The following is a 46422-nucleotide window of genomic DNA, read 5'->3' on the forward strand; positions in this document are numbered from 1 at the left end:
CGGAGGGCGACGTTCCCGCCGTGACCGTCGCGGGCATAGGTTGCCCACCGGCCAAGGATGCGTTCGGCGCCGTCGGCCTTGCCGACGTACTGCTTGCCGTTGCTGGAGTCCGTGATGAGGTAAATTCCTTGGACCTCTGACAGGGCAGCGCGCCAGATGGCGTACCGCGGGTCATCCACCATGTCGCACACTTGGTGGTAGGTGAGCAGCACGCCGTCGAACCCGGGGAACTCGACCTTGTCCCGATCGGCGATCTCCAGCACAGGCATGCGCCCGGCGCTGGCTGAGGCAGCGCTCCGATGCCAGCTGCGGGGAGTGTCCCATTCGATAACGAGCCGGTCGTTAAGGGGTGCTAGAAATCCTGTCGGGCGCAGGTCAAAGAAGCGGTTCGAGTCTGTGCGTTCTTCGCGTACCTCGCCATGGTTCTCGAAGGTGCCCCACAGTCGGGACCGGTGTTGGCCGTCGGCAACGAAGATCACCCAGTATCGGGGAGGATCTGCGGGGAAGCGCCGGGGCGAGACGTCCTGTTCCCTGGTGTAGGCGAAGACTCGTTCGGCGGTCAGGTCCTCTGGCCCACGCAGCGCAGCGGGATCCCCGGGTTTGAAGGTGTGCCGGATGAGGTGTATATCCTCCAGCCGGGCACCCGGTTCATGGTCCGCTCCCATGCCGGTGAGCACATGAGTGAGAGTGAGGGCCGCCCGGGGAGCCGGCTTGGCGGAGGCGGCCGATTCAACAGGCTTGTGGAGAGCAACAAATTCCAGATCAGACACGGGGACACCCTATGCCACCGGCAAGGATGCGCGCTGTGACGACTTGGCCAGACGGGTCTATATCGCCGTGGATGTCGCACGGTCTGTAAAGGGTGACCGGCGGGCTAAGCCATGACACGGTTATGCTGCAGCCAGACACCACCAGTGCACCGCTGCCATGAGCTCCAGGGGTGGGGAGGGTGTCTAGCCTGTGAGGGCTCGCGACCGTCGATAAAATGTTGCCCGGGACATTCCGAGATCGCGGGCAACCTGGGCAGAGGTTTCGCTGCCGTTGACAGGACGGACAGCGCTTCGGATCTGAGCGCGATGGCCGCCTCACGTTCGGGAACAACACGCCCAGGGCCGGGCCGTTACACCACCCTAGTGGGCACTACCCCCTGGCGGTTCCTCAGGACCAGGGTTTCCGTTCCCTGTGTGGCCCCCGGGCCACGAACGCGCACCGAACCGCCACGCTACGCATGCCTCTTCGGGGGCAAGGCAGTAATGGTGTACCTCCGAGCGATGGGGCAAACCCGTCTCTAGTAGTGTTTTGACGCGCACCTCCTTGAGAGCCAAGGAAGCGACTTGGCAAAGCATCTTCAGGAGGCATTTTATGTATCATCACCCGCCGGATCGTCTGGACCGTAAATACTTCAAGCCCTTATGGGACCTGATGCGGGAGCGTGCCGCAATCATGGCCAAAGATGGCGGTAGTTGGGAAGCCCAGCAAAGCGACATCGCGGAATGGGCGTGGAAGACGATTGACGGGATGTATCCCCAACCGACTTCCATGCCTCCTGCGCCGAAAGAACCTGGGTTTTTCGGCTCCACTAAGAAATACCGGCAGGACATGCGGCGGTACTACGAAACCTACGACCCCCAGTATTTCGCGCGCCGAGACGTTGGCCTGTGGTTAATGACCTGCTCAGAAGGGTGCCTTAGGGATGCTTATCACGAGCTGAGGCAACCCGCCGCAACCGTGCCGGTAGCCTCCGCTACCGTTGACCGGGGCGATCTATTGTGGGATTCGCAAGGAGGCAGGCCGGAACCAATGGCCACGTGCTCTCCCCGGCAGGCTGAGTACCTTGCAAAGGCTTGGATGGAGTACCTGGGCGCCACCGGATGCAAAGTTTCCCAGGCGACGCGGGATGGCGGGGTTGACGTGGACAGTAAGCATTTCGTGGGAGAAGTGAAACACCATGCCGTTCCGGTCTCCCCCGGAATCGTCCGCCAAATCGTCGGGGTTGCCTCCATGGAAGGCAAGATCCCTGTGGTGTTCTCCCGGAGCGGGTATTCAGCGGCGGCGCTGGAGGTCGGCCGGAGGGGCGATGCTGCGCTCTTCACCTACAGCTTCGAGCAGGGGACGCTCCGCGCCGCTTCCCCACAGGGGGAGAAGGCGCTGAAGCTGGGACTCCTGAGCCTGACCGTATAGGACTCTTGACGGCACACCTTGCCATGCAGGGCGGGTACCAACTCTCGGGAAAGTAGCGCCAAGCATCAAAAGGACTGGCGTTTGGAGCTGGGGCTTGAGGACCAATGTTCGGGAAAATCACGCTAGGCCGGTGGGGCCAGGTTGTTGAGGTTCTGGTCGGCACCGCTGTTACCCCGGGTCACGGCAAAACTCAACGCGTCCGTATTAAAGGGCATTAGTGGTTACCAGGTCAGCAGCGGGGGAGCGGGGTGGCAGGTGCCGGTACAGGGTGGTGCGTTTCAGCCCGGTCTTGGCGGTGATCTCCTTCATGGAGAAGCCTTTATCTCGCAGCAGGGCGGCGTGTTCGAGCTTGTCGGCATCGATCACGGAAGGCCGTCCCGTACGGCGCCCGTTGGCAGATGCCACTGCCCGCGCATGCGAGGCCCGTTCGGCCGAGTAGGTCCGCTCCATCTCTCCGAAGAGTGCCAGCATGACAACCGCCAACTGCGCCATGGGATTGTCCGGGTTGGAAGTGTCGATGGGTAGGGGATCAGCCAGGGTGCGGACACCGACTCCGCGTTCCTTCAGTTCGTGGACCAGATTCAACGTGTCCCGCACTGTCCGTCCCAGCCGGTCCAGCGTGTGGACTACAAGCACGTCACCGGCTCTGGAGTGTCGCAATGCGTCCTGAAGACCCGCGCGATCTGTGGTGGCCCCGGACTTCTTATCCGAGAAGATCGTCTCGATGCCGGCGGCCGCCAAGGCATCCAACTGCCGGGCGAGGTCCTGCTTCACCGTTGATACACGCGCATAACCAATTTCCATGCCTGAACCGTACCGAAAGTTATCCCTGCGACAGGCGATTGTGGCGGGGGTTTTGGCACAACATACGGGACAGTCAGATTACGCGGCGTTTAGGCGATTCGGATTCGCGGGGGAGTGTCCCACCGAGGGTGTCCCGGTTCCTAGGTTCTCTCGGGGTCGAGAGGACTCCGGCAAGGAACAGAGCTCGTTTGTGCAGGTCAGGCGTCGTCGGACGCCCTACTGACGTGGGCCACATGTGTGGTCCTAGTGTTTTCACCTGTTGGAGTGGGGCCGGTTGAGTCGGGCCATCAGCTCGCACCGGGGCAGACTCATCGGCCAGTCCTAGACCACGACATCTTGAGCCGCCAAGCGAACTCTGATCTGGATCCTGACGATTCATCATTGGAAGAGCCTCTGTAGGGTGGTCGTATGGGGAGATTTTCATTGATCAGTGTTTTCGCTTTGGTAGTTGCGGCGTTGGTTTCAGGATGCGGCGAAGCTCGAGGCGCTCCCGACAGGGAGGAAACTTTCGCTGTCCAAGGAGCAGAATGTACTGCTCAATGGTGGCTTGAACCAATGGTTGACGATGTCCCCAGGGCAGCGTCTGACGCAGCCAGCCGGGCGCTCACCTCGGCCGAGGTTGAAGCGTCTGAGCTAGAGGAGTGGAAGAGGACCATCACGGAATCTCAGTCCGGCGACCGAGAGATCACCGAGAGCCGGCTCGAAGGGTTCGCGCACGTTGAGGCAGTTAGGGCTGAAGTCAGATCGGGTCTGGCTGAAGCGGGGTTCCCAGACGCGCCCACCCGCCTCATCGAGGTCTATTCGGATGTGAAGTGCAGCTGATTTGATCGGGCGTTACTCTGGCGCCCGCAGGTGTGGGCCTAGTGGTTGCTCTCGTCGGGGTGCGGCCGGTTAAGTCGGGTCATGAGCTCTCGGTTTGCGGCCCGTGCCGCGTCGAGCTCGTCGTCGCGTTCTGAGAGTTGTCGACGTTGTTCTGCGGTGTGTTGTTCCAGTTCGGTGACGCGGTGATGCAGACGGTCGACATCGTCGGGGGCCCCGAGGCCGGACTCCCGCCACACCTCTTCACCGAGATGCTCGGACAGACGCTGGCGGACTTGGGCGTTTTCGCGGGACAGACGGGCGATGCGCTCATGGGCGTTGGCCAGGTCTGTAATGAGGGATGGCCTGCTGACGCTCGGTCCTCCGGTCTTTGCGGTGGTTGGTTCGGCGGCCTTGAGAAGCACCGCGGCGTGGAGGTCGCTGTGGCGATAGAGAAAGCTGCGGTCCACCCCGGCGCGGCGGGCGATCGAGGAGATGCTGATTTCGGCGCCCAGATGGACAGCTTGCTCGAGCGCGGCGAGGACACGTTGCCGGCATCGTGTGCTGTGGGCCTGCCGGGCCGCGGCGATGCCGCTGGTGTTGCTGTTCACAGTTTCTCCATTCCCGCGCTGGGACCGGGCTCGCCCCTGATCGCGGGCATGCCCAGATTGGTCACTTGGCGGGTGCGCCGGACGGCTGAAATTGCGGCGACGATGTCGGCTTGCTCGGCGGGGGCGAGCTGTTCAAGGTGTTCCCCGACCCGGTGCACGAGTTCTTTCACCCGGCGGATTTCCTCCTCCGAGGGTAGAGCTTCTGTTCTGGCCCAGTTTTCAAGATCGGTGGTGGCCAGCACGCGTTCGCGGTCACTGAGCAGGTCATGCAGGTATGCCTTCAACTCCGGCAGATGCGAGGGATCGGTGTGGAAGTGATCGCAGCCGACGCAGCGAAACCGGAATGGACAGGCACCACCCCCTGCCTGGACGTTAGAGGGTTCGTGACAGTTGCCGTACGGCACCGATACCTGGCCGAGCGTGTGGCGCGCGTGCTCGTCGTCGAGTAGAGCCTGGGCGTCCCGCCAGAGGTGGTTTCCGTGCCGGTCGAACCGGTGGTCGGCCAGCCGGTCGACCGCGGCACGGCGGCGTTTCTCGCCGACCTGGTAATAGGCCTGAGTCGAGCTCAATAGCTCGTGGCCCATCAGCTCGGCGAGTACATCGAGCGCGACGCCGGCGTCTGCATGCCGTTGCGCGTAGGTGTGCCGATAGGAGTAGGGCGTGATCGTGGTCAGATCGTAGCTGCTGCCGTCGGACCGCCGGAGAGGAGAGGGCAGCGAAGCGAGCCAGCCGCGGTGGGCCCGGCCGATACGATGCCGAGCCAGCGGACGCCGGCCGTCCGGGTCTTCGTCAGAGGGCAGCAGAACCAGCGACGCCGGGTTGCTGCCGGGGAACCGCTCCCGGATTTCCTGCTGTTGGGCGGTGATCAGGTCGGCGGTCGTGTGGGTGATCGGAAGCCGCCGGCCCGGCCTGTTGTTCTTGAGGTCGTCGTAGACCAGGACATAGTTCCCGTCGTGGTCGCGGTCCATGCAGTCCCAGGGCAGGTTCAGGATCTCCCCGGGCCGGCGGCCTGTGTCGATGAGCAACTCGATCGCAACGGCCAACTCTTTCGGCACGCGGGTGCGCAGCAGCGGCAGGGCATCGCAGAGCTGGGCGAGGATCTCGGACGGCAGCGACCGGTTGGGAGTTTGCCGGTCTGGGCGCCGGGGAACGTCCTCGCGGCGGAACGCGAAGTCGTCAGGCAGCCCGCTGAGCGGGTCACCAGCCCGTGTCAGGCCGAGCAGCCGCATCTGACGCAGCGCATGATGAGCCTTTCGACAGCTCAGGGATCGGGACAACGCGGTGATCTTCCCGCAATCCTCCAGGTAGGCGAGACGTTGCAGAAACAACTCAATGTCGGGGCGCCCGAGGTCACGGATGATCAGGCCGCGGTCGCTTCTATGGGCGCACAAGCTTTCTGAGAGCCCCGCCATTGCCGCCACGTGGGCCCTCAGCACCGTGGTGGCGCCCTCGCCCCGACGACGTATCAGGTCGTGGATCGCCCACCGTTTCGCACCCTCGCGTAACCAGGGTTGGCTGATCGCCGTGAAGTCCAACCGCCCGCTGTGGCCAAACAGGGACATCGCCCAGATGTCTTTGGCCCGTTCTGCTTCCAGCTGGTGCTCGTGCGTCGACGTGACCAGAGCACGGGCTGTCATCGCGGTCACCTCGTCACGTTCCCGGTGACGTGGCGGCCAGGGCTACCCGCTCCACCGCTGCGCGCAACCGCTCCGGTGCCGGGTGGAGATACACCTGGCTCGAGCTGATCGAGGCATGGCCGAGGAGCTCCTGGACCTCGTCGATGCTCCCGCCGGCGTCCAGGACGTTACTGGCAAATCCATGACGCAGCGCATGCGGGTGCACGGCCGGATCCAGACCCGCACGGCGGGAGGCCGCGGCCAGCAATTCGTTTACCGCAGCCGGAGTCATCGGCGCGCCCATGGGTGCCCGGAACAGGTTCACGAACACGAAATCGCTCTCACCCGCCGCGGGATTCATGACTCTCTCGGTGAAGTACTGGTCGTGGGCATGCACGACCAGTGAATCCACGGGGACGATGCGGGAGTGCCGCGCTTTTGCCCACGCGCCGTTGGTATTCTGCCTCCGCACCACATGCAGGTGAGATCCAGGGAAGCCACAGCCCAAGGACGATGAGTCGACCAGGAAATGGACGTCCTCACGCCGCAGCCCCACCAGCTCGCCGCGACGCAACCCCGCCCGCGCGAGCAGCATCACCAGCAGCCGGTCACGGGCCGAGAGGCATGCCCTCAGCAGTGCGAGGACGTCTTCATCGCTGGCCCGGTCCGGCCGTTGCCTGATAGCCGGAACCCGGTGCCGGGCCTTCATCCGCAGCCTCCAGGCGCCGTCCTCACCGCGCGCCTCAGCCGGCAGATCCTGGCTATTGGCAAGCTCGTAAAGATGACCAAGCACTCCTCTCGGAGCCTCGCCGTGATCCACCGCAAAGGTCAGGAAGCCCCGCACCCCTGCGAGCACGCAGTTAATCCGCCGCGGTCCTCGGACCGCAGCCTCGACCGGACCGCCGGGCGTTGTCCCCGGCTGTGACGGGGAGTGGCGGAGCCACAATACGAACGCCGGCATCTTCCCCGCAGCCGCACGCCAATCCTGCCCGGTGGCCGCGCACCACGACAGATACAGTGCGACCGCGCCCGCGTAGGTCTTAGTCGTCGACTCGGCAGCGTCACGCCCGAACCGTAAGTACCGCAGGTATGCATCCGCCACAGACATGACCAGCAGGTCCTCGCCGATCACTGTCCAGTAGCGCATTCCAGAAGGCATCTGGACTGGAAAAGTTCGCATAGTCATCTCCTATGCCAATCATGGCCGCCATGACGAAGAACACCTGACCGACACACGGAGAGAACCCGTCGTCCACCAAGCAAGCGACCCAGCCTGTGCCACAGTCCACGACAGGCGATCGGACCCCCATAGAACCTAGGAAGTGGGACGCCTGCCCTACCTCCCGCAACAGGGATTGCATGTGGTCTGACGCCTAGACCGCGCGGAAAAGCTTGCGCACGGTGCTGACGACAGTGGCCTAATTTGGCGTCGCTCCCGGTAGATTGAATCGACACTAAGTGGCTGCCGTCGCGTAGCTGGGGACTACTGACGAGTTCGCTGAAGCTGGATCAATGCAAGGGGTACGAGGCGTGGCGCTTAAAAAATCGGATCTTTATAGCTCACTTTGGAAGAGCTGTGATGAACTGCGCGGTGGCATGGACGCCAGCCAGTACAAGGATTACATCCTGACAATGCTGTTCGTGAAGTACGTGTCGGACAAGGCCCGGACCGACGCCAGCGCGCTGATCACCGTACCTGCTGGCGGCTCCTTTGACGACATGATCGCGTCCAAGGGCGACAAGGAAATCGGCGATCGAATCAACAAGATCATCGCCAAGCTCGCAGAAGCCAACGATCTACAGAACGTTATCGACCTAGCCGACTTCAACGACGAGGAGAAGCTCGGCAAAGGCAAGGAGATGCAGGACCGACTTTCGAAGTTGGTCACCATCTTCCAGGACCTCGACTTCCGGGGCTCCCGCGCCGAAGGTGACGACTTGCTGGGAGACGCTTATGAATACCTGATGCGACACTTCGCGACTGAATCCGGCAAATCTAAGGGTCAGTTCTACACGCCGGCCGAGGTCTCGCGCATTCTCGCCAAGCTACTCGGCATCAATGCTGAGACCCTGTTCTCGGAGACAGCCTACGACCCCACCTGCGGCTCCGGATCCCTCTTGCTCAAAGTCGGCGATGAAGCACCCAACGGCCTGACCCTATATGGCCAGGAAAAGGACAACGCCACCTGGGCGCTATCCAAGATGAACATGATCCTGCATGGTAACGAGATCGCGGATATCCGCAAGGGCGACACGATCACCAGCCCCCAATTTACAAAGGGCGACCAGCTCGAACCGTTCGACTTCGTGGTGGCCAATCCACCCTTTTCTGTGAAATCTTGGAGCAACGGTCTCGAGAACGAGTTCGGTCGTTTTGAATACGGCATGCCACCGGAGAAGAATGGCGACTACGCCTTCCTGCTGCACATTCTCAAATCAATGAAGAGTACAGGCAAGGCGGCCGTAATCCTGCCCCACGGTGTCCTGTTCCGCGGAAACGCCGAAGCTGGCATCCGCAAGCGCTTACTCAAGCAAGGCTTCATCAAGGGCATTGTCGGATTGCCCGCCAACCTGTTCTATGGCACGGGCATCCCTGCCTGCATCATCGTTTTGGACAAGGAAAATGCGGCAGCCCGCACGGGCGTGTTCATGATCGATGCCTCCAAAGGGTTCCTCAAGGATGGCAACAAGAACCGACTGCGTTCGCAAGACCTACACAAGATCGTTGACGTCTTCACTAAGCAGACCGAGCTCGAACGCTATTCGCGGGTGGTTCCGCTGTCTGAAATCGCGGATGACAAGAACGACTACAACCTCAACATCCCGCGCTACATTGACTCCTCGGCGCCGGAAGATATTCAGGATCTCCACGCCCACATCCACGGCGGGATTCCGGAGCGCGACCTTGACGCCTTGGCTGGCTATTGGGATGCCTTCCCCACCCTCCGCTTGACACTGTTCAAGCCAAACCGACCCGGATACAGCGACCTAGCAATTGACGTCACTGAAGTGCAACAGGCCATCCTCGATTCCGAAGAATTCAGGCAGTTCGCTAGGGAAGTCAGCGCGGAAGTCGACAACTGGTTCGCCGCCCACCGCGCCGATTTGGGAGCAATCACCGAAGATACCAAACCAAACGCACTCATTGCCGAGCTGGGTGACGACTTGCTGGCCCGCTTCAAGCACACGCCGTTACTGGACGAGTACAGCGTGTACGAACAGCTCTTGTCCTATTGGCACGATGTTATGCATGACGACGTCTTCCTCATCATGAACGACGGCTGGACCGGCGCTGCGACACCGCGCAAAACTATCGACGACAAAGAGCGAAAGCTGTTGGAGACACCGGATCTATCCATTGGCTTCGGCCGCAACGCTGCAAAGTACAAGATGGACCTGATTTCACCTGCTCTTGTTGTTTCAGATTACTTCGCCGATAAGCAATCCAAACTGGACCATCTGTCCGCAGCTGCTGAAGAAGCCAGCCGCATCGTTGAGGAATATACAGTGGAACACGCCGTCGAAGAGGGACTCCTTGCCGAAGCGATGGACGATGACAAAATCACTAAAGCCTTAGCATCCGCGCGCCTCAAGGTAGCCAAACGCGAAGGCTCCGACCCTGACGAAGTGAAGGCACTTGGGCACCTAGTCAAGCTCTATGATGCAGAAGCGGCGGCGAGGAAGGCGTCCAAAGATGCGCAAGCCGAGCTCGATCTCGCCACGCTCAAGAAGTACGGGGACCTGGACGAAGACGATATCAAGCGACTAGTCCTGGATGATAAATGGCATGAAACCGTCAATCGGCGTGTTGCCGGCGAAGTTCATGCACTTGCCCGCGAACTCGTTGGGCGTATTCAGCAACTGGGTGAGCGCTATGCCAATACTGTTGGCAACCTCAACACCGAACTCGAGAAGTTCGAAGCCAAAGTTGCTGAACACCTGTTGGCTATGGGCATTCGGTAATGACTCACCGCATAGTACGACTCGCAGACGTCACCACTAGAATTGGCAGCGGCATCACACCTCGAGGTGGTTCGACGGTATACAAAACTTCCGGCAGGCCGTTCGTCCGTAGCCAGAATGTCGGATGGGGAGAGCTCCGCCTTACGGATCTCGCCTACATCGACGAGGCAACGCACACGACATTTCCCGCCACCGAGATTCGCCGTGGTGACATTCTGCTAAATATTACAGGGGCGTCAATAGGCCGATCTGCGATTGCTAGCGACGAACTGGACGGCGGCAACGTAAACCAGCATGTGTGCGAGATTCGCCTGAAACGCGGCGTCATGGACCCACAGTTTGTAAATGCAGTCCTCAGCTCGCGCATCGGTCAAGATCAAATTGATGCATACCAAGCTGGGGGTAATCGACAGGGCTTGAACTTCCAGCAAGTCGGGTCCATTAGGGTTCCTGCAATCGATATTCACCAACAAGAAGCGATTGGCACCGCGGCCAGGGATGCCGACGGCCTCATCACCACCCTCGAACGCCTAATCGCCAAAAAGCAGGCGATTAGGCAGGGGATGATGCAGCAGCTCCTCACCGGCCAGACCCGACTTCCGGGGTTCTCCGAGTCATGGCGCCGAGTCCGGTTGCGCGAAGTCGGCATGACGTATGGCGGACTCACCGGAAAGAGCAAGGAGGACTTTGGGCGCGGAACGGCCAGCTATGTGACCTTCATGGAAGTCATGAGCGGTCCAAGGCTACGAGGAACCCGTCTCGAATCTGTCGTTGTTGGGGCCTACGAGCGCCAAAATCGCGTTGCCCGAGGCGACGTTCTGTTTAACGGATCATCGGAGACTCCTGAAGAACTAGCTCTGGCAGCAGTGGTCGACTTTGCCCCACTAGCTGCAACGTATCTAAACAGCTTTTGTTTTGGTTTTCGTGTGAAGCGTCTTGATCTCCTTGACCCAACTTATCTGGCTCTCTACTTCCGATCGGCTAGTGGCCGCGCAATCGTTTCATCGCTCGCGCAAGGTGCGACCCGGTACAACATTGCCAAGACTAAGTTCCTCGAACTTGACCCTGAATTGCCTCCTATTGATGAGCAGAAGGCCATAGCCGCGCTACTTGGAGACACTGAGGATGAAATCGAAGCCTTGCGTGGACGGCTCGCCAAATTTCGCGCGATCAAGCTGGGGATGTTGCAGGAGCTCCTGACTGGTCGCACTCGGCTAAGTCCTGTTGAGTTCACAGCATGAGTGCGGGCAAGTCCGTTCGGCTTTTCCTTGCTGACGGGACTCCAGGAGGTTTGCTGACTGCCGAGATCATGAACTGGACCGGGCACGTTGTGGCGGCTCCTCGATCCGACCTCGGAGGGCTATTGAAGCGTCCCGAAGCTGGCCGCACCGGAATCTACATCCTGCTCGGTGACGATCCGGACAGTATGGGTGGCTCACTTGCCTATATCGGCGAAGGCGATGACGTCAGCAAACGTTTGTATCAGCACTCCCGGTCGGAGGATCAAGGCGGCAAGGACTTTTGGGAGCGGGCCATCGTGCTCACGAGCAAGGACGCCAACCTGACCAAGGCGCACGCCCGCTATTTGGAATCTCGCCTGATCTCATTGGCACAGAATGCGAAGCGGGCTCGCCTTGTGAACGGCACAGCTCCTACACCCCTGCCTCTGCCCGAGTCGGACATCTCGGACATGGAGTACTTCATAGCCCAGGCCAAGATCGCACTGCCGGTGCTCGGAGTAAATCTGTTCCGGAATACGATGACCGTCTCAGACACACCTAATGATCCGGTTGAGGGCAACCCGTCAAGCCAGCCTTCCGTTTCGCCACTCTTTGAAATGCGACTAAAGAAGGACGGAATCGTGGCCACCGCCCATGAAGTGGACGGCGAGTTCACCGTACTCGAGGGCTCGCTCGCTAGGCCGTCGTGGATCGGCGTCGAGGACGGCTACCGCCGGCTGCGGGACAAACTGGAGCGGGACGGCACCTTGGTCCCGGCCGCTGATGGAAGACTGGCCGTGTTCACCCGCAGCCAGGTCTTTGCATCGCCAACAGCGGCCTCAGCGGTTGTGTCCGGACGCAATTCAAACGGCCGCGTGGAATGGAAGCTTCAATCGACCGGCTTGACTTACGGCAGTTGGCAGAATCAGGCAATCGAAAAAGATCTTGGGGGACATGAATCGTGAGCGTAGTCGGGCAGGTTGAACGCAAGACACAAAACCGTGTGGTGGAGCTGTTCCAGGAAGAGCTCGGCTATGAGTACGGCGGCAACTGGGAATACCGAGAAGGCAACTCCCATGTTGAAACTGCCCTACTCGAACAGAACCTCCGGGCTCGCGGCTATGACGACAACCTGATTAACAAGGCGATAGACCAGCTCAAGAAAGATGCGTCGCTCGGTGGCGGCCGCAAGCTCTACGAAGCCAACCGCGATGTCTATAACCTGCTGCGCTACGGCGTAAAAGTCAGGCCTGGCATTGGCGAAAACACTGAGACTGTCTGGCTGATTGACTGGCAGAACCCGAAGGAAAATCACTTCCTGGTGGTCGAGGAAGTCTCAATCAAGGGCGAACACAACAAGCGCCCCGACCTCGTTCTCTACGTCAATGGCCTAGCGCTGGCTGTCGTTGAACTTAAGCGCTCAAAAGTCGGTGTCTCCGAGGGTATCCGTCAGAACATAGGCAATCAGCGCCAGGACTTCATACGCTCATTCTTCACAACGGTTCAGTTGGTCTTTGCCGGCAACGACATCGAGGGTCTGCGATACGGAGTCATCGAAACGCCCGAAAAGTACTGGCTGTCATGGAAAGAGCCGTCAGAAGTCGAGAATCCACTGGATCGCGCACTAATCCAGATGTGTACCAAGGAACGCTTCCTTGAGCTGATCCATGACTTCATCGTCTTCGACTCTGGCACCAAGAAGACCTGCCGACACAACCAGTACTTCGGCGTCAAAGCGGCCCAGGAACGCATCGCCAAGCGCGAGGGGGGCATCATCTGGCACACCCAGGGATCGGGCAAGTCCCTGACCATGGTGTGGCTCGCCAAGTGGATCCGCGAACATCAGACCAAAGGCGCGGAGCAGGCCCGCGTCCTGATTATCACCGACCGCACCGAGCTGGACGAACAAATCACGACGGTCTTCCACGGCATCAACGAGGACATCTACCGCACCAGCTCCGGTGCTGATCTGCTTGGCGCACTGAACAAGCACGAACCGTGGCTGATGGGCTCCCTGGTGCACAAATTTCGCGCTGGAGACGACGACCAGACCCGCGACCAGACCAGCGGAGACTTCATCGCCGAATTGAACGCCAAAATCCCCACGGACTTCTTCGCCAAGGGAAACCTGTTCGTCTTCGTGGACGAAGCACACCGTACTCAGTCCGGCAAAATGCACAAGGCAATGAAACAGCTTCTGCCGGGCGCGATGTTCATCGGTTTTACCGGCACGCCGCTGCTGAAGAAGGACAAGGCGACCAGTATGGAAACCTTTGGCACCTTCATCCACACCTACAAGTTCGATGAAGCTGTCGCAGATGGAGTGGTGCTCGATCTGCGCTACGAAGCCCGCAGCATCGACCAGGAGCTGGTCTCCCATGCCAAGATCGATCAGTGGTTTGATACCAAGACGAAGAACATGACCGACCTGTCCAAAGCCGAGCTTAAAAAGCGCTGGGGCACGATGCAAAAGGTCGTCAGCTCGGAACCACGATCCAAGCAGATCGTCATGGACATCATGTTCGACATGAGCACGAAGCCTCGCCTGATGGATGGCACAGGCAACGCCATGCTGGTCGGCTCCAGCATCTACCAGGCCTGCAAGTTCTACGAGATGTTCAACCAAACCGACCTCAAGGGCAAGGTCGCCATCGTTACCAGCTACCAGCCGCAGCCCGGGGACATCTCCAAAGAAGATACCGGCCACGGCGCCACCGAGAAATTGCGTCAGTATGGCATCTACCGGCAGATGCTGGCCGACTACTTCAACGAACCGGCCGACCAGGCCGTGACAAAGGTCGAACAGTTCGAGAAGGAAGTCAAGGAACGGTTCATCAAGGAGCCGGGCCAGATGCGCCTGCTGATCGTGGTGGACAAGCTCCTGACCGGCTTCGATGCACCTTCTGCTACGTATCTCTACATCGACAAAAAGATGCGCGACCACGGACTCTTCCAAGCCATCTGCCGCGTCAACCGCCTCGACGGTGACGATAAGGACTACGGCTACATTGTGGACTATCAGGACCTCTTCAACTCGCTTGAGGACGCGATCACCGACTACACCCAGGGTGCTTTCGAGGACTACGACGACGACGACGTCCAGGGCATTATGAAAGACCGCCACGAACAAGGTCGGCAGGATCTTGACGAGGCCATGGAACGCGTCCGCGCCCTCTGCGAGGCCGTGCTGCCACCCAAGCAGCCACATCAGTATCAGCACTATTTCGTCGCTACAGAAGCTGGCAACGCTTCCCAGATCAAGGCAAACGAAGCCAAGCGTGTCGAGCTATATAAGTCTGTCGCTGCCCTGACGCGCGCTTACGCGGCTATCGCCACCGACATGGACAAGGCCGGCTATGACGACGCCCAGGCCGCATCTATCGCGACCGAGGTCAGGCACTACGTCGACGTGGTTGCTGAGGTCAAGGTTGGTGCGGGCGAGAACGAGGATTTCAAACAGTACGAAGCCGACATGCGATTCCTCCTCGATACCTACATCCGAGCTGACGCCTCCCAAGTCGTCGCTGACTTTCAGGACGTCGGGCTCGTACAACTAATCGTCAAGGAGGGTGCGGCAGCCCTCGACAAGCTCCCTCCAGGCCTCAAGAAGGATCCCGAGGCTATGGCCGAGGTGATCGTTAACAACATCCGGCAGGTCATCGTCGACGAGCAAGCGATGAACCCCAAGTACTACGACACTATGTCTTCCCTGCTCGACGCCATTATCGAGAAGCGTCGTCAAGGGGCCATCGAGTACCAGGAATACCTCCACCAGTTGATCGCCCATGCCAAAGCTGTTGGAGCCGAAGGGACGGGCAACACCTACCCGGCCTGGGCGGTAGATGGCGCGCAAAGGGCGCTCGTTGATTTTGCCCTCCCGGACTCAAACCTGGCAGTTCGGGTTGATGCCGCCATTCGCGGCGGCAAGCCCCACGACTGGGTCGGCAACGGCATGAAGGAGAAGCTCGTAAAGCGTGCGATCCATCGCGTCCTGCCCGACACCTTTGACCGCTTCGACGAACTGTTTGACCTCGTAAAGGCACGACATGAGTACCGCTAACGCCTACCTACGAGTCGCCGGCATCGACGTGGATGTGGTCTACAAGCACATCAAGAACATGCATATCGCCGTGTACCCGCCTTTGGGCCGAGTGCGCGTGGCCGCACCCGAACGGCTCGACGATGATGCCATCCGACTGGCCATCGTCCAACGCCTACCGTGGATCAAGCGGCAACGAGAGCAGCTACGCAGCGCCGTTCGGCAGTCCGAGCGGGAGATGATAACCGGCGAATCTCACTACGTCTGGGGTCAGCGTTATCGGCTCCAATCCATCCTTGCGCCCGGGCGGATTCGCTTCGAGACCTCCGGCAGCAAGCTTGTGATGCATGCGCCGGAAGACAGCCCAGCGGAAACTAGGCGAGATGCACTGGATAAGTGGTACCGGCGGGCATTGAAATCGGAACTCCCGGATCTTCTGGAGAAATGGGAACCAGTCATCGGGCGTAAAGCTGCCAAGTGGTCGGTTCGCCGCATGAAGACAAAGTGGGGATCATGCAACCGAGAGTCTGCTCATGTCTGGTTCAATGCGGAGCTGGCCAAGAAGCATCCCAACTGTCTGGAATACATCGTCGTCCACGAGATGACCCATCTACTTGAACGCAACCACAACGAACGCTTCACCGAGCTTATGGACGGCTTCCTACCCGACTGGAGAGCACGCAGGGATGAGCTTAACGCGGCACCATTAGCCGACGAAAACTGGGGAAGCAAACCCGCGTAGTCGACAGCACCAATCCTGCGATGCCGCGGATCCTGTCGGCCGATGAAGTGGTCGGTCGGCGGCTCGGTGCAACGCAAGCCGGCGCGGTCAAGAGCCAGTGCTACCTCCAGTGGAAGGATTCCAGCGCGCGAAGCAGGGGAGCGGTGCCGTCTTTCAGGTGGTCGACGGGGCGGGCTCCGGCCAGGTCCCGGGATGGGGTGATCATCCAGAGGGTGAAGTAGTTGTGCGGGATTTGCAGTTCCATCGCACGGTCAAAGAGTTCAATTACGGCTGGGTGGAGTTGTCCGCCGGGGAGGAACTGGAATCCCGGGCAGTAGGTGCCGTCGTCGATGAAGACGCGGACGAGTTGGCGCATGACCGGTTCGGGGTCTTCCATGAGCTCGGAGAGCCGGCGCCGCACCTGCTGCAGGGAGGGCAGCGTGAACTCCGTCCGGATCTCTGCCCAGGTCTGATCGGTGATGGGTTGGGGGTTCACTCGTCCTCGGTTGTTTCGGCGGCGCTGATGCTTTCCAGGAACCACTCGGTGGCAAGTGGGCTCCGTCGGAGTGTGGCGGTCCGGAGGGCCGAGTGGGTGCCGGGGCGGATGACCTGTACCTGCCAGTATTCGATGCTGACCAGGTCGCCGCTGCCGACGGCCGCGGTGCGGTGGGTGTCCCACCAGGCGTCCCGTCCGTACCAGTGCTGGGAGTCGGTGTCGGGATCGACGATCCAGATCTGGCCGTCGTGGCGGATGGCGAGGGGTTTGCCTGATGGGTCGGTCCGGACCTGCAGGTCGTGGGTTTGTGGGGCGGTGGCGGTGGTGGTGCTCATGGGGTGGTGTTCTTTCGTGGTGCTGTCGTGCGGGTGGTTTAGGCGGCTTTGACGAGGGGGAGTTCGTCCCAGTGGGTGGTGTAGCGGGGGGAGAGCATGTCCCGTTTCATGGTCCAGTCCGGGCCGCCGCGGATGCCGCCGTGGCCGAGGCCGATGGATCCGCGGCCGTACTTTTTGGTCACGTCTTCGAGGAGGGTTCCGATGTGGCGTTCCTCGTGCGGGTTCTCGAACAGGGACAGGGGTGCCTGGTTGCCGGTAGGGCGGAGGTCGGTGACCATGATCCCGGCCCTGGCGTACCGGATGCCCTCCACGATGCGGGGCAGCAGGGCGTGGGCGGCCCTGGTGAGCAGGACCGGGTCCGCGGTGGGCATCGGCAGGGCCACGCTGACGGTGGGGTAGGAGGTGTCGTTGGGGTTGAAGTGTGAGGTGCCGGCGAAGGCGGTGAGGACTTTGGCCTGGAGGCCGTGTTTGGCCAGCCGGGCCGAGGCTTGCTGGCCGTAGACGGACATGACTTGCCGGATCCCGGCGGCGGTGGTGATGGGGGTGGCGAAGGAGCGGGAGAAGATGAGCTGGTCCCGGCCGATGCGTTCTTCCTCCATGGGGATGCAGGGGGTGCCCTGGAGTTCCAGGACGGTGCGCATCATGACGACGGAGAACCGGTCCCGGATCATCACCGGATCCGCCCGGGACAAATCAAGGATCGAATGAATCCCCAGGACGTTGAGGCGTTTGGTCAGCCGCGTGGCCACACCCCAGATCTCGATGACCGACAGGCGCCGCATCAGCCCTTCCCTGTCGGCGGCGGGCACGGAGTCCCAGTGGCAGACGCCGGCGAAAGCCGGGTTGTTCTTGGCCCATTTGTTCGCCAGCTTCGAAATCGTCTTCGTCGGTCCGATCCCGACGCAGACCGGCACGCCGACGTTCCGCCGCACGGTGGCCTTCATGTCCCGGCCCAGGGCCAGGAGTTCGTCCGGGGTGCCTTTGACGCCGAGGAACGCCTCGTCGATGCTGTAGACCTCGAGCCAGGCCGAGTAGCGGCCCAGCAGCTCCATGACCCGGGCGCTGATGTCGCCGTAGAGCTCGTAGTTGCTCGAGAGGGCAACGAGTCCCCATTCCTTGGCACGCGGGGCGAGTTTGAACCACGGTTCACCCATGGCGATGCCCAGGGCTTTGGCCTCGGGGGAGCGGGTGACGGCGCAGCCGTCATTGTTCGAGAGGACGATGACGGGCCGGCCCTCCAGGGCGGGGTTGAACGCCCGCTCGGCCGAGGCGTAGAAGCAGTTCACATCCACGTGCGCGATCTGCGGCATCCGCCGCATCACCGCCGGCTTCGACACGGCCCGGGCCTTAAAGGTGGTGCAGGCATCGGGTGGCAATGCCCCACACCACCAGATCGGATAGGGACGGTACCCGGATGTCCGGGTACGCGGGGTTCTCTGCCTGCAGCACGACCCCGGTGCCGGTGATCCGGAGCCGTTTGATGGTCAGTTCCCCGTCCAGGACCGCGACGACCACGGACCCGTCCACCGGTTCGAGGGCGCGGTTGACGATCAGTTCATCGCCGTCGCTGATCCCGGCGCCGGTCATGGAGTCCCCGGACACCCGCACCACATAGGTGGACGTGACGTCCTTGATCAGGTGCTCATTCAAGTCGATCCGCCCGTCGAAGTAGTCCTGCGCGGGCGAGGGATACCCGGCCGCGACAGCGACCGGAGAGATCAGCACCGACAACAACGACGCACCCGCATCTATCACGCGGGGACCAACAAGAACGCCCACAACACACCTTTTATTCGAATATATCTTCGAATAAAGCATACCGCCCGGCACCGACAGAAGGCACCGACCGCTGGGACCGGCCTCCGGCCGGGGGCCGGGTTGCACGCCAGTGGGGACTGCTCTGAGCTGTGCGGAGGGCTCCACCTGCCCCCAATGGGCACAACCCGGCCCGACGGTCCGCTGCACGCCAGTGGGGACAGCTCTGAGCTGTGCGGAGGGCTCCACCTGCCCCCAATGGGCACAACCCGGCCCGACGGTCCGCTGCACGGAGGGGACGTCGGGCGGCGGGCCTTGGGTGGGGGTGTGAGGAAGCCCCCACGCGAGTCAAGGACTCAAGCGTGGAGGCTCCCGGTTCTCCAAGCTGGGGGGACTGGAGAACCACAAAAAATTCTACTGGCCACCCTGGCCGTCATGCTGCCGGGAAACGGGAGCTTCCGGTCACATCCGGGGACGGCGGCCCCGGGTCCTGCCAACCTGCCACCCGGGAGCCGCGGCGTCCAGAAGCGCGGCCTTTTCAGGGTCGAGGTCGCCGCGGCGGTGTTTGTACCGCTGCGTGTGGATCCACACCCCAAGGGTGTGCTCCTGCTCTGAGGCGTAGTCGTGGTGGCGGGGCCAGTCATTGCCCCCGGCCCGGAAGTCCACGAGCTCGGCGAGGCGGTCATGCCATCTGACCTCGTCTGCTACTGCCCTGGGGTTTTCTTCCCACCCGGGGACGCGGGCGAGGCCAGCCCGGTATGCCGGGTCGAGGGTGCCGTGGGCTGCTTCGCGCCGGCGTTCCGAGAGCCACCGAGCCATCGACCGTTCGTTTTTGTCCCCGGACCGTTCGCGGGGGAATCCGCCCCCGACCGCGATCCAGGCGATGATCTCGTTCATGTGGGCAAGGTCCGCGGGGGAGAGGCCGGCCATGGTCGCGGCCGCGGCGTGGTGTGCGGCCTCGAGTCCCGGGTCCTGGCGACGGGCGATGACCAAGTGATACCCGACGGTGGCCGGCTCGGCGCGCACGAGGTCAGCGATGCGTTGCCGGCTCAGCCCGAGCCGGTACATCAATACCCATTCCGCGTCCGGAGCCCGCCGTAACCGCCTGTCCATGATGGAGCCCATCCTGCCACGACCACCCCGCCAGACCAGGCAGGCGACGTGGCGGCCACCGCCTCGGCCCAGCCGGGCGCCCGCCGGCCCCCGGGAGCTCCCGGCGGGGAGCGGCGAGGGCCGATGTGGCCAGAGAAATCGGGGGCGGTATTGCCAGAAAGTAGTAGGAGTAGTAGTTTTACTCCTACTCCTACTACTACTACTCCTACTACTACTCGTGAGGTTGTCGCCGTGGCATTGAGTGTGAAAGACCGTGTGTTTGCTGCTGCGGAGCAGATCAGTGCCGAGCGCCGGCCGACCGTCTCGACGGTGCGGGCGGCGGCGGGTGTGAGCAACGCCGACGCCACCCGGTACCTGAAGGAATGGGTGGAGGAGAAGCAGGCCGCGGGTGGCCAGGTCGCCGCGGCGCCGGCATCTGTGCTGGAGCAGGCCGCGCGGCTGGCCGGGGCCTGCTGGGCCGAAGCGTCCACCGTGGCCAATGAGCGCCACGCCGCCACGGAAGCGGTCTGGGCGCAGGAGAAGAAAGACCTGGGCCTGGAGATCTCCGAACTCGTCGCTGACCTGGACAAGGTCACGGGCGAGAAAGACGCCGCCGTCGCCGAACTCACCGCCCGGGTCACCGCCCTGGAAACCCAGGCCGCGGAGATGACAGCGCAGCTGGAGCAGGCGCGCGCCGCCGAACAGCAGGCCAGCACCGCAGCCGCCGACGCGGCCGCCAGGGTGGCCGCGGCCGAGGCCCGGGCAGAGACACTGCAAAACGCCCACGACGCGCTCCTGCAGCGCATCGTGCCGGAAACCCCCGACAAGAACGACCGGGACCAAAAGAACCAGTAGTCGAACCCCCGGACGCTGGTCCCGGGTGGGAGGGGCACGAGCTGACCTCTTGAGTCGGGGACAACAGGCCCCTCAGGGAACCGCTGACTCTCGTGACCTTCGTGCTGTCCCTGACCGCTGGCGAGCCTCGACTGGCGTCTTGTGGGGCCGTATCCGGGGCCCGGTTCTGGCAGGACTCTTAGACCGCAGGCGCCGGCGTCGCCCGCCCCGCCGCTACCTTGGCGGCTGGGCTTCCGCGGCCGGGAACTCCCGCAGCGTTGCCGCTACTGCTCTGACTGCTGCCGGGTCTTCTGTCCAGGGCTGGCCCGTGCGGGTGCAGGCATGGAAGTTTGTCAGTTCCGATGCCTCCTGGGCCGCCGCCAGCTCGGCCCACGCCTCATCGAGGTCCATGAGCTGTTCGGTAGTCGGCGGCTCCCTCATCTCCAGGGCGCCCGCCTCGGGCGATGACTTAAGGGTGCCGGCGGCTCTCGGGCGTTTCCTGAAAAAACTCCATAACCCCATGTGCTGCCCCTTTTGATTGGAATGGCCGGCCAGGAGGTGCTGCTCGGGAGAGAAGCGCCTGCCACTGACGGGACCCGTCCACCCTAGCAAGACCCTGATTTCCGCTTCGCTCCAACCAGGTTTTGGGCGTCCGCTGGCGCGGCCGGCTGTTGGTCCAGTGCCTCCGTCGCAGGGCTCCGGATGCCCTGGCCCGCATCTCACGTCTGCGACGTTTTTGTGTTGCTGTCCTTATGGTGTTGACGGGTGGTTCCGTGGCCGTTGTAGGGTCGTGGCTACCCAGGGGAGGCGGGTATGGCTTTGTTGCTGTGGCCGGACGATTCATCTCGTGACGGCTCCGAAGGATTGGCCGCCCGCACTCTCCGCGATGACCCGACCGCTGATTGAGAGACGCGACATGATCGCCGGATAAGGACACGACGGCGCGGTTATCTGCTGGGATTTCACCCATCCGACAAGCTGGAGGCTGTTTTGGCGAAATTGTGGGCCGGTATCGATGCCGGCAAAGCCCATCACCACTGCGTCGTGATTGACGCCGACGGAAACCGTCTGCTCTCGCAGCGCTGACCGCCGAGCTGGAAGCCGCCGGGACCACCGTGGTGGAACGGGCCGGATACGACGGGGAGAGCGAAAACGTGCGGGTGTCCTCGCTGAACCGGGCCGACGGGGAACCGGCCACCGAGGAGGACGCCAACGCCGTGCACATCGCCTCCTCCTACAACGGCCATCACTCCACCGTCCCGGTCGTGGCCGGATGGAAGGAGCTGGGGTTCACGCTCCGGTACAGCGGCTACGGCGCGTCAGCGGCGAACAAAGGTCCGATGACGGAGGAGCAGAAGGCCGAGCGGAAAACCCCGATAGAAAACAACAAACTGATGCAGTCGGCAACTGTGGTCCGGCGCGATTTTGTGAAAGCGCTGCTGGCGAAGAAACAGCCGCCCAAAGGCTGGCAGCACTTCACCGTTCACGCCATCACCCACCATCCCGAAACGGCCAGCAGTTACGAGGGAACCGTCGCCGCCGAGATGGCAGGAGCCAAGACGGGGGAGACTTCGGACCGGTGGGCCTGGAACCCGTTGCGGGACCACGTGGCCAGGTCCACGGTACGGCCCGAGGTATCCCTGATCGCGCTGGTCTGCGCAGGGTATGAGAAGACCATCGCCAAGGACTCATGGCGGTCCCCGAGCATCCGCCACATCGACTATCTGACCCGGCTCATTGCCTGGGGGTATACGGCAAGTCCGGTCGAGCAGATCATCCTCGACAGCGCCGCCCCCGCCCAGGAACACGCAGCCGCGTAAGAGCCCCTTGCCGGGCGGAGCCCCAGCCGCCCGGCAAGGCCCCCGGCAACTCAGCGCATGAGCGTCAGGAACCTTCCAGAGGTCGGGCGGTCCGCCGCACGGTGCGAACCACAGCAGCAACTCACCGGCGGCGGACCGCCGTTTGACGCGACCTCCCGGAACCATCCAGGTGCCGCGGCTCCGGCGATACGATGACACGTCAGCCGTTCAGCGCCGGTACAACATTCAGCTAAGCTGGATCACAGATTTCCTTTGTCCGAGGAGCAGAAAAGGACCGGCCACCAGGCCGGTCCTTTTCTGTTTAACCACACGCACCCGGACGGCAAACCGGAGACCGGCTCTATACCTGGGCGGTGCAGTTCCCACGGCTCAGTGGTTTCCCTTTGACTATCTCCGAGCCGGCCGCCCCATACGGAGACTGTGCACGGCCACCGCTCACCCAGGGAGACGTGCGCTGGGGATGGTGACGTGGTGGTTGTGTGCAGACGGTCAGGTGGGTCCCGTCGTCCAGATGTGTGCGGGAAAAGCCCGTAGGAAATAGCTTTTGCCGTGCCCATGTGGGCGAGGGGTTACTACTCGGAGACGCCAGCGACGGGAGCTGACTCTTGCGCGCCCTTCCGGCCCCGCGGACGCCCGCCGGCCTTCTTGGTCGGTACGTCCAGTCCGAAGCCGCGCAAGTCGGATTCAGTCCATTCGGCGCGCAAGGCAGCCTGGTAGTCCTTGGCGTATTTCTGTTCCGCTGTCGCGAGCAGCTGCGCTGCTTCCTGAACCTCCACGCCGCTGGCGGCGGCCGTCTTGACTGCGTTGACTTTGGTGTCCCTGGCGGCGTCGATCTTGGCGGCGGCTTTAGCGGCAATGTCGTTGATGTTCATACTCAAACCCTACCGGCCACCAGTGACACCCGAAAGCTGGTTTTCGGAGACCAAGTGCGAAAGCCGAAATAATCTCCAAAGAAGACCCTACGGAGCAAGCTATACACTTACACGGGTGTAAGTGGCTTGTCGCGCTCGACACTGGCGGTCGTGTGCGGCACACTGGTCAGTGTGGTCCCCGGTTCAGGGGTCGCTGCGCTGGGCCTTGAAGGGATGGATTGAATGTCGGATGAGGGATTCACTCACCGTTTCAATTTGTCGCGCCGACGCCGGGAGAACACTCCCACCGGCACCAAGAAGCGCCGTGACCTGTGGGTCACTGTGGAAGAGGAAGCCGCGCTTGTCGCAAGGGCCGAACGCGAGAAGGTGACAGTCCCGAACCTGCTGATTACCTCGGCATTGTCCGAGACGCAGGAGACGACAACAGAACGACGTGCCGCTATCGCGGAACTGATGTCTCTGCACAACTTGCTGGCGCGTTCCTCCAACAACATCAACCAGCTTGCACGGCAGGCCAATGCCACGAGCGAGTTCCCCGCAGAGGCGCACGAAGCGTCGAAGCACCTGCGGTCGGTGGCCATGCGTATCGACCGGACCATTGAGGGGCTGATGTAGGGATGATTCCGAACATCACCCGCGGTTCACGCATGGGCGGCCTCATGGTTTACCTGGCGTCGACGGATGCCAACAAGACCAAGAACGCGCACTCCGATCCGCACCTGGTAGCCGGCGACGCAGCGATCATGGCGTGGTACGACGATGGTGTGCTGGACCGTGACGATGCGCTTGCGATTGCCAAGCATCTTGACCAGCCGCGCCGGGCATATGACGTATCGGTGCAGATCAAGGACATGCAGTGGGACGCGGCGAAGAAAGAGCGCGTCCACGTCGGCTACAAGGATGCCAGCGTGTGGCACTGCTCGCTGAGCCTGCGCGCCGAAGAGGGCGCCCTGACGGACCAGCAGTGGGGCGACATCGCGAACGACTTCGTGGACTCCATGGGCTTCACCGAAAGTAGCGGAAAGGCCCGCTGCCGGTGGGTTGCGGTCAACCACGGAACGAGTGAGAACGGCAACCACCACATCCACCTGGCCGTGTCCCTGGTCCGCGAAGACGGAACCAAAGCATCGACCCACGGGGACTACAAGAGGGCGCAGGAATCGTGCCGTGAGCTGGAGGTCAAGTACGGACTGGAACAGCTCTCTACCGTGCACTCCACACGTGGCTACGACCGGGCCGAGAAAGCCACCGCTGTCCGGGATGAGCGGGAGATGCACCGGTCCTCTTTGGCTCGGAAAGTCCGTGCCAGCGCCAGCTCCTCCGCGACCGAAGGTGAGTTCGTCCGGCGTGCCCGCGACACCGGGATGCTGGTCCGCCCCCGCTACGCCAAGAACACCACCGACGTCATCGTTGGGTACTCCGTAGCCGAACGGCCCAAGCAGGGCGAGCGTCCTATCTGGTTCGGCGGCGGCACCCTCGCCTCCGACCTGAAGCTTGGTGCCTTGCGTGAAGAGTGGATGGACTCACCGCACCTCGCACCAGAGGCTGCAGCTGAGTGGAACGCGGCAGCCCGCAACAGGCGCACCGTTTCCAGGACCGGTCCCGAGAACGGGACGCCCCCGGCGGAGATGTGGGTCGAATACACACGGAACGCGAGTGCCCTGGTTGAGCAGCTGCGTACACTGCCCCGTGATGATCACGCCACCTGGGCGAAAGCGGCGAGGGAAGTATCCGGCGCGTTCGCGGCATGGTCCCACCGGCTCGAACCGACGCCGGGTCCGCTGGCGGCCACCGCCGCCGAGCTGTCCCGCACCGCCCAGCTCCGGGCACCACGGCAGCACAGCAAGCCTGTCGCTCTGCCGTCCATTGCCGGAACTGCCATGTTGTTCATGGCCGCGTCCAGCAAGAGCAAGACGGCCGCTCAGTCGGCGCTCATGCTGCAGCTGGTGAACACTGCTTTCGCCATCCACGAGATGCACCAGCAGTCCGGACGTACACGTGAAGCGCAGCGGCTCCGGGCTGTCGTTACTGAGCAGCTGAGGCCGTTCGCGGCGACCATGCCCCGCCCGGTCACCGTCGGTGCACCGGAACAGGCTGCGGCTCCGAACTCCGTGGAACTTGGACTGCGCGGCATGGCGCCGATCCGTCCAGGGTCAGCGGTACCGAGCACACCAATGCCGGCCAAAACCCGCCAGCACACGGGCCGTGATTCCGGCCCCGTACTGGACCGATAAAGACCACCACCAACTGCAAGGGGAGCACGATGAGTGAATCAGACGGAATGGACGAACTGCTGGACGGCGGAATGCGGCAGTCGCTGATGATCGCGTCCCGCATTGCCGAGACGCTGGCCCGTCGCCGGCAGGAATCCCAACGGCAGCAGGAACACCAGGATGCCCAGGCAGCGCACGAAGCGCAGGCCCGGCGAACGGCAGACCGCAGCGCCGCGCACGCGGCGCTGGCACCGGTAAATAGAGACCAGTGGTGGGACAAGGCCCAGCCCCACGACATCGCCACGGCCCACGCCGTCGCTGAAGGCTGGAAAGACTACGACCCGACCGCCCTCGCGGCCTCGGAAAAGATCCGTCAGGAAGTCCTCGCCCGCTACGGCATCGACACCCACGACGTCGGCGCGGACGCCGCCTACCTGGAATCAGGGATCCAGACCATAACCACGGAAAAGGCACGGCAGGACGCACTGGACCGCAGCCAGGAAGAGACACGCAAGGCGGCCGCCGAACACGAGAAAGCCATGGGATTGCTCGCCGCGGCCCGCGCCGAAGAACTCCGCGCCCAGGCCGCGACCCTGGCCCCGGAAATGGAACGCCACCAGGTGCCCGAGGAGTACCTTGCCAACCCCGAACTGGCCCAGGCGTTGCAGACCGCACACGCCGCCAAGACACCCGCGGCAGTGGCGGCCGCCGCCGACACCGTGAAGGAACGCCTCTTCCTCATCGGCAAGGACGGCATCAACGGCCCCGACGTCGACCAGCTGCGCAAAGAAACTACCGCGAACATCAACGGCGCCGCGGATTCACACTTCGAGGATCCCGCTTTCGTCCAGGCAGCCAAGGACATGCACGAAGCCAAACTCCTGGCAGAGGGAGGCTTTACAGGCTCCGAAAGGACGCCTGTGGAACAGCGGTACGCGCGCGCCGAAGAGGAACTGTTCGCTCGCATGGAAAGCGTCGGCCGCGAGATCGAGAACCGCGTCACCGGCAGCGACAGCGGCCGGCTCAAAGACCAGGGCCTGAAAACGGAGACTACGTCGGCAACCGACTACGGGTCAGCGCAACGCCAGGAAGCCTTCGCAGCATCCCTGGCAACAACCGGAGCCACCGAAACTCAAGTCCGTGGGCGCGCCGCTGCGGAACGCAGCGAGGGCACACACCCCCGCGCTGCTGTCAGCATGGGCAAGGGCGCGGCCAAGGCCAAGAAGACCCGCACAGGGGCAGCCGTGGCCGCTGAACGAGGCAAAACCGGTCCCGCGAGGTAACTCAACGGAACCAGGTTCCTGCTGCAGCCGCGATAGGGGCCGTAGACTTCGCCAATGGGTTTAATGGAGCAGCTCACTCTTGGGTTAGGGGAAAGCCCGAGCACGGTAGTTAAGCGTGGTTGGCAGCTAAGGGAACGCGATCTTCGTAAAGTACTTGAGGCGCGAGACTCAGACTCGAATGCGGCTGAACGTCCTACCAGAGGAAACAGTGAGGTATGGCCCTTGCTGAGCCATCATCGGTTCAATCCCGGCAGCCTCTTTGGGCTGGGGGAGTCTGGCCAAGTTCAGGAAAAAGCACTCAGTCTCCTACTTGCGTATGACGGCTTGGTTGCCTCCGACCCACTTTACGAAGTGGCGGCTGCAGCGCGCACCGGGCATCGCGAGCAAGCCATTGCAGACTTACAGCGAGTCGTAACCCAGATAGCTGAAGTTGAACCACTAATTGCGGGCGGTCTAATCCGCTTCACTTCAGCACGGCCAAGCTTCTCCAGCCCATCACGACAGGCTGTCACCGACGCGCTCGGTCTCGGGAACATGATCGAATTTGGATTCTCCAACTTTGAGATGGCATTCGAAGACGTTGTCCGATCCGGCCCCAGGGCCGAGGCCGAATATGTAGATGAGCTTGGTGCCGTTTTTAAGAGTTTGAGCCTGAGACCTCCCAGAAACGCCCTAGAAGCAAGGCGGGCCAACGCTGCTCTTGCCTCTGCCGTAATTTACGTTTCCTGGCAGTTAGCGGTTTGCAGCGAGGACAGCGCCTGCGACCTCACTCTCACAAGAGCCCTTGAACGCCATCTCTTGGATGAAGTAATCACACGGGCAGCGCCGGGCTTCGACTCTTCATCGCTTCAACAACTACGAGGTGACACGCGGCACGTTCGCACGTTGGCTGCAGGGAAAATTCCCAATCTGGACACCACAAACTTGACGACTGCAGACGCTCTTGCACTGCGTAGGGACGGAGCTTTTGAAAGCTTCAGAGACAAACTGAAGAGTGCAATGGATCAGCTACCAAAAGATGGCGACACCCTCCAGGACGCAGGCGCCGCCTATTCAATATTCAGGGAACGCATGCAGGAAGCAGCTAGGGAACTGCGAGAATCGGGAAAGAGGTCCAAGCTCGGTAACCTCATGAAATCAACTAGCACGGAGGTTGGCTTGGGCCTGGGTTTCTCTTGGTTGCTATCCGGCGAAGCCGTGCCCTCTGCGACTGCATTTGCCGATCCTCTGACGAAGATCTCGATGACGGTCATGAGCTGGCTGCAGGGTCGCCGTGCCCTCAGTGGTCGGGATATTGCCATGCGCTACTTTGCGACTATGGGCGACCGAACTCAGCAGTAGTAGCGTCCGCCGAAGGTTCAAAGTTTGAATCCCCGTCGGTTTTTCATGCAATTCCATCCGTTTCTCTAAGGTCGACCCATCAGCGAACTAGAGGGAACCAACAGTGCCTGGCTGCCCGCTTAGGGCCTAGCGAGGCGGTCCAGCACGTCTCGGCGTAAGGCTTCGGGGGCATGGTCGTTCCACCATTCCGGACTCGTGAACCAATGGTCCGTAGCGCCCATCCATGCCTGTGTAAGAGCGTCAGGATTTGCGAGATGGGCCATCCCATAGGACTGAACCCAGAGAGAGTCGTCGCTGGAGGAAGCCAGAAGCATCAAGGTCTTGTTCCCGTTTGGTATAACGGCCATGACGAACATCGGTGCTGCAGGAGCGCCCTCGACTGCCGGAAGTTCATCCAGGAACGTGCTTCCTGAGAGCGCGACTTTGAGATTGCTCTCGTACTCGGTCTTGATCACCCAGCGTGGAAGTGTGTTTGAGTGGAGTGCCGCATAGAGGTCTGTGTGGATTGAGTGAAGTCGACCCCATTGGATTGCCGCTTCCGTTTGCAGGTCGTCAACCGGCGATTGAATCCGTTTGCGCCAGTGGTCTTTCTCCTCACTGCTGATGCGAAGGCCGTCTACCGCGCCCTTGTATGTTTGACCGATTTCCTCAAGGCTGTTTATGTAGACCTCTTTCTTCCAGACCTCTCGAGCTGCGGAGCGCATGAGCTGCAACATGTAATGCTCCGTTGTCTTCAGCTCTTTCTCCCGCTCGAAAGTCTGAAAGGAGTCTTCGTGGGGCCGGCAGTATCCGATGAATGTCGACGCCTGGCCGACATCCACTGGTCGCAGGGCTGGGTTTGTGAGATCCCTATAGTCAGGTTGAAGTACTTTGAGGTGTGGTGCGGTGCGCGGGTCTGCGAGAGGCATGATTGAGGCAGACTTGGCGATCACATGTGAGTTGGATGAGACCAGTTTTTTCCCTTGGACGTTGCATCCTATGTAGGCGCATCTAGGGTTGTACCCGGGCGCCTTAGCTTCCCTCTTGTCCCCGCGTTGGAACGATTTCTTTAGCGAACCGAAACTTGGCTTAATGCCATGGTCTGGTCCGTTCCATCCATCTACCTTCGCTAGGGCGTCGACAACCTGCCGGAATTCTTCGACTGCTGCCGCTTCCGCGCTCACTTTTTCATTCCTAATTCCCCGACTATCGACGCAAACACGTAATCGTTGAGCCTACTAAAAGGATCCTCCAGCTTCGGGTTGCCGCGCGTCACGGAACCAGCCACGGGGTGCTTTCTTGGGCTCAAGGTGTTCTGGTTCGCGGTGTTCTTTCATGTCGCAGTTGTAGAACGGCCCTTGTGGGTTCAGCAGGACGCCCATGTGGTGGTCTGCGTGGTCCCTCCACCAGACGCTCATGCCGGTGGCGGGGTCGAGGCGCAGGTGCTCCCAGGAACGCCACAAGGCCGCAATGCGGGAGACGGCTTCGGGGTGGAAGTACCACTCGATGCACCACTTTGCGGTCTTGCCGGTGACGCTGCGGACGTATGTCGGCAGCAGCTGCTCGTGAAGGAACTCTTCGGCCGTGCCGTAGACGAGCTCCGGCACCTTCTCCGGTTTCCCATCTTCGCCGGCGCCGGGGTTGGGGGCGGGGGTGTCCGTGTCGAACAATCCGAAATCATCTGCCATGGCTGATTGCTTCCTTACCCGGTGACCCAGGGATTGGCGACCGGAGCGGAGGGCACCAGGACGGCGTCCGGTTCCTCCGGGCGGGGGCTGTACTTCTTGATGGAGGCTTCCACGGCGTCTTTGTGCCGGCCGGTGTACCAGGGCATGGTGCGGACCAGTGTGGCGGGTGCGCCGGAGGCGAGGACGACGGCGCGGCCTCGGTCCAGTTCCGCGAGGTTGGAGACGTCGAAGATTCGTTCCTTGCCCTCCTGCCGGGAGCGGCTGGAGCCGGATTTTCCGGAGGAGATGGAGACGTTGGTGTAGCTGTAGTCCCCGATCAGGTCCGAGAGCGCCCGGAGGAAGCCTTCTTCAGCGACGCCGCCGCCGTAGACCTTGACGTTCGCGGCCGACCAGATTTTCCGCATGTTCGCCTCGCCCCAGAGTTCGACGCCCTGGGACCAGGACTGCAGGATTCCCATGACGATCAGGCCCTTGGAGCCGTAGTGGCTGAACTGGTCCGGCAGGGCTGCCCAGCGGACGACGTTGGCCAACTCATCGAGGGCGAACAGTGCTGGTTTGGGTAGACGGCCGCCGCTGCGTTCGGCCCGTTCCTCCATTGCCTCAGCGATCGCCACCGTCAGCGCTGTGGTGAGCGGGGAAGCTGAGCCGGCCCCTTCCTTGGAGAGGATGTAGATCGTTTCCTGTGAGGCGGCGAAAGCGTGCGGGTTGAACTGCCGGCGGGCGTCCGTGGCTACCGTCGCGCCACCCATCGGAGCGACCCAGCGCAGCGTGTTCCTGGACTTCAGGCACTGGATCATCTTCTCGGCGGTGCCGAAGATACCGTCGCGCTGTTTGTCGGCCAGCTCCAGCGTGGACTCCAGGCCCTTGTACTGCAGCTCGTAGTCATGCTCTTTCAGGATGTTGATCGGTTCCCGGTTTACCTGCTCCGTCACCCACAGGTAGACCTGCGTGATGGGAAGCTCACCGAGCGCGGCAGCGAGGAAGTACGAGGAGAGGATGTCTTCGGCCTTGGGGTCGAAGTAGGCGTCCGGTTTGGATCCCGGGACACGGGAGCCGACGGAGAAGTGCTGCGTGAGCTTGTACGCCTTCTCTTCGTCGGTGACGTAGGAGAGCGGGTTCCACCACCACTGTGCTTCCTCCTGCGCGATCTTCTGCGGATCGAACACCCATACCGGGGCCGTGAGCTCGCGGACGCCACGGGTGCCGTCCACCACGTCACGCTTGTTCGAGGTGGAAACGACAGCACCCGGTGCATCCAGGATCGCGGGCATGACGCGGGAGGTGGACTTACCGGTCCGGGGACCCCAGATATCGAGGCTGAGGTCTTCCCAGGACTGAATGAACGTCTGGCCGGTGGAGACCACCTTGCCCACCACGATGCCCGGCGTGCCTGTCACTCCCAGCCGATTCGCCGTCGCTTTCGCGCCCTTCTCGGAGAACGCGGCCAAGGACTTCCCGCGGCCCAGGTACCGGGCGGCCTTGTCGACGCGGGCACGCTTGGACGCACCCTTCTTCCAGGCCACGAGCACGACGATGGCCAGGACCAGGAGAACGCCTGCCATGAGGGCGGCCGCGACGGTGGACTGGACGGGCCACGGCACGCGGCCCTTGACCAGTCCGGAGATCAGGTCGATGGGATGTTTGGGGGGTGCGTCGATGCCGGCCATCCAGAACCCCAGGTGGGCGGCCGCGTAGGTCCCGCCGCCGACGATGACGATGAAGCCGATGGCCATCCAGACCAGCAGGGCATCCCCGAGGCCCATTCCTTTGCGGTTCGGTGCGCTCACAGTGTGCCTCCTTCAAGGGGTACGTCAGGGGTCATTGGCTCGAGGAGGGTTTCCGGGGTTTCTCTCCACTTTCCCTCGGTGTCGTTGACTCCGTCCGGGCCTTGCTCCAAAGATGTCAGTCCCACCAGGACCGGGATTCCGGGCCGGCCGCCGACCTTGATCAGGAACTTCCCGCGTCCGGGAGGTTCGACGTTGAGTCCGCGGGAGTCCCAGGCGGGCGGGTCCTGCCAGGAGATGAGCTTCTGCTGCTCCTGCCGGGACAGCGGAATGGCCGAGGTCAGTAACGGCATTTCGGAGGCCGGGAGGCCGCCGCAGATCACCATGCCGGAGCGTTCGACGAATCCGCGGGCTTTCATCCGGTCTTCTTCCGCCGGGAGCGCGAGCAGGTCGGACATGGTGTGGGAAATCATGATCTGCCCGACACCCACGGAGCGGTTCAGCCGGGTCAGGGCGTCTACCCGGTCCACCATGCCTTTGCCGGCGCGCAGCGCCCGCCACAGTTCGTCGAGGACCACGAAGTAGTTCCGGCGCGGTTCCAGGCCGGCGTCCGCGAGGGCGTTGGCGACGTTGACGGTGCCGAAGCCGTAGGACCAGCACGCGAGCAGAATTGCAGCTTGGAGGTCGGTTTCGGTCTCGTCAATGCTGGAGACATCGAAGACCACGGCGCGGTCGCGCATCATGGGGTTGGTGGTGTGCCGGGAGAAGATTTCTCCGAGCTTCCCGCCTCCGGTCAGCCCGAGCAGGGTTGCTTCCAGTGCCCGGGTTTCCTGCAGGTAGACGGCCATGTCGCCGCGGTCCAGTGCGACCTGGCGCAGCTCATCGGGGGCGGAGATGATCACGTCCAACAGGTCTTTCAGGACCGGGACACCGTCGAACCGGTCATCGAGGACCCGCAGGGCACGGTCCAGGATCGTCTGTTCCTGATCGGTGGGCGGGTTGTTCCGGCTGATGGTGATCAGGGAGACAACCATGGTCAGGCGCCGGCCGTGAGCGTCAGCGCGGACCCGGGCGGCGTCCTCATGGTGGCCGCTGTCTTCGAGCAGCTGCGCGGCTTCAACGGCCTGGCCGGGATCGAGGATGTTCAGGTAGCCGACGCCGCGGCCGAGCTTGATGACCTGGCCGCCGAGCGCCTGGACCGCTTTGACGTGCTCGCCTTTGAGGTCCCCCAGGATCAGAGGGTGGACGCCCTGTGCGGAGAGTCCGATGAACATCCGGCGCACAACGGTGGACTTTCCCAGCCCCGGCTTGCCCAGGATGAACGCGGAAGGGTTGGAAATCAGACGTGCCCGCTGGAACCAGCTGATCGGGTCGCAGCAGACCGTGGCCTGGGTTTCCTCATGGCGTCCGAGCGGGACGCCGATCATGGGCGAGGATGCCCCGGAGGAAAACGGCCACAGCCCGCAGACCTGGACCGTGGTTCCCCGGTATTCCTTCACGGACGGGACGAGGGCGGCCATCCCGCCGCCGCGTCCGGTCCAGCCCCGGGCACCTGGGCCGGCTTCGCGGGCAGGACGCTTTGTCACGCCGGTGTCCGCTGACTCATTTACTGTCTTTGATGTCTTTGCTGTCAAAAACCTCATGCGGGCCATTACAGGGCGTCCTTGATTTCGGAGGGCAGGAGGCTGTGCTTGGGAAGGACCAGCCCGAGCGGCAGGGACGCGGCGAACGCGGTGTCCTGGGCGCCGTACGCCCGGCGCAGCAGCACCCGGGCGGTGCCGGAGGTCTGTTCCACGGCGGCCACGGCATCGGCGAGACGTTCCTTGTCGGTCACGGTGGCCGTGACGACCATGCCGAAGTTCACCAGCCCGGCGCCCTGAGCCTCTTCCTGCGCGGTCTGCACGGCGGAACGGGCATCGACCAGGGCCCGGGCGGACGGGCGGTTTCCGGAGGTGATGCGGACGTTGGCGTTGTTCTGGTCCCGCTCCACCACGGCCGCGGCACGGGCCGAATCCATCGGGCGGTACAGCAGCGAGATCCGCTTACGGTCAATGTCCCCGTGCGGGGCCAGCAGCCGGGACAGGACCGAGGAGTTCACCGAACCGCGCGGGGCACCGGTCATGGTCCATGAAACTGAGAACGCGCTGTCGTGCCGGTAGTCATCCCAGCTCGCCTGCGTCGCGGAGGGTCCAACTTCGCCCCAAGTCAGGGACACCGGGGAGCCGGCGGCGTGCGCTTCGTCAATGATCAGGGCAGCGGGCGGATCGAAGGCGATCCGGACGACCTCGCAGAGTTCCTGCGCGGACATCGGACGGGCGATCCCGGCGCCGGTGGACTGCAGCCGGGCCGACAGCCCGGGGATCCGGGACGCGAGGTCCCGGGCCACATCTTCGGGTGTGCGTTTCTTCGATCCGGCCCGCAGGGAGGCGTTGAAGGACAGGGACACCCAGGCCCGGACCGTGGCCGAACCTTCCGGATACGTGTCGATGACCTCGTTGAGCACGTCCTTGGCAAAATCCGAGGCATTCGGGTCGATGTTCATCGTGACCTCATTGCGGAGCCGGTAGCCGGAATCCGGTGCGGTCTCCACCGTTACGGCGGCGGCGTCCAGGCCCGCCTCGTCTCCGAGGCCGGCGAGCCAGCCGCCCCAGTTCGCCACCCACGCATCGACCTGCTCCGGGTCCACCAGGGACGCGCCGTCGGGTTCGGTGGAGAAAATCACGGTGTAGTGGCTGGTGGACGGCACATGCAGCAGCGCGAACGGGCGCTTGTAGGAGTCGGTGAATTCGTACAGGGTGGACTTCGCGGCGAGGCCGGGCAGTTGGTACATGCCCCAGGCCGTCACACCGAGGGGGCCGGAGCGGTAGAGATTCGTTCCGGAGGACTTGGAGAGCCGGAAGCTCATCCGGGTGCCGAACCGGTCAACAACGGACTGGCCGTGCTTGTCCTTGACCGTCAGCAACAGGGCACTGGCCCCGGCCACGGCCAGGACCCCCAGGCCCGGGAAGAGGCCCCAGATCGCGAAGCTGATGATGCCCAGCAACAACCCGGCCATGACAATGCCGGTGCCGATCGCGCCGAGGTTACCCAGCCCGGCAGAGCGCGGGACGCGCCAGTTGCCGTAGGACGGTTCCTTGTATTCGGTATTAATTGCTGCCACTGGGGCCCTCCCCGGTTGAATCCTGCGCGGTCTGTTGTGCGGCCTGGGAAATCCTGGACGCTGCTTGTGCTCCTGCGGCGACGGCCATACCGGCCGGACTCGCAGCTGACGCCGCTCCCGACGCGGCACCCGCGGTGCCGGCAGCAGCTCCTGCCCCGGCGGCGCCCGTGGTGCCGGCTGCACCGGCTGTTGCGGCGCTGGCAGCCCCACCCGGTCCAGTAGCCCCGGGTGTCGGCTGGCCCCCGTTCCCCCTGGGGCCGGCCGTTCCGTTACTGCCCCTCGGAGATGACCCCGATTGGGTGCTTTGTGTACTGGCCGGCGTCGGGGAGGCATTGCCTTTACCGCTGCCGCCACGGCCCATGGACACAGCACCTGTGGCCATGGCCCCGACGGCGGCTCCTGCTCCCGCTCCACCGCTGGAGGCGACGGCACCCACCATGGGAGTCACGAACCGCATCAGCGCGGGCAATGCGAAGAGGGCGACGAGCATCAACGTGAACCCGGTAATGGAGCCGATCAAAGCGTCCTGGCCCCTGCTGCCCATGAGGAGGAAAGCGACCGAGTAGACAATGGCCGCCGCCGGTTTGTAGAGGATGAAGGCGATGGTCCACCCGATTGCTTTCTGGAACCACTGCCTCCCCATTTCCGTGTTGGTGAAAGCAGCGGTGGTGGGCAGGATGCCCGCCAGGATCACCAGCATGCCGCTGCGCACGACCATCAGGACGATTTGAACGAGAGAGGCAATCAGCCCGATCAGGCCCAGGATGATGAGGATAAATACGCCGACCCCGGCCTGATTGGTCATCACCAGGACGTTCATTGCATCGGCGAAGCCCTTGCCGTTCGTGGAGCGGTCGATGATCGCGGCTGAAAAAGCGTCCGCCGCAATCACCAGGATCGAGATGACGCCCAGACCCAGACCCGACACCAAGGTCAGAGTGAGCAGGGACCGCAGAAGATCCTTCAGCGGCGCCCCGCGTTGCTCCCAGATCATCCGGATACCGCCGACGATCACCGCCAGTACCGCCAGCGCCAGCGTCCAAGGCAACAACTCGCTATTGACCGCAGAAACAATGGGACTCGGCGTTGCCCCGTCCGCACTGGCCAAGTTCACCGTGGGCATGGACACCCAAAAAGTCGACAGAGTCGTCACCATCTGACTCATGCCCTCCATGATGGCTTTGGCCATATTGCCCATGGCGTCGTCAGTCAGGTCTGCGAGGGCGTTCCCGAATCCGCACCCCATGTCCCCCCACTTGCATTCGGCCATGTCAGATTCCGGCCCAGAGGATAAAGCCGCTCAGATCCCTGAGCTGTGACACGTTGCTGAAAGTTACGCCATCGTCAGCCGGCTTCACTTTCCAATCTCCTTCCATCCATCGCATGGACAACGTTGAGTGGCCAAGGGCTCCGGTGTCCGTCTTGAAGGCCAAATCAACGCTGGCTTCAGAAGCGGTGTAGGACTTGATCAGAAACCCTTGGACCTGGATGGTGGTGCTGTTCCCGGAGGAACTGGCGCCCGCGCTTGTTTCGCGCATGGCAGCATCCCTTCCAGCGCCGGGCACGAGCAATTTGTCCGCGAGCTTCATCTCAAGCTCGGACGCTCCTGATGAGCCCAGCGCAGCTACATTCATTGCCGCGTAAAGGGCACCCGTTGGCGAGTGAGCAAAGCAGGACCTGAATCCGCTGTCGTCCGTCAGCCCAGGCCCGAAGGTTTTGGGATCGGTCGGGGCTGCCATTTTGCCGACTAGCTCCCAGTTGGACTTCGGCGCTGAGCCCAGCGTAGTTTCCGAAGAAGCCGGCAAACCGCAGACGCTTTTCCCAGCGATATTCGAGGCGCTGGGGCTGGCACTAGCCGACTGGGCGGGTGCGGAGGGAACCGTTGCGGGCTGGGCGGTGTCCTCCCCTTTGGGGAGCAGGAAGATAACGATGGCTGCTGCTATCAGCGCGACCACCAGCGCGGCAGCAATGATGAACCGGGGTTTGGTGAACGGATTGCTTTCGGTGGTGCTCTCTGTTGACTGGCTCATGGTGAACCTCCCGTTGTTGGTGCTCGTTTAGACGAAGGCGCGGACGATGCCGGCGGCGCCGGTGATGATGATGCAGCCCATCAGGACCCAGCCGAGCTTGCCGATGGCTTGGGCCCCCTCACCGCGCTGGAGCTGGATGACCATACCGATGCCCACGATGATCACGCCCAGGACGCCGAGGACCAGGCCGATGCCGGAGGCCCAGTTCAGGACCGTGAGCAGACCGCCGGCTTCTGCCGGGACGGTGGGAGTCGGGTTAGGGATGACGGACGCTGCAACTGCGGAGAAGGAGTTCATGGTGAGAGACCTTTCAATTGGTGGTGCCGGGTTTGGTGGTGGTGGTGGCCAGGGTGGTTAAGTCAGTGATGAAGCGTTGGTACTCGCGGGCCGGCTCTCTTGTGGCGTCCCCGTGCCGCCATGCCTCTACCCATGGCAGGGTCCAGAGCCGCGGCGCTCCCCCGCCGACGATGGCGGCGAAGTCCCGCAACGGTTTGGGAATCTTCCCCGGTGCGTCAGCCAGAACGGCGAGACCGAGCAGATCAACCGCGGGTGCCGCGCCCGAGGCCCATTGGGTCAGGGCGCTCTGTGCAGCTGTCAGGCCGCGCATGTCGGCGCGGCAGACCAGCAGCACCCGGGGTTTGCTGCCGTCCTGAAGAACGGGCCAGCAGTGATCGGCGGGCCGTGCCCCGTCGATCAGATCAGCGATGCGGTTTTCACCGGAGCCGCCGTGAGTCCCGGTGACCCACAGCGCTGCGGAGCCGGAGAAGGTGCGGCGGGCCAGGCGGTCCGCGGCGTCGGGTTCGACCATTCCCCGCAGCGGCGCACTGATCACGGCCGCCGGCGGCACGTGCGCATCCGGGGTTGCCGGTTCTGCGCCATCGGCGGTGGCCGGGCGGGTGATCCAGGGGTTCAGGGACTGTTGCACGATGGCCTCCTTTCAAAGTCCGTTGGTGAGTGTCTTTAGAAGCCGGCGGCGACGGCGGCCGCGGCCGCGAGCCATGCCCGCCGGGTGGCGGGCTGGAGGGCTTCATAGCGGATGGGTCCGTTGACCAGGGCCGGATCGTAGGGGATCCGGACGACAGCCCGGACGAACGGTTCGAAGCCGTCAGCGATCCGCTGCGCTTCGTCCTTGGCCCGCTTCAGGGCATCCCCGCTCACGCTGCGCTTGGCGTCGGTGGACTCAGAGACGATGACAACGGCGTTGCGCGCCAGCTCCGCGTCGTGGCCGCCACGGGATTCCAGCGTCTGCAGCGTCAGCCGGGCCGCTTCGGCGCGGTCCTCAATGGCCGTCACCGGGACGACCAGCTGGTTCGTGTGGTCGATCATCCGCCGCCAGTTCGCGGCCCGGGCAGTGTTGCCCGAATCCATCACCACCAGCCGGTAATAGCGGGTGAGGACCTGATGGGCGATATCGACTTCCTCAGCGGTCACTTCGTGATCGCCTTCCTCGTTCTCATCCGAACGCAGGACATCGAACTTATCCGCCGTCTGGTGGTGGACGAACTTCGCGATTTCGGCCGCGTTCGTTGACGGGGACAGCAGCTCGGTCGAGGAATCGATCAGATCCAACACGCTCCGGTCGTGGGAGCCCTTTTCCGTCCGCCAACCCAGGGTCCCCTGGGATTCGTTGTTGTCCCACGCGACCGTGGCGGCGCCGCTGTAGCGGGCGAGGATGGCCGAGAGCATCACCACGGTGGGGGTCTTGTTTGCCCCGCCCTTACGGTTGACCACGGCAATGGTGCGCGGGCCGGGCCAGTGCTGGCTGACCGTGCGGATATCCTCGCGTTCGGTGAGTTCTTCCTCCGAGGGGTCCATCCGTAGTCCCAGGCGCGTGAGCGTTCCGCGCCAGCCCTGTGTAGCCGGTTCCAGCACCGGGACGCTGACCAGGAACGAGGTTTCCTTCAAGCTGCGCCGCGTCGGCACCTCTTCCTCAGCAACCACGGCCGTCTGCGGTTCCGGGGTGGCCGGCGCCGGGACGGTGTCCGCTGGTTCCGCGACTGCCACCGGGGCGGGTGGCCACGGCTGGGCGTCCACCGGTGCGGACTGTACCGGCGCGGCAACGGGCGACGGTGTGGGAGCGGCGACGGTTTCAATGATGGCCGGGGCGACGGTTGGGGGTGTGGTTGCAGGGGCTTCTGCCCGCCGGCGGCTTTGGTGGGGGTCATAGGAGACGGATTCGATCCTGCTGTCCGGGTGGACGATGAGTTCGCCCTGGCCGTCGGGGTCCTCGATCCGGACCCGGACGGGGCGCTGGAGCGTCTGTGCCTCGCCCACGATGAGGGCCAGGGCGTTGGTGCGCAGTTCCTGCACGGTATCCCCGGCAGGGACGACGCGGGAGTTGCCCGCGACGATGACTTCGGCGGTGCCGTTATCGCGGACGATGGCCCGGATGTTGGGAAAGGCCAAGACTTCGTTTGGTGGTGTAGCCATGATCTTCTTCCTTACGTGGGGATGGACTGAGGCGCTTTAGGAGGCGGGTGGGGTGAGTCGGTTGACCTTCCACGGGGAGTCCTTGCCCGTGCGGAGCAGCTGCACCGTGTAGGTCCCGGCGTTGGTGGGGACCGAGGCCTTGACGCCGAAGCCGTTGGTTTCATCGACGGCGAGGGTGGCCGGGCCGGTGACGCGGGAGGCCGGGATGTTGGCCGGGTCCACGGCCGAGTAGTCGGCGGTGGCCCGCGGGGTCAGCCACCGGGCCAGGTCGTTCGCCCACTGCTCGTCCTCCATCGTGGGGCGGGCGAAATCCGTCATGGCCTTCCCTGCGACGTCCACGGCTTTGTCCTTGCTGGCCTGATCCCAAGTGATGCCGATCGTGGCGGGAATGGTGTGCCGCCCGGTGCCTGGAGTCCGCTGTTGGCGCTCAGGGAGACCGGCGCAGACGCCGTGGGGCTGGCACTGGCAGACGTTGGCGCTGTCGTGTTCGCGGCCGGTGCGCACGAAACGCACAGCAGCGCCACGCCAACCAGGGTCAGGGGCTTCTTCATTTCTTCTCCTCCTGGGTGGGCAGGTACAGGAAAGCTGAGGGGACAGTGCTGGTCACGGTCCGGGTGTAGTAGGCGTGGTCCGCCGGGGCCGGGTTGCCGTTGTAGCCCTCTTCGACGTATGTCCCGTTGTCTTTGACTTCCTTGACGACGGCGACGTGGCCGAAGTTCGGGTCCGCTCCCCCGGCGCCGGGTGCGTACCAGACAACGGCGCCGACCCGGGGTGTGTTGCCGGAGTCCCAGCCCTTGGCGTCCCAGCCGGCCTTCCAGGTCAGGGCCGAGCCGAGCCCCTGTCCGTCCGGGCGGAAGGAGCCGTTGAGGAACTTGAATGGTGCGCTGGTGGACCCCATCTGCTGGTTGACCCGCCAGAGGGCGAAGTCCACGCACTCGCGGTAGTACATTCCCAGCGGTGAGGTGCTGGCTGTGTTGGCGCCGACCTGCAGCCAGGTCGGTGAGTTCTTCCATGGGTAGTCATCCCCGGCCCCGGATTGTCCGGGGATGGCACAGTCGCTGCCTTGCAGGGAGAACTTCGAGTTCGAGAGCGCCTGGACGAGTTTGACGGCCTCGGGCCAGTACTTCTGGTAGTGGTACGGGTCGGCGTTGCGCTGGACCTTGTTGCCGGCAATCGTCGGTTCCAACAGCTCCCAGCCGGCCACGCCTTTCAGGGCTTTGATGAAGTTGGTTGCGCTCGTGGTGGGGTCCATGCGGTCCGCGTAGGAGCCCCACGCGCCGTTGTCGCGCTGCTGAAACAGCCCGCGGGAGTCCGGGCCGGCGCCGTCGCCGGCATCGAGCACCCGCAACCCCGACTCCCCCAGGGCTACCATCACGCTGACCATCTGCCCGTTGACCGACAAGTCCTGTGCCTTCCCGGCGCCCATGATCGTTGCGGCATTCTTCAGCTGTTCGTGGGTGTAACCCTCGACCTTCGTGTTCCCGTCCACTACGACCGAGACCGGGCCACAGTCAGCCACGGCAGGTTTCGCGGGCCCCAGCAGGAGAAGCATGGACGAGATGAGCCCAAGGACCGCCAAAGGTGCCGCGACGCCTGCTCCGATGATGAGTCTCTTGGGTTGCACTCGAGCCCTCCTCCTAGTGTTATCTAAAATATTATAGCAATACTTTAAGTATCTCTTTAACGACGGCATTGGCCTGAGCTGACAACAATGTGCGACAAGTAGGATGTTCGATATGCCCCGACTGGTTAAGCCCGCAGACCCCGCATGGAATGACGCGGTAGCGACTGCTCAAACCGTCTTCAGTAGTGGGGTAAACCTTGCCCTTATCCACCACCTGGCAGGCAGGAGTGAACCTGCTACGCGTGCTGAGCTTGCCAAAGAGCTGGCCGAATTTTCGCCGGCGACCCTAAGCAAGGCTGCCGGCGTCCTTGCGGGAGCCGGCGTGCTGAAAAAAACCCCTGTCCTCGGTACCGCGACCGGTCGGCTGAATCATGCCTTTTCGGCGAATATGCCACGCATCGAGGCGCTTCTAGAGAGCCTTCGTTCGTATGCGCTGGGGGCGGAATCGTGACATGCGAATCTGAGGGCGCCCTGGTGAGCCAGGGCGTGTAACGCTCCATTGCTCTGCGGGTTTGGGCCCTGCACGAGTGGTAGGTCATAGATCAAGGATAGCCATGTCTTAGACATGGCTAATACAACTAGTCCGTTGATTTCATTTCGTCCTCGAGAATTTTGGCGATGGCCTCCGTTGCCTCCGGAGATAGGTCACCGAGTGCTCGGGCCGCGAAACTACGGACTTCAGCGATTCTCATCGCCTTCAAGAGTTTGAGCTGAGCCTCCACCCTGGCTGGCAGGGATGGATCCGAGTCCAAAAGATATGCCGCGGGGACGCCGAAGAAGTCGGCCAGGGCTGATAGGAGCTTAGGATCCGTTACGGTCGCCCCTGTCCCCTCCCGCATATAGAACCAGCGTGCCCGCGACAAACCGACGCCCTTAGCGGCAAGCGCAGACTGGATGTCAGCAAATTTGTATGGGTGTCCGCCCTCTGCGACGACGACGTCCATGAGGAGGTCCAAACGGCGGGATAGCTCTTCTCGCCGCTTGGACGCGTTCTGCTTGTTGATCATGCTGCGGTCCTATCAGTGCTTGAAGTTGTTAGCGGTGCTTTCATCAGTCGTTCTGCTTGAATGAGGATCGATCCGTGGGTGGCCCACGTGTCCGAGAGCCCGTCGGGATCAACCAGAAGGCAGTCCCGGATTTCGGTTATGCGGCGCTGCAGAGCCGTGTGGGGTCTGGCGTTGAAAACATCCGCTACAGGGAGTCTGCCGTTGTGGAGCACCAAGTTCGGCTTCCCTCTAGTGGCTGCTCGCCAGAGAGGAAGCATCCGGAGTAAGTGCCACCTGGCAGCGATGTCGAAGGAGACCGTGTGTCCTATGCCAACCAAACGCGAGGTTGAAAGCCCTGCTGCAACGCAGATAACGGCCACCCCCTGGCCTACGCCGTAGTACGGGGAAAACGATTCTTGAATGGAGCGGTCGGCCACAAATTGCAGCACAGATCTAGCAGCTAGCAGGGAAATGGCACCCAGGCAGCCGGCGCAGACGAGGAAGAAACCGAACCGGAAGGCAGCGGACATTTGTCGAAGATGACTGACAAGAACTCTGACGATGCTGGCGCTGGTGTAGGCGATGAAGGAAGAAGCGGCCAAGAGGAAGGCCATCATGCCCGGTTGGGATCCATAGGTACGGATCAACGAGGGGCTGGTGACGGGAAGGTCGCTCATCAAGAATCCAGCTATAAGAATCAGAGATGCGAGTATCCAAGCAACTTTGTGCCGTCCAAAGGTACCTCGGCGTGCGTTGGCGACGATATTTGCGGATGCACCAGCAGCGCTGGTGACAGCTACATGTAGTTGCGAGAAGGCTGCGAGAACGGACAGGGAGAGAATCAACCCGGCGAGATTGCGGCCTCCCATGATTGAGTCGACAGCGACGTAAACCGGCTCGATGTACAGGGTGAATCCTGCTGTCGCGAAAACTGAAGCCATGAAAGCCGGCCGCGCAGGAGGATTCCAGAGGGCCGAAACTCTCAGAAGTGTCAGGAGTCCCAGGCAAGAGGCCACAAGTACACTCATCACCCGAACACCTCGGCGAACTTTGACGGCTCATCCATTGGGCGGCGATTGGCGCGCCAGATACGGTCCATAATGATGTCCGCGAAGCTCTCCGCGCGTTTCTCTTCCACCACGGTAAATGTTGAGCAGGTGGCAGACCGGCGCCGTCCCAGCAGCTTCGGTTCGACGTCGCCCACCTGCAGCTGTCTGGTGACCATCGCCGAACCCAGAAGGGGCATAGGGCGTGCCACGTTTCCTCGGGCCCGCTCGTGATGGCCCAATAGCAGATGACCAAATTCGTGACACACATAATGGTCCTCGCGCCGGCGTTCATCGGCGGGCGCGAACAGGACGAGGTCTACGCTCTCGTTGCAGTACGTCATGGCGCAGACCAGGCTGCCCGAAAGCTCCTCGGTTCTCCGGACCACCAGTTTCCGTGCCCGCCTTGTAGAGACGATGTGGCGCAGCCCATCCAGGGTCAGTTTTTCAGGTAAACCGAGCTCGGAGATAGTTGATTGAACCAATCCGACGTAGCTAGGGGCGATAAGCGGAGTCATGGTTTGACGGGTCCCAGGTCTTCGAGTGCGTAACCGGAGGGGTACTGCGAAGAACCTGACAAGCCAGGCCTGAACCGCGGCGTCGTCCTCAGAGGGCGCCTTGATGACACGGCGGCTTTGAACTTCAAGAGTCCTGCCAGCACCTTCGCAACGAAGGGCTTCGGTTGGGGAAGACCCAGTGCTGACGACTGCCTCTCGTCTTCGAGCATTGCAGACAGGATCAATTCTGTGGCCGGACGCACCGGCGCCGGCAGGCGCCCGCGGAGGACGCCTAGTGTCGAGCTCATCAAGCTCAGCCCGGCGGGACTCGGCGCCACATACTCCTGTTCATAGCTGTCCAGGAATTCCTCAGCGCCTGCGAAATCGTTGGGGATATCTTGCAGTCCCATGCGTGTTCCGAGCTCAGCGAAGAAATCCACGGCCGCTTGTTTTTCAACGTCCAAGGATTGGCGCCAAGCGTGCCTGTCCACCCACCGAATCGGAACGACCAGCATCGTCATCAGGACATAGACGAAGTCAGCATTGCTTCCGGGGACACCCTTATGCACGTTACGCAAGAGCGCGACCATTGCAGCACCCCGCTCGCTATCAAGCCCTCCGGCGATGATCTCGTAGATCACGATCGCGGTGTCATAAGACCTCTTCTGGGGGCGTGAGCGAATCTCCCCCGTCGCCTCCAGCGCTTTGGCCAGCGAAGGGACGGAAAAGTTTCGGTAGTAGGCCAAAAAGAAGCCCAGATCCATGTCTTCGGCCAGGTCGAAGAGAACGAACTGACGATAGATATCTTCGTACTGTCCGCGGCTGAGCGTTTTTTGCCGGGCAATACTTTCCACTCGGCTTGTGTGCATCAATTCAAACTCCCGAAAAAGAGGCTGGAAGGCCCTCTCATGGACCGACCAGACAGGAAGGGTGCTCCAGAGAGACGTTGTGTGTGCCCGTGTACCCTTAGACATGTCCAAGATTGATTATAGTGGTTGGACGATCTAAAGAGATCGAGAAGGCCGCTCCTGATCCGACACGCCGGGTTCACATCCCACTTAAGGCAATCGGATTGATATTGGCTAGGGCTCGGTACACAAACTTAGGAGGGTCCATGGCACGGATGCATAAGGGCGATCGCCTGACTGTCACATCCAAGATTCCCCGCGCGGATGCCGTAAAGCTCAGCAGAGTCGTAGAAATCACCTCTGAGAGCCGCTCTGAACTGCTCGCGCGGCTGCTGCATGAGCACCTAAGCACCATCGACCTTGATGCCCTAGAAGGCCAGGAGTCCCTGCCTATCGCTAAGGCCAGTTAAAGACTGAAGGCCCGCACTAGGCGGGCCTTCAAAAAGTATGCGTTCAGATCCGAATCTTGGCGGACAACGATCTGAACTTTCCACAAGCTCCCCGTGAGGGGCGCTCCATTCGCTATACCTCGAAGGGACTAGCTGTTGTCTATGGTACCTGTCGCGGCCGCGCCGTCAACAACTGACGCAGCCCCGTCCGCGTGTCAAGTCACGCCGGTCATGGCGTGGAAGCTGGCCCCGCTGATCGCAGGCGCCCCGACGTATCGCCTGGGACGTTGGATAAAGGGCCGGTTTCAGTACCCCCGGCCGCTAAACGCGCCCCGGATCACCGGTTCCCTCCCAAGGGAGCCGGCGGCCGTTCCCATTCATGGAGCAGATGGCTCCGTGGCGACTCTCTGCCTTGACCTTGACACTTCTAAAGCGCTGCAAGGCGTCGTCGATGACGATGCCCGACGCCTCGGGGACTTTCTGGAAAGCTGCGGTGTCCGCTACGTCGCGGACTTCTCCCCCAGCGGCGGACGCCACCTCTACATCCCGCTCGCGGAACGTGTTAGCGGCCCGGAGGCCCGGGAACTCATCGAAGCCATGACCCTGCTGGCTCCGAGTCTTGATCCCAGCCCGCACCAGAACGTTACCGACGGCTGTATCCGGGTTCCAGGAACCGCACATAAGTCTGGAGGGCACCAGATCCTCACCACGCCTCTGGCAATGGCCTACGACATTATGCGGCGCCGCAACTCCGCCAGCGCTGTCACTGCTCTCCGAAGTGCTCTGGCGCCCGAACTCCAGCGGGCCCGCAAACTGAAAGACCGCACTGCCAAAATGGCGGCCGCGGCGACGGCTCACGGTATCCGCCCCGTCCCCTTTGGCGGGAGCCAATCTCCCTTACGGGTGCTGGCCCGTACCGGGCTGTACGACACAGCCAAATACGCCAGCCCGTCAGAGGCCCGCATGGCGGTCCTGAACCACTTCGCCGCCTGCGGCTGGACCCTGGACCAGGTCCGCCTCGAGCTGGGTGGCCAGTTCCCCGGCCTTGCAGCCCTGTACACCAACACCGACCGGCAGGAACGCCTCATCTACTCGGAGTGGACCGAAGCCTGCCGCTGGATCGAAAAACGGGGAACCCAGCCAACAGGCAGAAGAGCTACCCGTATTAACGACACAAGCCCCACAGAACCCACAGGGGGGGCGACTAGAACCAGCAGCAAAGCTGCTGTGCACCAGCTCGTGAACGATCTTGAAAATGTCCTCTACGCCGTGCTGGACCACAGACTGAAAGAACGCGGCCGCGAAGGCCTGAGCCTGCGCCTGCTGCTGCGCGCAGTACTCGGCTACATGCGAACCATGGAGACCGACCTGTTGGACGTAGGCTGCCGTACCTTCGCCACCGCACTGGGTAAACACCACGGCACCATCGCCAGACTCCTCCCGATGCTCCAACAAGCCTCAGACGGCATCCTGACCAAAGTCGCCGATGCCCGCGGCCGCAACGCTGATACCTACGTGATCCAACTCCCCCAGCACTTTGAACAACTCGCACGCGATCTCTCCTGGCGGAGTGGAAAAATCCATGGCATCCGCCCCGTCTTCCGCGCCCTGGGCGACGTCGCCGCCCTCGTCTACGAATCCATCGAACGCGGACGACTCTCCCCCACGACAGCAGCCATCGTCCGGTCCACAGGACTCAGCCGCACGGCCGTCGAAACGTCCCTGGCAACCATGGGCAGCTACGACATGATCGAACGCCGGCACGGACACTGGACCATTACGGCCGGGACCAGCCTTACGGCGCTGGCCCGGCGGCTCGGGGCATTAGACGATGCCGCAGAGCAGATTAGCCGTCATCGGCTGCAGCGCGCAGTTTGGCACGCCTGGTTGGATCGCAACCTAGTACCCGAACTGGCAGAACACGAAGTGGAAGAGCCCGACTCGGACCTGTACTGGATCCCTCCCTC

42 protein-coding genes and 2 pseudogenes are annotated in these 46422 nt (G+C 62.6%); 16 read left to right on the forward strand and 28 right to left on the reverse strand.

The features are described 5' to 3' along the window. Positions 1–770: hypothetical protein (locus tag BJG92_RS15270; protein ID WP_232084848.1), on the reverse strand; the 770-nt coding region annotated here is incomplete at its 3' end. Positions 771–1362: 592 nt separating this feature from the next. Between BJG92_RS15270 and BJG92_RS15280 the strand changes: the two genes are divergently transcribed. Beyond that, positions 1363–2181: a restriction endonuclease gene (locus tag BJG92_RS15280; RefSeq protein WP_232084849.1), complete on the forward strand. Its 819-nt coding sequence runs from the start codon at positions 1363–1365 to the stop codon at positions 2179–2181. Positions 2182–2385: 204 nt separating this feature from the next. On the opposite strand, the gene BJG92_RS15285 is transcribed toward BJG92_RS15280, so the two are convergent. Further along, complete coding sequence (locus BJG92_RS15285) at positions 2386–2985, reverse strand: recombinase family protein (protein ID WP_232084850.1); 600 nt, start codon at positions 2983–2985, stop codon at positions 2386–2388. Between the two features lie 555 nt (positions 2986–3540). Here BJG92_RS15285 and BJG92_RS15290 point away from each other — a divergent pair. Next, the gene (locus tag BJG92_RS15290) at positions 3541–3807 is read left to right on the forward strand and encodes a hypothetical protein (RefSeq protein ID WP_232083192.1); all 267 of its coding nucleotides are present in this window, start codon (positions 3541–3543) and stop codon (positions 3805–3807) included. A gap of 38 nt (positions 3808–3845) precedes the next feature. On the opposite strand, the gene BJG92_RS15295 is transcribed toward BJG92_RS15290, so the two are convergent. Genes BJG92_RS15295 through BJG92_RS15305 form a run of 3 tightly spaced genes read right to left on the reverse strand, consistent with a single transcriptional unit; the run spans position 3846 to position 7190 of the window. Continuing rightward, positions 3846–4394, reverse strand: coding sequence for a DUF6262 family protein (locus tag BJG92_RS15295; RefSeq protein WP_232083193.1), 549 nt, complete (start codon positions 4392–4394; stop codon positions 3846–3848). After that, positions 4391–6031 (reverse strand): tyrosine-type recombinase/integrase, encoded by a 1641-nt coding sequence (locus BJG92_RS15300; RefSeq protein WP_232083202.1) that lies wholly within the window; start codon positions 6029–6031, stop codon positions 4391–4393. The genes BJG92_RS15295 and BJG92_RS15300 overlap by 4 nt, the downstream gene beginning before the upstream one ends. A 13-nt stretch (positions 6032–6044) precedes the next feature. Continuing rightward, positions 6045–7190: a tyrosine-type recombinase/integrase gene (locus BJG92_RS15305; RefSeq protein ID WP_232083194.1), complete on the reverse strand. Its 1146-nt coding sequence runs from the start codon at positions 7188–7190 to the stop codon at positions 6045–6047. A gap of 350 nt (positions 7191–7540) precedes the next feature. Here BJG92_RS15305 and BJG92_RS15310 point away from each other — a divergent pair, with 350 nt between their 5' ends. From BJG92_RS15310 to BJG92_RS15330, 5 genes are read left to right on the forward strand one after another with little or no spacing between them, the layout of a single operon-like run. Next, positions 7541–9973, forward strand: coding sequence for a type I restriction-modification system subunit M (locus BJG92_RS15310; RefSeq protein ID WP_232084851.1), 2433 nt, complete (start codon positions 7541–7543; stop codon positions 9971–9973). After that, the gene (locus BJG92_RS15315; protein ID WP_232084852.1) at positions 9973–11214 is read left to right on the forward strand and encodes a restriction endonuclease subunit S; all 1242 of its coding nucleotides are present in this window, start codon (positions 9973–9975) and stop codon (positions 11212–11214) included. The genes BJG92_RS15310 and BJG92_RS15315 overlap by 1 nt, the downstream gene beginning before the upstream one ends. After that, positions 11211–12158 carry a GIY-YIG nuclease family protein gene (locus BJG92_RS15320; RefSeq protein ID WP_232084853.1) on the forward strand — a complete coding sequence of 316 codons (948 nt, stop codon included), beginning with the start codon at positions 11211–11213 and terminating at the stop codon, positions 12156–12158. Before BJG92_RS15315 ends, BJG92_RS15320 begins: the two co-directional genes overlap by 4 nt. After that, complete coding sequence (locus BJG92_RS15325; protein ID WP_232084854.1) at positions 12155–15253, forward strand: type I restriction endonuclease subunit R; 3099 nt, start codon at positions 12155–12157, stop codon at positions 15251–15253. Before BJG92_RS15320 ends, BJG92_RS15325 begins: the two co-directional genes overlap by 4 nt. Continuing rightward, positions 15240–15974: a M48 family metallopeptidase gene (locus BJG92_RS15330; RefSeq protein ID WP_232084855.1), complete on the forward strand. Its 735-nt coding sequence runs from the start codon at positions 15240–15242 to the stop codon at positions 15972–15974. The genes BJG92_RS15325 and BJG92_RS15330 overlap by 14 nt, the downstream gene beginning before the upstream one ends. Positions 15975–16074: 100 nt before the next feature. On the opposite strand, the gene BJG92_RS15335 is transcribed toward BJG92_RS15330, so the two are convergent. From BJG92_RS15335 to BJG92_RS15355, 5 genes are all read right to left on the reverse strand, one after another. Further along, complete coding sequence (locus tag BJG92_RS15335; protein WP_232084856.1) at positions 16075–16449, reverse strand: hypothetical protein; 375 nt, start codon at positions 16447–16449, stop codon at positions 16075–16077. Beyond that, positions 16446–16784: a hypothetical protein gene (locus BJG92_RS15340; RefSeq protein WP_232084857.1), complete on the reverse strand. Its 339-nt coding sequence runs from the start codon at positions 16782–16784 to the stop codon at positions 16446–16448. The genes BJG92_RS15335 and BJG92_RS15340 overlap by 4 nt, the downstream gene beginning before the upstream one ends. A 38-nt stretch (positions 16785–16822) precedes the next feature. Continuing rightward, positions 16823–18103: a Y-family DNA polymerase gene (locus BJG92_RS15345; protein WP_232084892.1), complete on the reverse strand. Its 1281-nt coding sequence runs from the start codon at positions 18101–18103 to the stop codon at positions 16823–16825. 28 nt (positions 18104–18131) lie between these two features. Further along, positions 18132–18563, reverse strand: coding sequence for a LexA family transcriptional regulator (locus tag BJG92_RS15350; protein WP_232084858.1), 432 nt, complete (start codon positions 18561–18563; stop codon positions 18132–18134). Positions 18564–19001: 438 nt separating this feature from the next. Then, the gene (locus tag BJG92_RS15355; RefSeq protein ID WP_232084859.1) at positions 19002–19652 is read right to left on the reverse strand and encodes a helicase associated domain-containing protein; all 651 of its coding nucleotides are present in this window, start codon (positions 19650–19652) and stop codon (positions 19002–19004) included. A gap of 231 nt (positions 19653–19883) precedes the next feature. Here BJG92_RS15355 and BJG92_RS15360 point away from each other — a divergent pair, with 231 nt between their 5' ends. Beyond that, positions 19884–20486, forward strand: a complete 603-nt coding sequence (locus BJG92_RS15360; RefSeq protein ID WP_232084860.1) for a DNA-binding protein — start codon at positions 19884–19886, stop codon at positions 20484–20486. A gap of 213 nt (positions 20487–20699) precedes the next feature. Here BJG92_RS15360 and BJG92_RS15365 read toward each other — a convergent pair whose 3' ends face one another. Further along, the gene (locus tag BJG92_RS15365) at positions 20700–20906 is read right to left on the reverse strand and encodes a hypothetical protein (RefSeq protein ID WP_232084861.1); all 207 of its coding nucleotides are present in this window, start codon (positions 20904–20906) and stop codon (positions 20700–20702) included. 614 nt (positions 20907–21520) lie between these two features. Between BJG92_RS15365 and BJG92_RS15370 the strand changes: the two are divergent. Continuing rightward, positions 21521–22285: pseudogene (locus BJG92_RS15370) on the forward strand (chromosome partitioning protein ParB); the annotation flags it as partial. A 572-nt stretch (positions 22286–22857) separates the two neighbouring features. Here the strand turns inward: BJG92_RS15370 and BJG92_RS15375 are convergent. Beyond that, positions 22858–23157, reverse strand: coding sequence for a hypothetical protein (locus BJG92_RS15375; protein ID WP_232084862.1), 300 nt, complete (start codon positions 23155–23157; stop codon positions 22858–22860). A gap of 222 nt (positions 23158–23379) precedes the next feature. Between BJG92_RS15375 and mobC the strand changes: the two genes are divergently transcribed. Genes mobC through BJG92_RS15395 form a run of 4 tightly spaced genes read left to right on the forward strand, consistent with a single transcriptional unit; the run spans position 23380 to position 27994 of the window. Next, positions 23380–23772: a plasmid mobilization relaxosome protein MobC gene (mobC, locus tag BJG92_RS15380; protein ID WP_232084863.1), complete on the forward strand. Its 393-nt coding sequence runs from the start codon at positions 23380–23382 to the stop codon at positions 23770–23772. A 2-nt stretch (positions 23773–23774) separates the two neighbouring features. Beyond that, a complete protein-coding gene (locus BJG92_RS15385) occupies positions 23775–25391 on the forward strand; it encodes a relaxase/mobilization nuclease domain-containing protein (protein WP_232084864.1) in 1617 nt (538 codons plus the stop codon). Positions 25392–25420: 29 nt separating this feature from the next. After that, a complete protein-coding gene (locus tag BJG92_RS15390) occupies positions 25421–26653 on the forward strand; it encodes a hypothetical protein (RefSeq protein ID WP_232084865.1) in 1233 nt (410 codons plus the stop codon). 54 nt (positions 26654–26707) lie between these two features. After that, positions 26708–27994 carry a hypothetical protein gene (locus tag BJG92_RS15395; RefSeq protein ID WP_232084866.1) on the forward strand — a complete coding sequence of 429 codons (1287 nt, stop codon included), beginning with the start codon at positions 26708–26710 and terminating at the stop codon, positions 27992–27994. 119 nt (positions 27995–28113) lie between these two features. Here BJG92_RS15395 and BJG92_RS15400 read toward each other — a convergent pair whose 3' ends face one another. The 12 genes and pseudogenes from BJG92_RS15400 to BJG92_RS15455 all read right to left on the reverse strand — a co-directional run bounded on the left by BJG92_RS15400 (position 28114) and on the right by BJG92_RS15455 (position 40629). After that, complete coding sequence (locus BJG92_RS15400) at positions 28114–29157, reverse strand: hypothetical protein (RefSeq protein WP_232084867.1); 1044 nt, start codon at positions 29155–29157, stop codon at positions 28114–28116. 54 nt (positions 29158–29211) lie between these two features. Continuing rightward, positions 29212–29661, reverse strand: coding sequence for a DUF4913 domain-containing protein (locus BJG92_RS15405; RefSeq protein WP_232084868.1), 450 nt, complete (start codon positions 29659–29661; stop codon positions 29212–29214). A 14-nt stretch (positions 29662–29675) separates the two neighbouring features. Continuing rightward, complete coding sequence (locus BJG92_RS15410) at positions 29676–31448, reverse strand: type IV secretory system conjugative DNA transfer family protein (RefSeq protein ID WP_232084869.1); 1773 nt, start codon at positions 31446–31448, stop codon at positions 29676–29678. Next, entirely contained in the window at positions 31445–33037 is a 1593-nt protein-coding gene (locus BJG92_RS15415) for an ATP/GTP-binding protein (protein ID WP_232084870.1), read from the reverse strand. The genes BJG92_RS15410 and BJG92_RS15415 overlap by 4 nt, the downstream gene beginning before the upstream one ends. Next, positions 33037–34545 (reverse strand): SCO6880 family protein, encoded by a 1509-nt coding sequence (locus tag BJG92_RS15420; protein WP_232084871.1) that lies wholly within the window; start codon positions 34543–34545, stop codon positions 33037–33039. The genes BJG92_RS15415 and BJG92_RS15420 overlap by 1 nt, the downstream gene beginning before the upstream one ends. Further along, complete coding sequence (locus BJG92_RS15425; RefSeq protein ID WP_232084872.1) at positions 34532–35593, reverse strand: hypothetical protein; 1062 nt, start codon at positions 35591–35593, stop codon at positions 34532–34534. Before BJG92_RS15425 ends, BJG92_RS15420 begins: the two co-directional genes overlap by 14 nt. A 223-nt stretch (positions 35594–35816) precedes the next feature. Next, positions 35817–36575, reverse strand: a complete 759-nt coding sequence (locus BJG92_RS15430) for a hypothetical protein (RefSeq protein ID WP_232084873.1) — start codon at positions 36573–36575, stop codon at positions 35817–35819. Between the two features lie 27 nt (positions 36576–36602). After that, entirely contained in the window at positions 36603–36872 is a 270-nt protein-coding gene (locus BJG92_RS15435; RefSeq protein WP_232084874.1) for a hypothetical protein, read from the reverse strand. A 13-nt stretch (positions 36873–36885) separates the two neighbouring features. Next, complete coding sequence (locus tag BJG92_RS15440; RefSeq protein WP_232084875.1) at positions 36886–37500, reverse strand: DUF6668 family protein; 615 nt, start codon at positions 37498–37500, stop codon at positions 36886–36888. A gap of 35 nt (positions 37501–37535) precedes the next feature. Further along, the gene (locus BJG92_RS15445) at positions 37536–39005 is read right to left on the reverse strand and encodes a chromosome partitioning protein ParA (RefSeq protein ID WP_232084876.1); all 1470 of its coding nucleotides are present in this window, start codon (positions 39003–39005) and stop codon (positions 37536–37538) included. 36 nt (positions 39006–39041) lie between these two features. Further along, positions 39042–39556 (reverse strand): annotated as a pseudogene (locus BJG92_RS15450) (hypothetical protein). Further along, complete coding sequence (locus BJG92_RS15455; RefSeq protein WP_232084877.1) at positions 39553–40629, reverse strand: CHAP domain-containing protein; 1077 nt, start codon at positions 40627–40629, stop codon at positions 39553–39555. Before BJG92_RS15455 ends, BJG92_RS15450 begins: the two are co-directional and overlap by 4 nt. A gap of 112 nt (positions 40630–40741) precedes the next feature. Between BJG92_RS15455 and BJG92_RS15460 the strand changes: the two genes are divergently transcribed. Next, on the forward strand, positions 40742–41080 hold the full coding sequence (locus tag BJG92_RS15460) for a hypothetical protein (protein ID WP_232084878.1): 339 nt from the start codon (positions 40742–40744) through the stop codon (positions 41078–41080). Between the two features lie 127 nt (positions 41081–41207). On the opposite strand, the gene BJG92_RS15465 is transcribed toward BJG92_RS15460, so the two are convergent. From BJG92_RS15465 to BJG92_RS15480, 4 genes are all read right to left on the reverse strand, one after another. Further along, complete coding sequence (locus tag BJG92_RS15465; protein WP_232084879.1) at positions 41208–41636, reverse strand: hypothetical protein; 429 nt, start codon at positions 41634–41636, stop codon at positions 41208–41210. After that, complete coding sequence (locus BJG92_RS15470) at positions 41633–42556, reverse strand: DUF6545 domain-containing protein (protein WP_232084880.1); 924 nt, start codon at positions 42554–42556, stop codon at positions 41633–41635. Before BJG92_RS15470 ends, BJG92_RS15465 begins: the two co-directional genes overlap by 4 nt. 86 nt (positions 42557–42642) lie before the next feature. Next, positions 42643–43179: a hypothetical protein gene (locus BJG92_RS15475; protein ID WP_232084881.1), complete on the reverse strand. Its 537-nt coding sequence runs from the start codon at positions 43177–43179 to the stop codon at positions 42643–42645. After that, entirely contained in the window at positions 43176–44012 is an 837-nt protein-coding gene (locus BJG92_RS15480; protein WP_232084882.1) for an oxygenase MpaB family protein, read from the reverse strand. Before BJG92_RS15480 ends, BJG92_RS15475 begins: the two co-directional genes overlap by 4 nt. Positions 44013–44272: 260 nt before the next feature. On the opposite strand from BJG92_RS15480, the gene BJG92_RS15485 reads away from it, so the two are divergent. Then, on the forward strand, positions 44273–44476 hold the full coding sequence (locus BJG92_RS15485) for a hypothetical protein (protein WP_232084883.1): 204 nt from the start codon (positions 44273–44275) through the stop codon (positions 44474–44476). Positions 44477–44851: 375 nt separating this feature from the next. Then, positions 44852–46422: hypothetical protein (locus BJG92_RS15490; RefSeq protein WP_232084884.1), on the forward strand; the 1571-nt coding region annotated here is incomplete at its 3' end.

It is taken from the genome of Arthrobacter sp. SO5, assembly GCF_020532805.1.
Classification (GTDB): domain Bacteria; phylum Actinomycetota; class Actinomycetes; order Actinomycetales; family Micrococcaceae; genus Arthrobacter.

Coding starts and splice junctions, on each gene's coding strand:
- BJG92_RS15280 (WP_232084849.1), top strand. CDS start 1,363: ATGTATCATCACCCGCCGGATCGTCTGGACCGTAAATACTTCAAGCCC.
- BJG92_RS15285 (WP_232084850.1), bottom strand. CDS start 2,985: ATGGAAATTGGTTATGCGCGTGTATCAACGGTGAAGCAGGACCTCGCC.
- BJG92_RS15290 (WP_232083192.1), top strand. CDS start 3,541: ATGGTTGACGATGTCCCCAGGGCAGCGTCTGACGCAGCCAGCCGGGCG.
- BJG92_RS15300 (WP_232083202.1), bottom strand. CDS start 6,031: ATGACAGCCCGTGCTCTGGTCACGTCGACGCACGAGCACCAGCTGGAA.
- BJG92_RS15305 (WP_232083194.1), bottom strand. CDS start 7,190: ATGCGAACTTTTCCAGTCCAGATGCCTTCTGGAATGCGCTACTGGACA.
- BJG92_RS15315 (WP_232084852.1), top strand. CDS start 9,973: ATGACTCACCGCATAGTACGACTCGCAGACGTCACCACTAGAATTGGC.
- BJG92_RS15320 (WP_232084853.1), top strand. CDS start 11,211: ATGAGTGCGGGCAAGTCCGTTCGGCTTTTCCTTGCTGACGGGACTCCA.
- BJG92_RS15330 (WP_232084855.1), top strand. CDS start 15,240: ATGAGTACCGCTAACGCCTACCTACGAGTCGCCGGCATCGACGTGGAT.
- BJG92_RS15340 (WP_232084857.1), bottom strand. CDS start 16,784: ATGAGCACCACCACCGCCACCGCCCCACAAACCCACGACCTGCAGGTC.
- BJG92_RS15345 (WP_232084892.1), bottom strand. CDS start 18,103: ATGCGGCGGATGCCGCAGATCGCGCACGTGGATGTGAACTGCTTCTAC.
- BJG92_RS15355 (WP_232084859.1), bottom strand. CDS start 19,652: ATGGACAGGCGGTTACGGCGGGCTCCGGACGCGGAATGGGTATTGATG.
- BJG92_RS15365 (WP_232084861.1), bottom strand. CDS start 20,906: ATGAGGGAGCCGCCGACTACCGAACAGCTCATGGACCTCGATGAGGCG.
- BJG92_RS15375 (WP_232084862.1), bottom strand. CDS start 23,157: ATGAACATCAACGACATTGCCGCTAAAGCCGCCGCCAAGATCGACGCC.
- mobC (WP_232084863.1), top strand. CDS start 23,380: ATGTCGGATGAGGGATTCACTCACCGTTTCAATTTGTCGCGCCGACGC.
- BJG92_RS15385 (WP_232084864.1), top strand. CDS start 23,775: ATGATTCCGAACATCACCCGCGGTTCACGCATGGGCGGCCTCATGGTT.
- BJG92_RS15390 (WP_232084865.1), top strand. CDS start 25,421: ATGAGTGAATCAGACGGAATGGACGAACTGCTGGACGGCGGAATGCGG.
- BJG92_RS15395 (WP_232084866.1), top strand. CDS start 26,708: ATGGGTTTAATGGAGCAGCTCACTCTTGGGTTAGGGGAAAGCCCGAGC.
- BJG92_RS15405 (WP_232084868.1), bottom strand. CDS start 29,661: ATGGCAGATGATTTCGGATTGTTCGACACGGACACCCCCGCCCCCAAC.
- BJG92_RS15415 (WP_232084870.1), bottom strand. CDS start 33,037: ATGGCCCGCATGAGGTTTTTGACAGCAAAGACATCAAAGACAGTAAAT.
- BJG92_RS15430 (WP_232084873.1), bottom strand. CDS start 36,575: ATGAGCCAGTCAACAGAGAGCACCACCGAAAGCAATCCGTTCACCAAA.
- BJG92_RS15435 (WP_232084874.1), bottom strand. CDS start 36,872: ATGAACTCCTTCTCCGCAGTTGCAGCGTCCGTCATCCCTAACCCGACT.
- BJG92_RS15445 (WP_232084876.1), bottom strand. CDS start 39,005: ATGGCTACACCACCAAACGAAGTCTTGGCCTTTCCCAACATCCGGGCC.
- BJG92_RS15460 (WP_232084878.1), top strand. CDS start 40,742: ATGCCCCGACTGGTTAAGCCCGCAGACCCCGCATGGAATGACGCGGTA.
- BJG92_RS15465 (WP_232084879.1), bottom strand. CDS start 41,636: ATGATCAACAAGCAGAACGCGTCCAAGCGGCGAGAAGAGCTATCCCGC.
- BJG92_RS15470 (WP_232084880.1), bottom strand. CDS start 42,556: ATGGCTTCAGTTTTCGCGACAGCAGGATTCACCCTGTACATCGAGCCG.
- BJG92_RS15475 (WP_232084881.1), bottom strand. CDS start 43,179: ATGACTCCGCTTATCGCCCCTAGCTACGTCGGATTGGTTCAATCAACT.
- BJG92_RS15485 (WP_232084883.1), top strand. CDS start 44,273: ATGGCACGGATGCATAAGGGCGATCGCCTGACTGTCACATCCAAGATT.